The 57,671-nt window shown below is 61.2% G+C and carries 52 protein-coding genes and 1 pseudogene (2 of these 53 only partly in view); 27 read left to right on the forward strand and 26 right to left on the reverse strand.

What is annotated here, in order from left to right:
- The 6 genes in view from tssM to J4G43_RS37700 are tightly spaced (at most 48 nt apart) and all read right to left on the reverse strand, a layout consistent with a single transcriptional unit that may run on beyond the window.
- Positions 1–1,885 carry the 5' portion of a type VI secretion system membrane subunit TssM gene (gene tssM, locus J4G43_RS37675; protein WP_208088018.1) on the reverse strand. The gene continues 1,658 nt to the left of window position 1, outside the view, so the window shows 1,885 of its 3,543 coding nt (coding positions 1–1,885); its start codon is at positions 1,883–1,885; its stop codon lies off the left edge, out of view.
- Between the two features lie 43 nt (positions 1,886–1,928).
- Positions 1,929–3,455: a type VI secretion system protein TssL, long form gene (gene tssL / locus J4G43_RS37680; RefSeq protein ID WP_208088019.1), complete on the reverse strand. Its 1,527-nt coding sequence runs from the start codon at positions 3,453–3,455 to the stop codon at positions 1,929–1,931.
- Positions 3,452–4,789, reverse strand: a complete 1,338-nt coding sequence (gene tssK / locus J4G43_RS37685) for a type VI secretion system baseplate subunit TssK (protein WP_208088020.1) — start codon at positions 4,787–4,789, stop codon at positions 3,452–3,454. The genes tssL and tssK overlap by 4 nt, the downstream gene beginning before the upstream one ends.
- A 48-nt stretch (positions 4,790–4,837) precedes the next feature.
- On the reverse strand, positions 4,838–6,196 hold the full coding sequence (gene tagH / locus J4G43_RS37690; RefSeq protein ID WP_208089523.1) for a type VI secretion system-associated FHA domain protein TagH: 1,359 nt from the start codon (positions 6,194–6,196) through the stop codon (positions 4,838–4,840).
- Positions 6,197–6,208: 12 nt separating this feature from the next.
- Positions 6,209–6,772, reverse strand: a complete 564-nt coding sequence (locus J4G43_RS37695) for a DUF6931 family protein (RefSeq protein WP_208088021.1) — start codon at positions 6,770–6,772, stop codon at positions 6,209–6,211.
- 5 nt (positions 6,773–6,777) lie between these two features.
- Positions 6,778–8,646, reverse strand: coding sequence for a type VI secretion system Vgr family protein (locus J4G43_RS37700; protein ID WP_208088022.1), 1,869 nt, complete (start codon positions 8,644–8,646; stop codon positions 6,778–6,780).
- 353 nt (positions 8,647–8,999) lie between these two features.
- On the opposite strand from J4G43_RS37700, the gene J4G43_RS37705 reads away from it, so the two are divergent.
- From J4G43_RS37705 to J4G43_RS37745, 9 genes are all read left to right on the forward strand, one after another.
- Positions 9,000–10,313: a type VI secretion system protein TssA gene (locus J4G43_RS37705; RefSeq protein ID WP_208089524.1), complete on the forward strand. Its 1,314-nt coding sequence runs from the start codon at positions 9,000–9,002 to the stop codon at positions 10,311–10,313.
- A 127-nt stretch (positions 10,314–10,440) separates the two neighbouring features.
- Complete coding sequence (tssB, locus tag J4G43_RS37710) at positions 10,441–10,968, forward strand: type VI secretion system contractile sheath small subunit (RefSeq protein ID WP_208088023.1); 528 nt, start codon at positions 10,441–10,443, stop codon at positions 10,966–10,968.
- Positions 10,969–10,984: 16 nt separating this feature from the next.
- Complete coding sequence (gene tssC, locus J4G43_RS37715) at positions 10,985–12,487, forward strand: type VI secretion system contractile sheath large subunit (RefSeq protein ID WP_028150765.1); 1,503 nt, start codon at positions 10,985–10,987, stop codon at positions 12,485–12,487.
- Positions 12,488–12,535: 48 nt separating this feature from the next.
- On the forward strand, positions 12,536–13,021 hold the full coding sequence (locus tag J4G43_RS37720) for an Hcp family type VI secretion system effector (protein ID WP_208088024.1): 486 nt from the start codon (positions 12,536–12,538) through the stop codon (positions 13,019–13,021).
- 182 nt (positions 13,022–13,203) lie between these two features.
- Positions 13,204–13,749, forward strand: coding sequence for a type VI secretion system baseplate subunit TssE (gene tssE / locus J4G43_RS37725; RefSeq protein ID WP_208088025.1), 546 nt, complete (start codon positions 13,204–13,206; stop codon positions 13,747–13,749).
- A gap of 1 nt (position 13,750) precedes the next feature.
- Positions 13,751–15,718, forward strand: a complete 1,968-nt coding sequence (tssF, locus tag J4G43_RS37730; protein ID WP_208088026.1) for a type VI secretion system baseplate subunit TssF — start codon at positions 13,751–13,753, stop codon at positions 15,716–15,718.
- Entirely contained in the window at positions 15,682–16,746 is a 1,065-nt protein-coding gene (tssG, locus tag J4G43_RS37735; protein WP_208088027.1) for a type VI secretion system baseplate subunit TssG, read from the forward strand. Before tssF ends, tssG begins: the two co-directional genes overlap by 37 nt.
- Positions 16,747–16,843: 97 nt before the next feature.
- Positions 16,844–19,483, forward strand: coding sequence for a type VI secretion system ATPase TssH (tssH, locus tag J4G43_RS37740; RefSeq protein WP_208088028.1), 2,640 nt, complete (start codon positions 16,844–16,846; stop codon positions 19,481–19,483).
- Positions 19,484–19,488: 5 nt separating this feature from the next.
- A complete protein-coding gene (locus J4G43_RS37745) occupies positions 19,489–21,075 on the forward strand; it encodes a class I SAM-dependent methyltransferase (protein ID WP_208088029.1) in 1,587 nt (528 codons plus the stop codon).
- A gap of 88 nt (positions 21,076–21,163) precedes the next feature.
- On the opposite strand, the gene J4G43_RS37750 is transcribed toward J4G43_RS37745, so the two are convergent.
- The gene (locus tag J4G43_RS37750) at positions 21,164–21,793 is read right to left on the reverse strand and encodes a hypothetical protein (RefSeq protein ID WP_071917287.1); all 630 of its coding nucleotides are present in this window, start codon (positions 21,791–21,793) and stop codon (positions 21,164–21,166) included.
- Positions 21,794–21,994: 201 nt separating this feature from the next.
- On the opposite strand from J4G43_RS37750, the gene J4G43_RS37755 reads away from it, so the two are divergent.
- Both J4G43_RS37755 and J4G43_RS37760 read left to right on the forward strand, forming a co-directional pair.
- A complete protein-coding gene (locus tag J4G43_RS37755) occupies positions 21,995–22,873 on the forward strand; it encodes a hypothetical protein (protein WP_063981811.1) in 879 nt (292 codons plus the stop codon).
- Between the two features lie 212 nt (positions 22,874–23,085).
- Positions 23,086–23,700, forward strand: a complete 615-nt coding sequence (locus tag J4G43_RS37760; RefSeq protein ID WP_225005336.1) for a hypothetical protein — start codon at positions 23,086–23,088, stop codon at positions 23,698–23,700.
- A 10-nt stretch (positions 23,701–23,710) separates the two neighbouring features.
- On the opposite strand, the gene J4G43_RS37765 is transcribed toward J4G43_RS37760, so the two are convergent.
- Entirely contained in the window at positions 23,711–24,979 is a 1,269-nt protein-coding gene (locus J4G43_RS37765; protein WP_038952271.1) for an IS256 family transposase, read from the reverse strand.
- Positions 24,980–25,174: 195 nt separating this feature from the next.
- Between J4G43_RS37765 and J4G43_RS37770 the strand changes: the two genes are divergently transcribed.
- On the forward strand, positions 25,175–25,492 hold the full coding sequence (locus tag J4G43_RS37770; RefSeq protein WP_225005338.1) for a hypothetical protein: 318 nt from the start codon (positions 25,175–25,177) through the stop codon (positions 25,490–25,492).
- A 120-nt stretch (positions 25,493–25,612) separates the two neighbouring features.
- Here the strand turns inward: J4G43_RS37770 and J4G43_RS37775 are convergent, their stop codons facing one another.
- Both J4G43_RS37775 and J4G43_RS37780 read right to left on the reverse strand, forming a co-directional pair.
- Entirely contained in the window at positions 25,613–26,515 is a 903-nt protein-coding gene (locus J4G43_RS37775; RefSeq protein ID WP_208088030.1) for a hypothetical protein, read from the reverse strand.
- 117 nt (positions 26,516–26,632) lie between these two features.
- Positions 26,633–27,199, reverse strand: a complete 567-nt coding sequence (locus J4G43_RS37780; RefSeq protein ID WP_071911351.1) for an OmpA family protein — start codon at positions 27,197–27,199, stop codon at positions 26,633–26,635.
- Between the two features lie 373 nt (positions 27,200–27,572).
- Between J4G43_RS37780 and J4G43_RS37785 the strand changes: the two genes are divergently transcribed.
- The 4 genes from J4G43_RS37785 to J4G43_RS37800 all read left to right on the forward strand — a co-directional run bounded on the left by J4G43_RS37785 (position 27,573) and on the right by J4G43_RS37800 (position 32,730).
- Complete coding sequence (locus tag J4G43_RS37785; RefSeq protein WP_071911349.1) at positions 27,573–28,601, forward strand: hypothetical protein; 1,029 nt, start codon at positions 27,573–27,575, stop codon at positions 28,599–28,601.
- A gap of 154 nt (positions 28,602–28,755) precedes the next feature.
- Positions 28,756–30,513, forward strand: a complete 1,758-nt coding sequence (gene istA / locus J4G43_RS37790) for an IS21-like element IS1631 family transposase (RefSeq protein WP_100214066.1) — start codon at positions 28,756–28,758, stop codon at positions 30,511–30,513.
- Positions 30,514–30,517: 4 nt separating this feature from the next.
- Positions 30,518–31,285: an IS21-like element IS1631 family helper ATPase IstB gene (istB, locus tag J4G43_RS37795; protein WP_038952109.1), complete on the forward strand. Its 768-nt coding sequence runs from the start codon at positions 30,518–30,520 to the stop codon at positions 31,283–31,285.
- A gap of 527 nt (positions 31,286–31,812) precedes the next feature.
- Positions 31,813–32,730, forward strand: a complete 918-nt coding sequence (locus J4G43_RS37800; protein ID WP_208088031.1) for a lipid A biosynthesis lauroyl acyltransferase — start codon at positions 31,813–31,815, stop codon at positions 32,728–32,730.
- On the opposite strand, the gene J4G43_RS37805 is transcribed toward J4G43_RS37800, so the two are convergent.
- The 6 genes from J4G43_RS37805 to J4G43_RS37830 form a co-directional block, all read right to left on the reverse strand.
- Entirely contained in the window at positions 32,710–34,326 is a 1,617-nt protein-coding gene (locus J4G43_RS37805) for a B12-binding domain-containing radical SAM protein (RefSeq protein ID WP_208088032.1), read from the reverse strand. The genes J4G43_RS37800 and J4G43_RS37805 overlap by 21 nt on opposite strands.
- Before the next feature lie 216 nt (positions 34,327–34,542).
- Positions 34,543–34,950: a Rap1a/Tai family immunity protein gene (locus J4G43_RS37810; RefSeq protein WP_071911343.1), complete on the reverse strand. Its 408-nt coding sequence runs from the start codon at positions 34,948–34,950 to the stop codon at positions 34,543–34,545.
- Positions 34,951–35,645: 695 nt separating this feature from the next.
- The gene (locus J4G43_RS37815) at positions 35,646–36,335 is read right to left on the reverse strand and encodes a hypothetical protein (RefSeq protein ID WP_225005340.1); all 690 of its coding nucleotides are present in this window, start codon (positions 36,333–36,335) and stop codon (positions 35,646–35,648) included.
- Between the two features lie 88 nt (positions 36,336–36,423).
- Entirely contained in the window at positions 36,424–36,621 is a 198-nt protein-coding gene (locus J4G43_RS56125) for a hypothetical protein (protein ID WP_071911340.1), read from the reverse strand.
- 209 nt (positions 36,622–36,830) lie between these two features.
- Positions 36,831–37,415: a protein-S-isoprenylcysteine O-methyltransferase gene (locus tag J4G43_RS37825; RefSeq protein WP_208088033.1), complete on the reverse strand. Its 585-nt coding sequence runs from the start codon at positions 37,413–37,415 to the stop codon at positions 36,831–36,833.
- Positions 37,416–37,420: 5 nt separating this feature from the next.
- A complete protein-coding gene (locus J4G43_RS37830; protein ID WP_208088034.1) occupies positions 37,421–38,653 on the reverse strand; it encodes a hypothetical protein in 1,233 nt (410 codons plus the stop codon).
- A gap of 182 nt (positions 38,654–38,835) precedes the next feature.
- Here J4G43_RS37830 and J4G43_RS37835 point away from each other — a divergent pair, with 182 nt between their 5' ends.
- Both J4G43_RS37835 and J4G43_RS37840 read left to right on the forward strand, forming a co-directional pair.
- Positions 38,836–39,558, forward strand: a complete 723-nt coding sequence (locus J4G43_RS37835; protein ID WP_225005341.1) for an SGNH/GDSL hydrolase family protein — start codon at positions 38,836–38,838, stop codon at positions 39,556–39,558.
- A gap of 182 nt (positions 39,559–39,740) precedes the next feature.
- Entirely contained in the window at positions 39,741–40,001 is a 261-nt protein-coding gene (locus J4G43_RS37840; RefSeq protein WP_071911332.1) for a hypothetical protein, read from the forward strand.
- Between the two features lie 664 nt (positions 40,002–40,665).
- On the opposite strand, the gene J4G43_RS37845 is transcribed toward J4G43_RS37840, so the two are convergent.
- The 4 genes from J4G43_RS37845 to tnpA are packed head-to-tail and all read right to left on the reverse strand — an operon-like array spanning position 40,666 to position 43,689.
- A complete protein-coding gene (locus tag J4G43_RS37845) occupies positions 40,666–41,316 on the reverse strand; it encodes a UPF0149 family protein (protein WP_063712394.1) in 651 nt (216 codons plus the stop codon).
- A complete protein-coding gene (tnpC, locus tag J4G43_RS37850; RefSeq protein WP_035681142.1) occupies positions 41,313–42,863 on the reverse strand; it encodes an IS66 family transposase in 1,551 nt (516 codons plus the stop codon). The genes J4G43_RS37845 and tnpC overlap by 4 nt, the downstream gene beginning before the upstream one ends.
- Positions 42,864–42,913: 50 nt before the next feature.
- Positions 42,914–43,270, reverse strand: coding sequence for an IS66 family insertion sequence element accessory protein TnpB (gene tnpB, locus J4G43_RS37855; protein ID WP_018273742.1), 357 nt, complete (start codon positions 43,268–43,270; stop codon positions 42,914–42,916).
- Positions 43,267–43,689 (reverse strand): IS66-like element accessory protein TnpA, encoded by a 423-nt coding sequence (tnpA, locus tag J4G43_RS37860; protein WP_225005343.1) that lies wholly within the window; start codon positions 43,687–43,689, stop codon positions 43,267–43,269. The genes tnpB and tnpA overlap by 4 nt, the downstream gene beginning before the upstream one ends.
- A gap of 744 nt (positions 43,690–44,433) precedes the next feature.
- Between tnpA and J4G43_RS37865 the strand changes: the two genes are divergently transcribed.
- Entirely contained in the window at positions 44,434–44,607 is a 174-nt protein-coding gene (locus tag J4G43_RS37865; protein WP_166343440.1) for a hypothetical protein, read from the forward strand.
- A gap of 8 nt (positions 44,608–44,615) precedes the next feature.
- Positions 44,616–44,996 carry a hypothetical protein gene (locus tag J4G43_RS37870; RefSeq protein WP_225005345.1) on the forward strand — a complete coding sequence of 127 codons (381 nt, stop codon included), beginning with the start codon at positions 44,616–44,618 and terminating at the stop codon, positions 44,994–44,996.
- A gap of 188 nt (positions 44,997–45,184) precedes the next feature.
- Here the strand turns inward: J4G43_RS37870 and tenA are convergent, their stop codons facing one another.
- The 6 genes from tenA to J4G43_RS37900 all read right to left on the reverse strand — a co-directional run bounded on the left by tenA (position 45,185) and on the right by J4G43_RS37900 (position 50,659).
- On the reverse strand, positions 45,185–45,859 hold the full coding sequence (tenA, locus tag J4G43_RS37875) for a thiaminase II (protein WP_208088036.1): 675 nt from the start codon (positions 45,857–45,859) through the stop codon (positions 45,185–45,187).
- Positions 45,860–46,354: 495 nt separating this feature from the next.
- Entirely contained in the window at positions 46,355–47,215 is an 861-nt protein-coding gene (locus tag J4G43_RS37880; protein ID WP_208088037.1) for a carbohydrate ABC transporter permease, read from the reverse strand.
- Entirely contained in the window at positions 47,212–48,099 is an 888-nt protein-coding gene (locus tag J4G43_RS37885) for a carbohydrate ABC transporter permease (RefSeq protein ID WP_208088038.1), read from the reverse strand. Before J4G43_RS37885 ends, J4G43_RS37880 begins: the two co-directional genes overlap by 4 nt.
- A 65-nt stretch (positions 48,100–48,164) precedes the next feature.
- Complete coding sequence (locus J4G43_RS37890; protein ID WP_249814684.1) at positions 48,165–49,178, reverse strand: extracellular solute-binding protein; 1,014 nt, start codon at positions 49,176–49,178, stop codon at positions 48,165–48,167.
- A 48-nt stretch (positions 49,179–49,226) separates the two neighbouring features.
- Complete coding sequence (locus J4G43_RS37895; RefSeq protein WP_225005346.1) at positions 49,227–49,508, reverse strand: hypothetical protein; 282 nt, start codon at positions 49,506–49,508, stop codon at positions 49,227–49,229.
- A gap of 113 nt (positions 49,509–49,621) precedes the next feature.
- Positions 49,622–50,659, reverse strand: a complete 1,038-nt coding sequence (locus J4G43_RS37900) for a LacI family DNA-binding transcriptional regulator (protein WP_208088039.1) — start codon at positions 50,657–50,659, stop codon at positions 49,622–49,624.
- Between the two features lie 188 nt (positions 50,660–50,847).
- Here J4G43_RS37900 and J4G43_RS37905 point away from each other — a divergent pair, with 188 nt between their 5' ends.
- The 7 genes and pseudogenes from J4G43_RS37905 to J4G43_RS37935 form a co-directional block, all read left to right on the forward strand.
- Positions 50,848–51,570, forward strand: a complete 723-nt coding sequence (locus tag J4G43_RS37905; RefSeq protein ID WP_208089527.1) for a glucosamine-6-phosphate deaminase — start codon at positions 50,848–50,850, stop codon at positions 51,568–51,570.
- Positions 51,567–52,715, forward strand: a complete 1,149-nt coding sequence (locus J4G43_RS37910) for an N-acetylglucosamine-6-phosphate deacetylase (protein WP_208088040.1) — start codon at positions 51,567–51,569, stop codon at positions 52,713–52,715. Before J4G43_RS37905 ends, J4G43_RS37910 begins: the two co-directional genes overlap by 4 nt.
- Positions 52,716–52,725: 10 nt before the next feature.
- Positions 52,726–53,772 carry a Gfo/Idh/MocA family protein gene (locus J4G43_RS37915; RefSeq protein WP_208088041.1) on the forward strand — a complete coding sequence of 349 codons (1,047 nt, stop codon included), beginning with the start codon at positions 52,726–52,728 and terminating at the stop codon, positions 53,770–53,772.
- Positions 53,773–53,779: 7 nt separating this feature from the next.
- Positions 53,780–54,769: a Gfo/Idh/MocA family protein gene (locus J4G43_RS37920; protein WP_225005348.1), complete on the forward strand. Its 990-nt coding sequence runs from the start codon at positions 53,780–53,782 to the stop codon at positions 54,767–54,769.
- 164 nt (positions 54,770–54,933) lie between these two features.
- Positions 54,934–56,473: pseudogene (gene istA, locus J4G43_RS37925) on the forward strand (IS21 family transposase).
- A complete protein-coding gene (istB, locus tag J4G43_RS37930; protein WP_208083951.1) occupies positions 56,433–57,296 on the forward strand; it encodes an IS21-like element helper ATPase IstB in 864 nt (287 codons plus the stop codon). The pseudogene istA (J4G43_RS37925) and the gene istB (J4G43_RS37930) overlap by 41 nt, the downstream one beginning before the upstream one ends.
- 19 nt (positions 57,297–57,315) lie before the next feature.
- On the forward strand, positions 57,316–57,671 hold the 5' portion of the coding sequence (locus J4G43_RS37935) for a hypothetical protein (RefSeq protein WP_208088043.1). The gene runs 19 nt beyond the window's last position; 356 of the gene's 375 nt are visible here — the first part of the coding sequence; the start codon lies at positions 57,316–57,318; the stop codon falls past the right edge of the window.

The following is a 57,671-nucleotide window of genomic DNA, read 5'->3' on the forward strand; positions in this document are numbered from 1 at the left end:
GCGGCTGCTCGGTCTCGAGGTCGAACATTGCCACGAGGTTCTCGTCGAGCAGACGCCGCCCTTCCGCGTTGGTGGCGCCAGGATAGAGGTTGTCCGCCCAGTCACGTTGCATCCAGGAGCGGATCAGCTCGCGGTCCGGCGACTGCAGGCCGCCGACCATCAGATAGACCTTGAGCGCCTCGTAGACGAAGGCAGGTTCGTTGATGCGCGCATTGAGCTGCTCCTCGAGGCGATACAGCAGGCGCGGCCGGAACATGCGCTCAAGCGCCGTATGATAAGCCGCCTTCGAGGGCGACAGCAGCCGGGCGTGCTGACTGAGCCCGTAGCGAGCCGACAGAGGCACCGACTCGCCGCGCGATCCGTAGCCTGCCGGGGCGTTGCGCAGCCGGTAGAGTAGCGGCAGCACCTTGTCGAGATCATGATCGGCAATCAGCGTCTGCTTGATAAGTGGTGCGCCGGCGGCCGCATACTCGCTATCCGCCTGCAGGCTTTGCTCGATCAAATCGGAGTTCCGCTTGTAGCTCATCAGCCAAGCTGCGATCAGTCCGATCGAGACCAGGCCGATCAACGACAGGGCCGCGGTTTTCAGGATCAGCGCGCGGCGCACCGCGGCACGGTCGGTCGAGACCCAGTCGGCCTCGCCGATGATGACCTTGGAAATCAGATCGGCGAGGAAGAAGCTCTTGCCCGTGCCCGAATAGGATCCGGAACCGACCTCCTCAGCGCCGAATGTACGTGCCAGCGACCCGATCAATTGGTCGATCGGCGTGCCCTGCTGCGTACCCGAGGTGAAGTAGAAACCGCGCAGGTTCGCGTTCACATGATAGCGCGTCGGCTCGAAGATCTGGTTGAGGAAGTCGTGGATCTGGGGCTTGAGCCGCGCCATCTGTGCCGGAAAGCCGAACAATTGCACGCGGTGCTGGGGCGTCGGCTCGTCCTGCAGACGGTCGAGCGTCTCCTCGCTCAGGCGCTCCAGCAGACGGTCGAACTCGACCGGGATCTGCCCCACCAGATTCTGGGTCTTGTCTGCGGTCTGGAACGTGGCACCCCAGACCTGGCGGCGGCCGGCCTCGCCGAGATAGGCGAAATACTCGGTGAAGCCGGCAACGAGATCGGCTTTGGTAAATAGCGCGTAGACCGGGAAGCTGACCTTGAGCCTCTGATGCAACTCGAGCAGGCGCATCCTGATGGCATCGGCGTGAAGTGCGAGTTCCTGCTTCGGCAGCGTCAGGATGTCTTCGATACTGATGGCGACAAGGACGCCGTTGATCGGTTGGCGCGACCGGCTTTTCTTCAGGATGTCCAGGAACGCCAGCCAGCTGTCCTTGTCGGCCTTGCTGTTGGAGTCCTGGGTCGTGTAGCGGCCGGCGGTATCGATCAGCACCGCTTCCTCGGTGAACCACCAATCGCAGTAGCGCGTACCGCCGACCCCCGCGATCGCTGCGGGCGTCGCCCCGCGCGCGAGCGGAAATTTGAGCCCGGAATTGACCAGCGCCGTGGTCTTGCCGGCGCCGGGCGGACCGATGATGACGTACCACGGCAGATCGTAGAGATAGCCCGACTTGTTGCCGCTGGCGGTCTTCAGCGTCGCGAGCGCATCCTTCATGCGCTCCTTGAGCACCGGTTCATCGCTGACAGGCTGGTCCGCACCAGCGATGCCATCGGCAATCTCCTTGGCACTCTTGCGCCGCTTGAACAGATTGAGGCCAACGAAGCCTGCCACGACCGTGGTGAGCAGCAGAATAGCGATCTGCCGGACGATATGGTTCTCCAGCGGCCGCCAGTCGCCGAACGCGATGAAGGGACCGGCGAGATAGATCACCGCTCCGAGCGAGCTGAGCCCGACTCCGTAGAGAACGATGCGAAGAATGTCCTTGGCAAGCATCTAACCGTACCTGTCGCAAACCACCTGACCCGGCGGTATCTGCCTATTCGCTGCGTTCGATAAAGATCTCGACGCGCCGGTTCTTGGCGCGTCCCTCGGGTGTCGTGTTGCTACCGATCGGCGCATCTGCTCCTTTGCCCTCGACGTCGACGCGCGAACCATCGGTCAAGCCAGGCTTCAATGCCGCGGCAACCGCCTTGGCGCGCTCGACCGACAACTCGAAATTTGTCGGGAAGCGGACTGTGCGGATCGGCGAACTGTCGGTATGGCCGACGACCCGGATCCGTCCCGGCTCCTTGTCGAGGGTTGCCGCGACGCGGAGTGCGATCGGCTTGAAGCCGTCGAGGATGGTCGCCTGGCCCGACGCGAACAACGCCAGGTCGCAAACCCTGATCACGATGAAGCTCGGGGTCTGGTCCGCCGTCATGGCACAGGCGGTGTTCTCCTTCGCGAGCGCGTTGCGGATGCGTTGCAACTGGGTGATGCGATCCGGTGGCGGCGGAGGTGGAGGCGGCGGCGGTGGTGCAACGATCTGGCGCTTGAGCTCGATCGGGCCGGCTGGATGGAGCGCGAGCGCTACCTCGGCAGCATTCTCTGCCCGGCCAGCGAGGAGCGTCCGCAGGACGAAGTAGGACCCGGTCAGCAGCGCGGCGACGACAGCCGCGACGAGCCAGACCGGAACGCGCAGGCGCTGCCGGCGCCCCGCCAGCGCCTGGCCGCGCCAGTTGGGCGACAGGTCGCTCATCGTCTTCGGCCGGACCCGGCGCAGCAATTCATAGAGGTTACGCTGGATCAGCTGCAGGTTCGCAAGTCCGCCCGCTGACGTCCGGTGAATGCCCTGAAAACCAAGCGCAAGGCAGGCGTGCTGAAGTTCGAGGACCGGATAGTTGACCAGTGGATCAACCTTCAAATGGTCGAGAATCTCAAAGAAACGGACGCCGCCGACACGCTCGCCGAAGAACCGGCTCAGCATCGAATATTGCGTCCAGACGTGGCGCTCCTCGGCCGGGATGTGCTGCACGATATCGTCGGCAGTGGCACACAGGATGTATTTCGCTGTGTTGGCCTGGTGCTCGGATATGCCCGCGGAACGGATGTCCTTCTCGAAGAACTTGATCGCGTCTGCAACCTGCTCCATCAAACTCGCGAATGACGCGCGCATGAGCGCCACCCGCAACCGACCAAGCAACTGCAGCAACGGGCCCGCAGCGCGCATCACTGGATTGGCATTTGGCGCGACGAGATCGTCGACGCGCAACGGCGGTCCTGGCGCTAGCATGGGCTGCTGCGCCTGGGCTTGCGCGGGTGTCGATATCCATTCCTCAGCGGGATGGCTGGCCGGCGCGGAGGCGTAGTTCGAGCCCTGCGGGACAGGAGAAAATGATGGCGGTGGCGCCGGCGCGCCGGGAGAGGGTACCGGTGATGGCGAATAGCCTGGACGTGCCGCGGGGCCCTCGCCCGGCGGCGGCTGAGAGGTCGGCGCCGGCGGCAACTTCCCGCCGGGGTTGGGACGGATGATCGTCCGTTCGCCCCGACCGAAAGGATTGACCGGCTTGTCCCTGTCGCTCATGGCCTGTCTTCCAGGATGGCCCAAAGATACAGCTCAAGCTCCGGCCAGTCGCCGGAGAAATGCATTCCGATCGAGGCCGCCGTGCTGAATTCGGGCCACAGCGGCGACTTGCGGTCGAGATAGAAATAGACGTGATCCGTGATGGCCCGGATGTGCGGCGGCGGCGTCGGCAAATGCGCCAAGGTCAGGCCCGGCAGGTTTGCGTGCACGATCTCGTTCATCTTGGTGTTCGGCCCGACCTTGAACAGGTGCGGGAAATCGTTCTGGATCTCCACGAGCGGCCGCCGTGCGGCAACCTCCAGCACCAGGGTCGCGTTTCGGAATAGCGCTCGATCGCGGATCGGCGACACGAACGCATTCTGTGCGCGCTCGATGATCTCCAGGCGGATCGCCCGCCGGCCCAATCGCGCGCTCAGGAAGTCCTGGATGTCGCTCACCAAGGGTGTGAAGACGTTCTCGATATCGTCGTGATCGTAAGCCGGATAGTTGCGCGCCCGCCGTTCCGCCGTAGAAAATGTCGCAAGTTCACCCGCGAATCTCAGCAATTCCTCGTACAGGCGCTCGGGGTGCACGCTGCCGGAGCGCTGGAAATGAGTCAGGACGGGAATGGTACGGTTCAGTACTTGCAGGACCAGATAGTCGACGCTCTGCAACCCACCGCCGGATGACGGATCGACCGCGTAACGCGCGAGCTCGTCGAGTTTGGTCTCGACCCAGCCGATGATTCGGTTGAGCCAGCCATCGATGATCGGATGCGCGGCGCAGATCAGCATCGGCGGCACGAATTTATCGTCGAACAGGATGTTCCTGTCGCGCACCTCGAGAATGCGCGCGATGCCGAGCCCCATGTATCCGGGCTTGCTGCTCTTGCGCAGTTCAAACGACAAGCGCGGATAGGCGATGTCGATCTCTTCCTCGATGCGTAGCGCAGAGGTCGAGTCGATGAAGGTTTCCGAACTACGAACATAACGACTGGCGCTGTCGGTGCGATCCTCGTCGACCTCGCGGGCGTTTGGCGCCGCGACCGGCATCATCAGCCAGACGACCTGGCCTGCGGCCGTCTCCGGCACGTCGATCGCTTCGGGAATTTGGCTGTCCGCTGGGATATCGAACGGCGTACCGTCCGGCATGACGCCGGACGCATTGCGCACCGCGAACTTGCTCTGTTCGGTAAGATCTTTGTCGATCTCCAGCTGGGCAAAGCCCCACGGGTATGGTGTCGTGTAGCGAACGCGCTTTTCCAGCAAGTGTTCGATGTAGCGGTCGTTCTGCTGCAGATGATGCGGCCGCAGAAACAGCCCTTCCGACCAGAAAACTTTGCTGTACCAAGACATTCCTACATCCACTTAGAAATTGTCGGCAGCCGCGTGGTCGCCGATAGTTTATTTTGAACCGGGCTTGTCACCGCGGTCGTAATAGTTCGAGAAATGCAACATAAAGGTTTCGATCGGCGCGCTGTTGTCGCGGCCGAGATGCGCCTTCCAGCGCGTCAAGAACTCGTCCCAGAGTTTGCCCTTGTTCGTGCCGAGCCAGGAGCTTGCGCCACGCTGAAGCTCGAGCTCGCGGGCCATCAGCGTTGGATCTATGCCCGCAATCAGTTCATGGACAGCGTGCTGCATCGCCATGTAGGTCTTCAACTGATGTGACTTGAGATCACTGAAGCCCTGCGCAAAGGCGCGCTGTGTGTCGAGGTAGCTGCGCGTCGGCGGCCCAAAGAGAATGCGCATCGCTTCTTCCGAGGTCGGCGAGAACTTCAGCGGATTATTTTCGAGGGCTTGGACGGTGGTTTGGCTGGTGCTACGGGTCAGCTGCTTGGCTTGGGTCCGCGCCTGCAGCAGCGCCATCAGATTATCCACGGTCATACGCAAGATGACGCCAAGCTGTTCGGCGAGTTCGGCATCGGACTTGCTGGCAAAGAAATTGTCCGGCAATCCTGCAGCGCGCGCCACCAGTCGCGCGAACTCGGTACCGCCGACTGGCTTGGCCGTGACAGGTCCCTCGTCTGCCGCTTGCGCCGGGCGCGATGGCGATGCTGGCGGCTGGGCAGCGGCTGGTTCATCATCGATCCATACCGACGGCCGGCGTGGGGTCGGCTTGATGGGCGGGCGCTCGACTTGCGGTTTCGGCGCGTTGGCTGGACCGGCCGCCCAGTTCATGTCGTCGTCCTGCTCGGACGGTTGGTACGGAGACGCCGGCTGTGACCGTCGGAACGGGTCTACACCCGGTGCCGGGACGCTCGCCGCCCAATCCAGGAACCCCGGATTGACGGGCCGCGCAGCCTCGCGTGGCTTCTTCAGCAATTGCGGATCGATCGGCGGCGGAACGTCACGATCGGCTGTCCAAAGCTCTCCGTAGTCGGCATGCTGCTGGACCGAGGGTTCGCGCAGTTGCGCCTCGTGGTTTGGGCTGCCCCCGCCAGCCTCATTCTCCAGCGAAACTCCGATGATGTAGTGGCCGATCGTGAGTCGGTCACCGTCGCGCAAGCGGTGCGGCCCCCGCATGCGCTGGTCGGCACCATTGAGAAAGGTGCCGTTTGTCGAAACGTCGTGCAGCCAATAGCCACCGTCGCGAAAGTGCACCTCGCAATGCTTTCCGGAAATCGTCCGCGCCGGATCCGGCAGCGTCCAGTCGAGGTGACGGTCCCGGCCAATATCGACTGAACGCCTGCCGGTGACTGTAAACGACACAGGTCCGCCATCCGGAAGGTTCGGTTCGTTCTCGATATTAAAGCGAAGCACCATCACATCGTCTCGTTAGCGCGGAGGGCGCGGTTCGCCGCGTGCCAATTGAATACCATCCTCTAGGCATGACGTCATTATCCGGTCCCGGGAGTCACGGGGGAGCCGGCAGAGGCCGATCAGCAGTGCTGCACGCACCGCCCGCGCGGCCTGATCTGGCTTAGCTTCCACGGGCGCATATTCCGGGGGAACCACGCTTCCGCCGGACCAGCCAGCCGCCAGCGCCAGCCATGTCGCTGGCTGCTCAGGATCATTGGCATTGCCGACAGCCAGCGCCTTGTTCCGGGACTGCTCGTCCGGTTGCCGGACCCAGGTCTCCACAATATTGAGCGACCTGGTATCGCTGGCGTCGAAATGGTCGAACATCAGTCGCAGAGAGCGACATCCCCAGGCAACTGCTACGCGCCTGGGAAGCAGATAGGCACAGTAAGACACGGCCGGGTGCCAATTCCGCGCATCGGCGGCCTCCTGAAGGAAGTCCAGCGAAGGCTTGTCAGCGTCGGCTTTGCCGACATCATAACGCGCCAAGGGATAGGCCTGAAACAGATCCTGAACCGTACCGAACCGAACTTGTCCCATGACCGTCAACCGACAAGGGTTGGAGTGCCGTGGGCGACCAGCGGACCACCGGCAGCAAGCGCCATGCCGGCCTGCGCCGTCATGGCGATCGTCGGCGCGTTGATGACGATGCCCGCCGGGGTCAGAATGATCTGACAAGGACCCACCTGTAGGGTGATGTTGGCATTGGCCATGAGCGTGATGCTGAGGCCTGCATTGACAGACTGGTCCATGGCCAAAGTGATGTGCTGACCACCCAACTGGATATCGAGCTTATCATTGCCGTTCTTGAGCGTGGTGTTGCGCGTGTCGCCGCCAAATGCAGCCTCGCCGATCGTACGTGTCTCGGTGTCGCGGACCGTTACGTCGTGGTCCTTCTCGGCATGCACCGTGATCTTCTCGGATCCCTTCTTGTCCTCGAAGTTCCACTCGTTGAAGCCGCCGCCACCCTTGGTGGAGTCCGACTTCAATCCCGCAATCGTCTTCTTCGACGGCAGATCGTAGGGCAGCTTGTATTCGTCGTTGTACACGGTGCCGATCACCAGGGGCCGGTCCGGATCCCCCTCCAGGAATTCGATAACGACTTCCTGTCCAACGCGCGGGATGATCTGACCGCCCCAGCGCTTGCCGGACCAAACCTGAGCCACGCGCAACCGGCACGACCGCTTCTTCTTCCGATCCCAAAAAAAGCGGACATAGATTTCGCCCAGAGACTCGACGTCGATTTCCTCGCTCGAATTATCGTCTTTGGTCACCACCTTGGCCGTCTGGATGCCGTTGATTCTTGGCTTCGGCGTCATCATCAGCGCTCGAAACGGCCGATCGCTCGGCAAGAACTCGTAGCTACCGAAATAGACATGTTGCCCTGCGTCGCTCGGACCGCCGGTGCGATAGGATTCGATCGAGAACGAGTGCACAGCTCGCACCACGAGGTATTCGACGTTCTGAGAGTCCTTGGAGTGCTTTTCGAGCTTCGTCAGCCCACCGGGGAACAGGTTGACGGCGTCGCCATTGCCGCGGCGACGCCGATCCATCGCTTGCTCTGCCTGGAGCTGGATCTTCGCGTAGCGCTCGCCGTCGGATTTCTCCTTGAACTTCCCGGGATAGTCGTAAAACTCCATCTCCGACCGAGTGTAATGCTCGGAGCCCTTGGCGTCGCTGATCATCTGAGCGTTGGGCTTCTGATAGTTGTAATCGTTGAGTTCGATCTTGCCGGTACGAAACCGTCGCTCCGATACCCATTCATAGATGTGCTGCTCGCCTCGCCGGTCGGCACCCGCCAGCGGGATGTAGGGAATCGTAGCAAGACCTTTGATCGGACTGTGCGACGATTTGGAGTCCGCCAACACCAGCGTGTGCTTGCCGCCCTCATGCTTGAAGAAGTAGTAGATGCCGTGCTGCTCCATCAGCCGGCACACGAAGTTCATGTCGGTCTCGCGGTACTGAACGCAATATTCGAGCTTCGGACAAGAACCCTCCTCGGTGAGTTTGGATTCATAGTCGGTGAAGCCGCGTTCGTTGAAGACCTCTTTGATGATGTCGGGCGCCTTCTTGTCCTGAAAGATCCGGCAATCGGTGGTCCGCGACAGCAGCCATAACCAGGGCCTCAGCACGATCCGGTAGCTGAAATAATCGTTCTTCACCCCGAGCCACTGGGCCTCAGTCAGAATGCCGCTGAACTCGCGCTCCTTTTCATGCAGCTTTATGGTCAGCGTGCACTGCTGACCGATAGCGCGGTCGAAGTCGAGGTCGGCATCCTCACTGAGACACTCGATGCGATACTCGAACAGTTCGCTGAGACCTTCCGAGCCTTCGAATCCGGCAAAAACCAAAACGTCCTTGCCAAGAGGCGTCTTGAGTTCGCAGAGGCGGGTATCCTGAGTAAGCTGGCCCATGTGGGCTTAAACTCCCTCCTTCGATCGAATGACCCGCTGCAAAAAAAGCTGATCAGACGTTATGCAAGAACGGCGGAAATCCTGCGTGCCGCCGGCTGTGCCGGCAAGCCCGCCCCAGGGCTGGGCATCCTGACGTTCCACAACGGCCGCCAAAGAACTACCCCGGGCCATCAAGTAGTCGGCTCCAAGAGCTTGCCGGTTCACGCGAAAATGGCATGATCTTCGGGAATGAACCAAGGTCGGCAGGCATCTGACCCATAGGTATAGATTCCGGATCATGCGCCCCCGGGCGATCCCCTAGTCGCCACGGGCTCGGCAGCGGGGCCGTGATCGAGCAGATGGACGGTCCGCATATGCTTGACGTCGCCTCCCTGACGCAGCCCATTGCCGCCGACGATCCCTGCGGGCCGGATCTCGACGCCATCGGAGACGTCCAATATCTGAACTTCTTCGCAGGTGCGGAATCGCTGCTGCCGATGTCGTTCTTCGAGGTCGTCAATGCCAACGGAGAGCGTGGACGCTTCGATCCAAAGGCAGTCGATTTTGCCGGCCAGTTTGCCGCCGCGCAGCCCATTCTGGCGCGGACCCGCGATCTACGTCTGAACCTGCTGCTAGCCAAGTTTTCAATCCTCAACCGCGATCTCGACGGCTTTCTCTGCTGCCTGAAGGCGACCAACCTGCTACTGCGCGAGCAGTGGGAGGCGGTGCATCCGAAGGGCGAGGACGGCGACTACGCACTTCGCGCCGTCACAGTCGAGGCGATCGACGTGTTCCCGACCGTGATCAACCCGCTCCAGTTCCTTCCCCTGATCGAGAACCGCAGACACGGCAACCTCAACTACCGTGCCTATCAGATCGCTCACGGCGAAATTCCCGCCGGCGACGCCGACGCCGACGGGCCTGATCTGGCGGCCATCGAGCGCATCGTCAGCGAGACAGATCTCGACACTCTCAAGGCAACCAGCGGGCGGTGCTCCGCGGTCGCTGCTGAAATCGCGGGTATCAAGCAAACCTGGCACGAGAAGTTGAACGCGGGGCAACCGATCAACCTCGACAGGCTCTCTGGCTTGGTTAACGGCATGGCTGCCTGGCTTGCGGGTCTTGTCGCGTTGCGCGATCCGGCCGCGATCGCCGCAACCGCGGAAGATGTCGGTCCTGTCGATACACAGGCGCCGTCAGACACGACCGGGGTGGTGACTTCATCCGCACAGGCATCTGCAGCGCTTGCAGCAGTGGCAGACTATTTTGCCCGAATGGAACCATCCAACCCGGCACTGTTGCTGGTGCGTCAAGCGCAGGAGATGGTCGGCAAGTCATTTATTGAAGTTATGCGGATGCTGGTGCCTGCGCACGTGGAGAGCGCTGCGATCAACATCGGACGCGACAAGGTCTTCGACCTGCCGATCGAACGGATGGCGGAACTCGCCACGTCACTCTCATCGACGGCCGAGAACAACACCCAAGACATTGTATTTTCAGTGGAAAGCAGAACGCAAGCCTTGGGCCTGCTGGCGAAGGTGGCGTCGTTTTTCCGAACCGCAGAGCCGTCCAGCCCCATCCCCTTTTTGGCAGATCGCGCGCGCGACCTCGCGCAACGAGACTTTCTCAGCCTTTTGAATGATGTTCTTCCTGAGGGAGCGCTTAAAACAATCGACAGATCGCATTGAACCCAGCTTTCGCTCGAGGGCACTAAATGGACACAAGGATGTTTGCCGACCGCTTCAACTTGAAGTCCCCTAGCCGATCTGCGTCGCGCAAATTCGACGTCTAAAGCGATTTCGTAGTGAGGGAACCATGGCTACAGATAGCGGTCAAAAATTCATTCGTCGAAATCGCGCACCACGCGTGCACATCACATACGAAGATCCTTACGACGCCGAGCGGCTGATCGAACTGCCGTTCGTCATGGGCGTCCTCTCTGACCTTTCCGGCAATAACCCCGGCGTCGAGAAGACGAAGGTCGAGGAGCGCAAATTCCTCGAGTTCGACATGGACAATTTCGACAGCCGCATGGCGGCAATCCAGCCCGGCGTGACGGCGCGCGTCACCAATCGTCTCAGCGACGGATCAGACGAAAAACTTTCGGTCAATCTGCGCTTCAACAAGATGGCCGACTTCACTCCCGTGGCCGTCGCCCGCCAGGTGCCGGCTACAGCCAAGCTGCTCGAGGCGCGCGAACAACTTGCCAACCTGCTTCGCTACATGGATGGCAAGGTAGCCGCCGAGGACCAGCTGAAAAAACTTCTGGCCGATCCTCAGCTGATGGCAGCGCTTCGGGAACGCGCGATCAGCCAGTCGACCGAACCTGGCACCGAGAGCTAAGGAAGGAACGGGGACCATGGCAAAAGAAGCTGTTCACAAAGAGAGCACCACCCAGGTCAAGACCGTCGAAGCTGACGAGTTTGCCACTCTGCTGAAGCAAAGCTTCAAACCGCGCACCGAGCGCGCAGCGACCGAGGTCGACAACGCGGTATCCACGCTCGTTCAAGAGGCATTGAAAGACTCGAGCGTCATCAAGTCGGACGTGCTCGACACTATCGAGGAGATGATCGCGCGGATCGACCAGAAGCTGACCGCGCAGATGAACGAGATCATTCACGCACCCGAATTCCAGGCGATCGAGAGTACCTGGCGAGGCCTCCACTACCTGGTCTTCAACTCGGAGACCGACGCCAACCTCAAGATCCGGGTCATGAACGTCTCGAAGAACGAGCTGTATCGTAATCTGCGGCTTTACCCCGATGCGCGCTGGGACCAGAGCCCATTGTTCAAGCAGATCTACGAATACGAGTTCGGCCAGTTGGGCGGCGAGCCGTTCGGCTGCCTTATCGGCGACTACTATTTCAGCCACCTCCCCACCGACGTGCAGTTGCTGCGCGATCTCAGCAAGATCGCCGGCGCCGCACACGCCCCCTTCTTCAGCGGCGCCGAGCCGACCCTGATGGGAATGGACTCGTGGACCGAATTGTCCAACCCTCGTGATATCGGCAAGGTGTTCGACACGCCGGAATATGCCGCATGGAAGGGACTGCGCGACCAGGACGACTCGCGTTATCTCGGCCTGTGCATGCCGCGTGCGCTGGGTCGCCTCCCCTACGGCGCGAAATCGGAGCCCGTGGAGGAGTTCGCCTTCGAGGAGGAGACAGACGGGCACACCGGCGACAAATACGGCTGGATCAACGCCGCCTATGCGATGGCGGTCAACATCAACCGCGCCTTCAAGGAGTTCGGCTGGTGCACGCGCATCCGCGGTGTGCAATCCGGCGGCGAGGTCATCAATCTGCCGACGCACACATTCCCGACCGACGACGGTGGCGTCGATCTGAAATGCCCGACCGAGATCGCCATCAGCGATCGCCGCGAGCACGAACTTGCAAAGGCGGGCCTCATCCCGCTGATCCATCGCAAGAACACCGACAAGGCCGCCTTCATCGGCGCCCAGTCGCTTTACAAGCCGAAGAAGTATTTCGGCGAGAAGGGCGTGGATGCAACCGCGTCCGACAACCTGTCGTCACGTCTGCCCTACATGTTCGCAGTGTCTCGCTTTGCGCACTATCTGAAGTGCATGGTTCGCGACAAGATCGGATCCATGAAGGAGAAGGATGAGCTGACGGTCTGGCTGCAAACCTGGATCAACGAGTACGTTGATGCCAACCCAGCCCTGTCGTCAGAAGCTCAGAAAGCGCGCAAGCCGCTGGCCGCTGCGAAGGTAGAGGTCATAGCCAACGAGGAGAACCCGGGATATTACAACGCGCGCTTCTTTCTTCGTCCGCACTTTCAATTGGAAGCGATGGATGTCGGCCTCAGTCTGGTTTCACGCCTGCCAGGTCCCAGCTCCTGACGCTGCAGCATCGCAACCGTACACACAGAAATTTGAGAGGACCATGCTATGGCTGTCGACATCTTCCTGAAACTCGATCCGATCAAGGGCGATTCGCTGGACGACAAGCACAAAGACGAAATCGATATTTTGAGCTGGTCGTTCGGCGAGAGCCAGACCGGCACCTTCCACAGCGGATCGGGCGGCGGCGCCGGCAAGGTCAGCGTGCAGGATCTTCACTTCACGCACTTCGTTGACAAGGCCACGCCGGAACTTTTCAAGGTCTGCGCAAACGGCAAGCATATCGACAGCGCGATCCTGACGGTCCGCAAGGCCGGCGAAAACCCGCTGGAATATCTCAAGATCGAGATGAAGCAGGTTCTCGTGACGAGCGTATCGACAGGCGGATCGCACGGCGAAGATCGCCTTACCGAAAACGTGAGTCTGAACTTCGCGAAGGTCAAGATGATCTACAAGACCCAGACGGAGAAGGGTGGCGCCGGAGCTTCGCCGACGTTTGGCTGGGATGTTCCTGCCAACAAGGAATGGGCCTGATTGTCGGCCCCTCGCCTGGCGCCGGTTGCGATTGGCGAACCGGCGCCAAGCGGTGCGATTTTGATCGCACCTCTCGTCCGGCCCGGTTGCGGGCCCGAAAACCTGCTGGGCGACGCCAAGTCGGACACCAACGCGCGCCCCCCCCGGGATTGCATGCGAGTTGGGCGTCATGGGGACCGTGAATGACCATTGCAAAGAAGGATCGGCTCTCTCCCCCACTGATGCTGGCATTTCGCTCAGCCCATGAAGCGCGCGACGCACGCAAGAAGCTCAATCTACGCGATGAGTCTGGCGAGCGGGTCATTGCAGGGCGGCGGAGCGCGGGCCGATTTCCAATCTCGGAAACGTTGCTCCGGCGCGAGGTCTCCCATGACCTCGAAACGCTCCTCAACACCATTGCCCTGGAATCGACCCTGGATCTGAACGGCCACGATTGCGTCCGAACCTCAATCCTGAACTTTGGCTTCCCTGATATTGCCCACCGTTCGATCGACGAGGTCGCCGACGACGAGCTCACCGACGCGTTGCGCGAGACGCTCACGACTTATGAACCGAGGCTCGATCGCAACACCATCCGGGTCCGACGCGACGGCTCGGTCGGCCCCGAGCAACTCAAGCTGCGCTTCATCGTTCACGCCGACCTGAAGGCCGAGCCGCTCAACGTCCCCGTGGAGTTCGTCGCCGACGTCGACCTCGACAGCGGCGATATCCAGATCAACCGACTTTAGCATGAACCGCGAATTCCTTGATTTTTACAATCGTGAACTGTCACTGCTCTACGAGCAGGCCGGGGATTTCGCCGAAGAGTATCCCGGCATCGCAGAACGCCTCGGTGGGCTGATCCGGGATCGCTCAGATCCCATGATCACGGGCTTGCTGGAAGGTGCCGCATTTCTCGCCGCTCGCGTTCAGCTCAAGCTCAAGCACGAGTTCCCGGAATTCACTGCAAACCTGCTCGAGCAACTGGTTCCGAACTACCTTGCCCCGACTCCGTCGGCCATGCTGGTCACGGCACGCCCCCCCTATGCCGACCCAGCGCTACGCGATGGCAAGAAGATCGTGCGCGGCGCCTATTTCGACGCCACCTATCGCGAGAGAGAACGAAGTCTTTCCTGCCGATTTCGACTTTGCCGCGATATCGCTCTTTGGCCATTTGACGTCACTGGCGCCGAATACTTCTCGACGGCAGGCGCGCTGCAGGCGCTCGGGATTCCCGTCGGCGGGGACGTCATCGCCGGGCTCAGGCTGTCGTTGACCCACCGTACCGCGGCCCGGCTCGATGAGGAGCTGCCGGACGCAGAGGCCAGGGCCAAGCCGGAAACCTGGTTTGCAGGGTGCCGCACGAGCGAACTTCCGATCTACCTTTCAGGCGCGGAATCCGACGCCATTGCGCTTTACGAGCAATTGATCTCGAACTGCAGGGGCGTCTACTTCCGGCATCTCGATGATTTCGGCGATCCGGTGGTGACCCGTGCGCCCCATGACTGCGTGCAGCAGATTGGCTTCGACGAGAACGAGTCGCTGTTTCCCAACGACAACCGGGTCTTTCGCGGCTCGGAGCTGCTGCGGGAATATTTCATGTTTCCACGCAAGTTCCTCGGCTTCAACCTGACGGGACTTCGCAGCGTGATGCCACGGCTGCGCAGCAAATCGATCGATATCGTCTTCGCTTTCGATGAACACAATTCACGGCTTGCCGCCGCGGTGCGGCCCGATACCTTCAGGCTCTATAGCGCGCCGGCGATCAACCTGTTCGAGAAGACGAGCGATCGCATCCCCGTCAAATCGAATACGCACGAGTACCATGTGGTGCCCGATCGCAGCCGCTATCTGGAATACGAACCGCACCAGGTGCTCGAAGTCTACGCGCACTTTCCGGCTGACAAGGACAAGCGGCCGGTGCGCCCGCTGTATTCGGCCGCCGTCGACCGGACCAGCGGGTCGGTCGAGGGGCTTTATTTCACCGTTCGACGGTTGCCCCGGCGCCGCACGATGGGAGAAAAGACGTATGGCGCATCCTCGGACTACACCGGGACGGACATGTTCCTGTCACTGCTGGAGCCCGGTGAACTTAGCGGCGAAGGTGCGGTCGCCGAACTCAGCGTCCGGGCGCTGTGCTCCAACCGGCATCTCACGGAACACTTGCCGGTCGGCCAGGGCGGCGCCGACTTCCGCCTGCTGGACGATACTTCCCTTGATCTGATGTGCGTCGCCGGTCCCACCCGACCACGCGAACCGATCGTGGCCCAGTTGCGCAGCCGCAGCGAGATCGCGAACAGCGGAATCGTCAGCTGGCGGCTGATCAACATGTTGAGCCTGAACTATCTTGGCCTCGTCGAGCGCGGTGGCGGCAAGAACGCCGGAGCCCTGCGCGAAATGCTGTCCTTGTTTGCCGACCAGTTCGACGACGCCACGGAACGCAAGATCCGCGGTGTGCGCAGCATAGAAAGCCGGCCCGTCGTACGGCGGGTGCGCGAGCGCACCGGCAGCGGCGCAGCGCGCGGCCTGGAGATTACCATCACGCTCGACGAGAAGGCATTCGAGGGCAGCGGCGTGTTCTTGCTCGGAGCCGTGCTGGAGCGCTTCTTCGCCGACTATTCGGGCTTCAATACCTTCACACAGACGGTCGTCTCGACGCCGGAGCGCGGCGAGATCATGCGTTGGCCGCCGCGCATGGGCACGCGGAGACCTCTATGACGCTGATCGACCAGATGAAGGCGGAGCCCTGGCGGTTCGATTTCTTCAATACGCTGCGCCAGCTCGAGCGCGCCAACTCGGATCGACCGCGGATCGGTGACAGTGCTGCACGCCGCGAGGAGTATATCGACCTCGGCCAAGTGCCTTATCTGGAGTTCCCCGCCTCCAACCTTGCGGCCGTCGACGACGTGGGTGGCCGGCTCAGGATATTCGTCAAATTTCTCGGTCTCCTGGGGCCGCAGGGCGCGCTGCCGCTTGCCACCACCGACGAAAGCCTCAGCTGGTGGCTGATGCGGGATGACGCCTTCCCGCGCTTTCTCGATCTGCTCAACGGACGCTTTCTGCAACTCTTCTTTCGCGCCTGGGCGGATGCGCGGCCGATCGCTCAGCACGACCGTCCGGCGGATGATCGCTTCATCGCCTATGTCGGCTCCTTCGCCGGCCTCGGCTCCGACGTTTTCGCTGATCGAGACACCGTACCGGATATGGCGAAGCTCAGCTTTGCCGGACTAATCTCCCCCAGAGCGAAGTGTGCGTCACGGTTGACGCGGTTCCTGCAGGGGCTGTTCGACGTCAAGGTCGAGATCGACGAATTTGTCGGCACCTGGCTGTCATTCGACCCAAGTCATTGCAGCCGGCTCGGCGGAACCCATGCCAGGCTCGGCCGGGACGCGCTTCTGGGCTCACGCGTATTCAGCGTCGAGGACAAGATCAGGGTGCGAGTCTTTGTCAAGAATTTCACCCAGTACGAACAGTTCTTGCCGACCGAAGCGCGCAACTTGTCGGAGCCTCTGGCGGACGCCGTGTTCTTCTATATCGGCGACGAATTGGAATGGGAGGTGGAGCTCGCCATTCCGGCGGGAGAGGTCGTCCCGGTCAGGCTCGGACAGAGCGGACGACTTGGATGGACCACCTGGGTCTCGCCGAACTGGACTTCCACAGAAGAATATCGCCGCGATGCCCGCTTTCAGCTCGGCGAGCGCTTGAGCGCCCGTCGGGCCGCCGCAGCCGATGCCCCGGCGATTTGAACCTATCCGTAGCGCCGATTGCCTAAAGCTATGGGATTCGATGAAATTTCCGCTTGATGCCAGGCATCCGCGGATGGATTAAGCAGGAGGATCCGCCGTGACCGACATCAGCATTGAGGCTGTAACGGGCAAGCTGAACCGGGCCGGCTATGATGCCTTCATACAGGCCCTGCGCCACGCGAAGAGCGCCGGCAATCGCAACGTCGAGCTTGCGCACTGGCTGTTTCATATCCTGCAGCAGGAACGCAACGATCTCAGCCTCTCGGTCGATCATTACAAGCTCGACCGGGCGCGCTTGTTGTCGGACCTTGCCGGCGTGATCAATGGCTTTCGTAAGAACGAAACCGACATGCCGGGCGTCGCCAATCCGGTCATCGATCTGCTCGACCGGGGCTGGCATTATGCCACGCTGTTCTTTGGCGAGACCCAGATCCGCACCGGTCATCTGCTCGTGGCGGGCCTGAAATCGAACGATATTCGTCGCACGCTGAACAACCTCTCGCAGGAATTCGCCAAGGTCAACGTCGACGCACTCGCCGCGGAGCGCCGCAACGTCTGGGCCGGCTCCGACGAGGAAACCATGCGGCCGATGGACGGTTCGGGTCTGGTCGGCGCAGGCACGGAAGGCGCGGCCCAAGCGGGTCCCAAGGGGACGACGCCGCTCGACCGGTTCTCCCAGGATCTCACCGCCAAGGCCAAATCAGGTGAGATGGATCCGATCCTTGGCCGGGACGAAGAAATCCGCCAACTGATCGACGTGCTGATGCGACGGCGGCAGAACAATCCAATTCTTACCGGCGAGGCTGGCGTCGGCAAGACCGCAGTTGTCGAGGGATTCGCCCAGCGAATCGCCGCCGGCGACGTGCCGCCACCGCTCCGCGGTGTAAGGCTTTGTGCGCTCGACATCGGCCTGATGCAGGCCGGTGCTTCCATGAAGGGTGAGTTTGAACAGCGCTTGCGCTCGGTGATCGACGAGGTCCAGAGCTCACCCACCCCCATCATACTGTTCATCGATGAAGCCCACACATTGATCGGCGCCGGCGGCGCGGCCGGCACCGGTGATGCGGCCAATCTCCTGAAACCTCCTCTCGCCCGTGGCACGCTGCGCACGATCGCCGCCACCACATGGGCAGAATATCGCCAGTATATCGAGAAGGATCCCGCGCTCACACGACGCTTCCAGCCGATCCAGATCGATGAACCGGAAGTGGAGACCTGCTGCATCATGCTGCGCGGACTTCTCGGTCCGATGGAAAAGCACCACGGCGTTCGCATCTCCGATGCTGCGATCGTCGCAGCGGTTAACCTGTCCCACCGCTACATTCCGTCACGGCAGTTGCCGGACAAGGCGGTCAGCCTGCTTGATACCGCCTCGGCGCGCGTGGCCATCAGCCAGAGCGCGACGCCAGCCCTGATCGAGGATGCACGCGTTGCGATTACCGCTCGTGAAGCCGAGAAATCGGCACTCGTCAGCGACAGCGATCTTGGGCTTAAGGACAGCGACCGCATCACGGCGATCGACAACGACATTGCGGCACTGAAGGACAAGCTGACGAACCTCGAATCCGATTGGGCCAAAGAGCAGGAACTCGTCAAGGACATCCGGAGCATCCGAGAGATTCTGTCCCAGCCCAAAGAAGGCGAAGATCCGGCTGTCAGGCGCGCGGAGTTGCGCGGCAAGTTCGACACACTTGAGAGCATCCATCCGGAGAAGCGGATGGTCTATGCCCATGTAGACCAGCAATCGGTGGCGTCCGTTGTCTCTGACTGGACCGGCATCCCGGTCGGCCGGATGATGCGCGACGAGATCGAAACCGTGCTGAAGCTACCGGAGATCCTCAACCGCCGCGTCGTCGGCCAGTCCCATGGACTGACGATGATCGCCAAGCGAATTGAGACCAGCCGCGCCAAGCTTGACAACCCGTCGAAACCGATCGGCGTGTTCATGCTGGCTGGTCCGTCCGGCGTGGGCAAGACCGAAACCGCCCTGGCACTTGCCGAGACCCTTTACGGCGGCGAGCAGAACATGATCACGATCAACATGTCGGAGTTCCAGGAAGCGCACACCGTCTCGACCTTGAAGGGTGCACCTCCCGGCTATGTCGGCTATGGCGAAGGTGGACGCCTTACCGAGGCTGTCCGGCGCAAGCCCTACAGCGTCATCCTGCTCGACGAGGTAGAGAAAGCTCATCCCGACGTCCACGAGATCTTCTTCCAGGTGTTCGACAAGGGAACCATGGAGGACGGCAACGGGCGGCGGATCGACTTCAAGAACACCTTGATCATCCTTACCACCAACGTCGGCACCGATCTGATCATGGGCCTCTCGCGCGATCCAAAGTATCGCAGCGAGCCGGAAGAACTCGCCAAGATGCTGAGGCCGGAATTGCTGAAGGTGTTTCCTGCAGCGCTGCTCGGACGCATCGTCTCGATACCGTACTTCCCGCTATCCGACGAGATGCTCGCCGGGATCGTTCGGTTGCAGCTCGACCGGATCGGACGACGCCTCCGCGACAATCATAACGCGTCCTTCGACTACGATGACGCGGTCGTGGAGCACATTGTGTCACGTTGCAACGACCCGGATTCCGGCGGGCGAATGATTGACAACATCATCACCAACACCCTGCTCCCGGAGCTGTCGCGCGCGTTCCTCAGCAAGTCGCTTGCCAAGGAAGAAATCAAGCAAGCGCGGGTCTCGATCGAGAACGACAAGTTCGCATATTCGTGGAATTGAGGACGATGAACATTCAAACCGAGCATCGCCCCCCGAACACCGGTCCCACGTCGTACGACGAGGTCTACTACCCCGGCCACGTCTACGGGCTCACTCATCCGAATCATCTTGCTACCATTGCCGCCGTTTACGGCATGCAGTCAGCGCCGGTGGAGCGTTGCCGGGTGCTGGAGCTTGGCTGCGGCGTTGGCGGCAACCTGTTGCCGATGGCCTTTCAATATCCAGGCAGCGAATTCGTCGGTGTCGACCTGAGCGGCGTGACGATCGAGCGCGGCCAGCGAAATATCGCCACATTGGGCCTGAGCAACATCAAGCTCCTCCATTGCGACATCATGAATGTCGACGCAGGCTTCGGGGAGTTCGACTACATCTTAGCGCACGGCGTGTATTCCTGGGTGCCGCCGGCGGTGCGCGAGAAGATGATGATGATCTTCAAGCAGAACCTGGCTCCCCGCGGGGTCTGCTACGTCAGCTACAATGCGCACCCGTTCTCGCATCTTCGCGACATGGTCCGCGACATGATGCGGTATCACACCCGCCGTCTCACCGGCATGAAGGAGAAGGTCGGACAGGCCCGCGCGATCCTGAAGTTCCTGAGCGACGGCTCGAAGGCCAACTCGGTGCACGGCGCAATTATGCGCGACCAGTACAACCGCGTCCTCAAGTCCCCCGACGAGCTTCTGTTTCACGACGATCTCGATGATGGCGCCGAGGCGTTCCTGCTGCATGAGGTCGCCGAGGACGCAAGCCGCCATGGCCTGCAATATCTGGGCGACGCTGATTTCTCACGACGCTATCTTGCCGGCTATTCCGAGGAGGTTCGCGCGACGCTGCAGCGCTTCCCGGAGAGCGAGTTCATGGCGCGCGATCAATATCAGGACTTCATCGACGGCAACGGCTTTCGGCGCACCTTGCTCTGCCACGACAGCATTTCGCTATCCCGCCAGATCGACCTCGATTTCGTCACCAGGTTCCATTTGCTGAGCACGACCAACCCGGTCGACCCCGACGCCTGCGTGACCGACGATTCCGCGATGGAATTCGAGAATCAGGACGGCAGCAGGGTCACGGTAACCGATCCACTCTTGAAGGCCGCGCATCTATGTCTGGGCCGGGCCTGGCCGCGAGCATTATCATTCGACGAGTTGCTCGATGGGGCCCGCGCGCTGCGGGGCGACCGGCAGGCGGATGACGACCGAAAGGTGCTGACGGAGGCGATGTTCATCCTGGCTTGCAGCGGCGAGGTTTCGTTCCTGCTGTCGCGTCCCTTTTTGTTGAAGGAAGCTACCGAGCATCCGCAGGCGAGCCTGCTCGCGCGAAGACAAGCGCAGACAGGTCCGCTCGTCACCAACCTCCTCCACCAAACGGTGCAGTTGGAGGACGACCGGACCAGGGATTTCCTGCAATTGCTCGACGGAGCGCGGACCATCGACCAGATCACGGCCGAAATGACGGAAAAATTCGGCCCGACCATCCGGATAGACCAGAAGGATAATGCCGGGCAGCCTGCCGAGCCGTTATTGCTGTCGACACGAGAAAGCGTTCAACGCTCGCTTGCGATGGTCGGCAAGCTGGGCCTGCTGGTCGCGTGACGCGCTCAAGTGTGGCGGCTCCTTTGGCATGAAAGGCAGGAGTTGGAGGCTCCTGCCAATTCCTGAAACGGATGCGGCCCCAGGCACTCTAGCCGTCGTGGGTATATTGCTGGCCGAGGAGCCATCCCGTGAGAATACCGCCGGGTCCGCTGGCATAGACCGGATCAAGGCCAACACCTGCACGCAGCATCTTCCATTCATGCTCGCCGACCCAGGGAATCCCGGGATCGCCCTTCTGATACTGGGACAGCAGCGTTCGGGCGACCTCTGCGGCATTGGCGTAGATCGGCCCGTTGGCCCAGCGAGGGCGGGGCAGGCCCGTCATGCGGCAATAGAGCGCCGTGCAGACGTAGGCAGACGCCTCTTCGGCATTGGCATCAAGGCCTGTACGCAACAGATCGTATGCCGCATGCAGGCTCTCGTGGACGATATAGGCCTCGTCCAGCCGCCCCGCCGCCGACACGACCTCCAGCGTGTTCGCCGCAACCGCCGTGCCGTCCGCCCTGGTTCTCGCGACATCGTTGTATTGTGCAGCAACGCCTGCCGCGAGATCCGTCGGAGGTCTGACGGTGACCTGCCCCAACCGGATCGCGCGGGCGACGTGATGGAACGTTTGCGGCGCAATCGTCACATGGCTGCCGCGGATCGGAAACCGGAAGCGCATGCGTGCGACCGCCGGGCCATGGAGTACGTCCAACACCCTGCTTCGCAGTGACATTTGATCGTCCTCGTTGTTCGCACTACCCCACGGTTGGTGGTCGCCGTTTCCGATCAGCAGGTTCAAACAGTCATTGCATCGGCGCGACAGGAATTCGAATAACCTGGGCCGGGCAGCAGCTTGGTCAAACGAGCCGGCATTGAACCCGAACCCGTCCGGGCGAGACCAATTTGGGGCGAGGATTGCCTCGGAGTGCGCCCCATGACGACGACCGATCCGACGACGACCGACACTTACCGGAAGATCGCGGCACGACTGACCATGCTGCGGCCGCAGATCGATTTGAAGAATTATTTTGCCGGCCCCAACCCGGATGTGCGCCTTTATGACGAGAAGCCCTACATCCGACACCAGCTCGAGAAGTATGGTGTCGCTGCCGCGACGACCACGCTCGACGGCGTCACCTTCCTGCCCAAGGACTGGGAAGAGCTGATCAAGAAGCTGCGCATTGCCAAGACGACGGACGGATTCGACGCCTTCGCCGAAGGGCAAAGCCCGGAGAAAGCGTCGCATTGGGCCCTCGATCTGTCGATGGCGGCAACGATCGGCAAGGGGTTTCGGGAGATCTGGCGCCCAAAGCTGTCGGACAGGCCGCTCTCAACGCGGGATCTCCCGGGCCGCCATGGCTTCGGGCTCGGGCGCGACCGCGGACAATGGAGCGACGCCTACAGCTCGCAATTCGGCAAGGACCCGCAGCCCCAGGACATCACCTCGTTGCATTTCGCCGTAGCACCTGATCGGGTGAACGTGCACATCGACGAAACAGGCTTCGTATTCGAAGGCGTGGACGGCGCCCTTACGGTCGGACCGAACTTCGTGCATCACGCCGGCAATGAGCTGTTCTGGAAGAGCAACAAGCATATACCGCAATGGGCCGCGGAGCACATCGATCTGATCCTGCCGAACAGCGCGAACGACTTTTCGCGCGTGGGCATTTCGGTCGACATGTACCAGCGCAAAGACTTGCGCGTTACGGTCACGGGCTCCTGCGGACTTTTCGGCGGTTTCGAGTGCTCCGGAACCGTGAGCATCAGCGGCACGCATGATCTGCTCGGCTCGAAGCCAAAAGGCCGGCGCTAAAGCGGATATCGCTCGTTCGACATTGCTTCGTGTTTACGCCTCCAATCTACGAATGAGGCTCTTCGATTTGCCACTGCCAGTTGGTGGCCCGAATGAATGGAACCATCGAACCGCCTCGAGGTAGCGGCGACCAATAAGTATTGGTGGCGAGAACGCGTAGTTCCGCAGGAATCGGCGGGGGAGGTCTTACATTGCCGAACCAGGAAAGGCCGTTGAAGCCCGTAGTCGAAAGCTATGTACCGCCCGCGGGAATCCGACATGCGGTGACGGCAGGCGAGACCTGGATATCCCTCGCCAAGCGGATCGGCATCGACCCCTGGGACCTCGTCGAGTTCAATTTTCCGGGCATCAAGCTCGTCAAGCAGCGCGATTTCCAACAAGCCACACGCCAGGTCAACTGGTACCTGGCCGAGTATGTAGGCTGCCGCGCGATGTCGCCTGATCGCCAGAATTTCGCGTTTTCCTCCGGTACGACGGGCGGGAGAGGTGGATGGCGAGGGGGATTCATCTATCTGCCGCCAGGTACGCCGCCTCCCCCGCCGATTGCGCCCACTCCACCGGTTGCGCCCACCCCAACGGCTCCGACCCCGCCGGAATGTGAAGGAAGCCGACCCGACTTCGCGCGCGTGCTGGACGTGAGCGAACGGGATTTCGCGCGCAACGTTTTTGGCCCGACGCTGCCGCCGTGGGAGACAATTGCGATTACCAATGGCCTGGGAGCAGGCGGAAGACCGTGGACGAACGATGGACCGTTCTTCAGGGGAAGCAATCCCATGGTGCCGAGCATGCGGTATGCCATCAATCGAGCTATGGCTGATTTTGGGTGACGCGGCCTGATCAGGCGGCGTGGCTTTCAGTGTTCGGAATGACTTCGATTCCGTCGATGAACTTTACACCGGCGATGACTTTCGGCAACTGGTTCGTGCTCTTCAATCGCCGCCAGGTCTTCGATGCGGCGTCGATGAGCTTGAACACCATCAGCTTCGCAGTTTGTTGCGACAGCGATCCCTTGGTCCGCACCGTTCGGTGGCGCACCGTGGCGAAGACGCTCTCGATCGGGTTCGAGCTGCGTAGGTGGATCCAGTGCTCAGCAGGGAAGTCGAAGAAGGCGAGCAGCGCATGGCGATCCTTGATCAGGCACTCCACCGCACGTCCGTATTTGACGTGGTATTTCTCGACGAAGACGTCGATCGCGGTTTCAGCTTCGGCCCGGTGTGGGGCCAGATAGATGTTCCGCAGGTCGTTCTTCATGGGGCCCTGCACGGATTTGGCGACCTTGTCGAGTACGTTGCTCACTTTATGGCACCAGCATCGTTGGTGCCGCGTGCCGGGAAAGGCCTCGTCCAGTGCCTTCCAGAAGCCGAGGGCGCCGTCGCCGATGGCGAGTTGCGGGGCAATCCGTAACCCGCGTTGCCGCAGGTCGATCAGGAGTTCGCGCCAGCTCTGCGCGCTCTCGCGCACGCCGACCTGGAAGCCGATCAGCTCCTTCTTGCCTTCCGGCGTGGTGCCAATCAGCACCAGCATGCATTCGCTGTGATCTTCCATGCGGGCCTGCAGGTACACGCCATCGGCCCAGATGTAGACATAGCGACGCGCCGACAGATCGCGTCTCTGCCAGCGTTCGTACTCGACCTGCCAATCGGCCTTCAGGCCGGCGATCACCGAAGGCGACAGGTTCGGCGCATCCTTGCCGAGCAGCGCCGAGAGCGCCTCCTGGAAGTCGCCGGTCGAGATGCCGCGCAAATAGAGGACCGGGATCAAGGCATCCAGGCTCTTCGTCCGCCGCGCCCATAGCGGCAGGATTGCCGAACTGAAGCGGAGGCGGTCGCCTGGCCCGCTCGCTCCGCGGTCGCGGACCTTGGGACGAGCGACCTCCACCGGACCGATGCCGGTCGCAATCTCGCGCACCGGACCGTGCCCATGTCGGACCAGGCGCGCTCGACCGTCGGGCAGCGTCAGATTGGCCGTGCTGGCCAGAAACGCGCCAACCTCGATCTCGATCGCCCTGGCAAGCAGGTCCCGCGCGCCGGCACGAACGATATCGGTCAGTGGATCATCAACCGCGGACGGCTGACGGAAAGCAAGAACATTGGTAGTCTCGGTCATGGCGTATCGCTCTCCTCGAGAGGTTCTGGCAGGCTCGTCACCCGCCTCGATACGCCGCCTTCCTCACACCGTCATCACCCAGATTCCGCCATAGCTCCCATCAATCTTGGCAGTGTCGCGTTCAGTAACCTGGCATCGCCCAGCCCCACCTTCGGTCTCTTGTGCGACGACTTCGGCCGCATTTGCGACCTCTTCGTGCACGAAATGACCCATGTGTGGCAGGCGTTCAACGATTCAAACTGGACGATGGCGCGCTCCTTCTGGGCGCAGACAATCGGTTCCGGCTACGAGTACACGCCGGGCGATTCCTGGGACTCATACAACGTCGAGCAACAGGCACACATCGTTGAAGATTGGCACAAATACAAAATCAGTTCTCCGATGCTTGCCGAGGAGCGCTATCCGTACGTCCGCCTCGTGATCCGCTCTGGACGCCTCACTTTTCCTCGCGGGCTGGATCTTGTGGCATTGAAAAAGGACCTTCAAGATCTGCGCGCAAGGCACCTGGACTAGAACCCGCTGCAAGGGAGTGGTCGGGAGTCTACTTAACTGAAGCACCGACACGCCGAGCATTCGACGCGGTGCGGTCGCGCATTCTTCCTCTCAAAAGTATTTTTCCGACTTGCGTGCTGGTCAGCTTCGCAGCGCAAGCACACGGAGAAGAATTGCGCGGCCGCCATGCGACAGGCGATCGTGAAACAGTTCGGAGAGCCGGTCTCCACGCTTCCGCACCGAAAACCTCTTCCGGAGCTCATGGGCGCGAGACAGCGAGCAATAGAGAAAATCACGACGTAGCCGGCGCAGTCGGCTGCCATACCCTTTAACATCGGCGCTAGCGTAGGCCTCCATCAGGGTGCGCACCAAATAGTCGTCGCTCGGATCAACATAAGTTTCGTGGGAAACGCTCGATGATCGCATGGACACAGGTTCATCGCTCGACAGAAATAAGTTCCTGCGGGTCAGCCCATCCGATACGCCCGTCGCTTCTTTTGTGAAATCACCATAGTTCACAAAAGGCAGCGCTGCGAGTTGCCGGCGCAGATTTTCGAGCGTCGCCGACGGGATCCGGACGCCGTTGCCCGCGCTGGTGTCGAGCTTATTGGCGCGCACCGTGGCGTAGAGGTCGCCCCAGAATTTGTCCCAGGGGGCCGTGCCGTTGCGGTTAGACGACGGATTCTTGCGAACGCTATATGTGGTTTGAGTGAGGTAGGCCGCCAGTTCGCCCATGTGGCGCGTAACAGCGCCGTCAGGATCATAGACGTCGATCATGGCGTGGACGCACTCATGCAGGAGCAGCGCCCGATCGCTATCATTTGCGGGCGGCGACTTCTTCTGCGTCAACAGAACATCCGTAACCAGATCGTAGAAGGCGAGATCCTGAGTGCCGCCCTTCACCAATATATTGCCGGCACGAATGTGATCGCGAACTGTCGTCAAGTATTCGCCCTTGATATGGATCTTGTCGACGTAGAACTCGATGCCAAGCGCTACCGAGTCACTGAGTGTGTCCAGGACGTCGCCTTCGGTCAGTGGCATGACCTACCTCCCTTGCGTGGTCGAGCAATAGTGTCCGGCTAGGCCCCGCAAGCGCTGAAACGCTGTACTGCACGAATAGGAGCCGGCCCGCCCCTCCGTTCGCGTTGTCGAAGGTGGCTAGATCGTCCCGCCGCCGCCGCCGAAAATTTCGACGACCACAGCGCGATTGGCGGCCCTGTTCATCACGGTCGTGTTGTCCTTCAGATACTCGTAGAGTGAAGCGGGCTTGACGGAGAAAACGCGCGAGCGGGCGCTTGGGCCGAACAGGTGAAAGACGTTCTTGGCCCGGCCCGTGCGCAGGAAGCTGTTGTTCCGTTCGCCGCCGGTGCTGTCGCTGTATCCGACGATCTGGAACTGCAACGACTTGTCGGTCTCGAATCGGATGAGCTGCGCTGCCAACAGCGGATCGCGCTTGGCGATGTTCTTGAGATGCCGCCAGTCGACGCCGAAATCCCAGATGATGAGATATTGGCAGATGCCGGCCGGCGGGACCAGACTGACGTCCACGCCGAGATGGCCGACCTCGGTGCGAGACGTCGCGACTTCATTGGCCACGTAGGGAAAGACGGCGGCGCTGTGGACCTTGGCAAGCGGCGAGCACTGCGGTTGCGTCGCCATATTCGGCATCTGTTCCACCGGGCCCGGCGGCGTGTATTGCGGCAGTGGCTGCGGCGCGCGTCCCATGACAATTTCTCCCGTTGCTGGCGTGGCCTGCCCAAAGCTGAGCGCTGGAGGGAGCGTCGGCTCCCACCACGGCTATGACTAGTAGTGACGTGACCGGTCGGGGAAGTTCAAAGGCGAGGTGCGGGCGCCCTCAACAGGGCCATTAGCGGACATTGATTGGCCTTCCGCGCTCTCCGGAAAGCGGGGTAGGCTACGCCTATTGCCGTCCGTACCAAATTGTTGCGGAGGAACTGGCCATGAAACTTCGCCGCCGAAATTTTCTGCGTCTCGCCGCGGGGGCCGGCCAGATTGTTTTCCCGCCGCCGAAGGAGGCTCTCATTTCCGCGCGCAAAATTTCGCGTTGACGGACCGAACTGAGACAGGAGAACCAGACATGGCCGCCTTTCAAGAGGTTTTCCGCCGCTCCGGCATCGATGAGCGCCGCAGCCCGCCGGGCATGGTGGTGCCGTTCGGCGGCTCCAACATCGTGGCGCTGATCGATCCCGGAAGAAAGCTCAAAGTCGATCCGAACGCCCATGCCCTCGGGATCAAGGAGATCGATGGCGCCGATACCCTTAGACGCGTCATGCAGGCCAGAGAAACCTTCTCCAAACCCGATATCGATCCGCAGCTCAGGGCGGCGTCACTTCCCGCCACCTTCAATGGCGATGCACGGTTTTTCGAAATCAATGGCCGGATTAAGCCGATTGGTTTTCCCGGCCTGGAGGTGGTGGCCCGGTCGGCCGGCCGGAAGATCGAAGCCAAGCTCTATGTCGTGGTGCTACCGGAAATCAAAATCAAGGTGGCGTTCCGCAATGTCATGGTTCCGGGGAGTGGCGGCGCTCCGGCGTTTCACGCCAAGAAGCCCTGCAACGAGCAAGATGAATTGCTGACGATGAACAATATATGGAGGCCGCAGGCCAACATCCGCTTCGAGCGGGTGCCAAGCGACTGGCTGGTCATCGACGACTCGCAGGCTGCCATCAAACAGGAGATCGCCAATGCGACTGGCATGAAGGATGCGAGCCTGGCGACCTTTCCCGATGTGATCGACGTCGAAAAACTGAAGGGCATCTTCGTCAAACACAAAGTTCAGGGCGCCCATCTAACCATTTTCTGCGTCGATAAGGTTTGGTCCAATGGCGGCCTCGCCAATGGCTCGTTTGCTCGCGGGCTGGACCTTGCCTTCATCAGCTCGCAACGCGGGCCTAACACGTCTGCCCATGAATCCGGCCATTTTCTCGGCTACTACTCGAAGAGCGCGACCAAACCTTGGGACAGCCAAGGCCACACGCTGGAGACCGATCCGAAAACCGGAAAAGAGAACAGGGCGGAAGACATCAAGATGCTGATGCGCGGGGGAGGCGCCGGGTGGAAAATTCCGTTTAATCTCGTCAAGGAGTTCCGCGACTTCCCCGGCTAGCATCCGAAGATCAGACAGAAGCTGGAAATCACTCCAGACGTTGAATGCCCCGTGGGTCGGTCAAAATCCCCCGGGTATGGTCACTTGAAACTCCCCCACCTGATGATCGCCGTCAGCGCCGCTGAACAGCAGTAGCCGGTCAGGCAGGACGTTTATGTTCGACCCCTTTAGCCAGCAAGGGGCCGGGGAGTTGAACGTCTTGAAGCGACATCTGCAAAGCACCGTACTTACATTACTTGATCGCAACACCAGCCAGCGCGAGATTCACCGGCTGACGGGTGTCGATCGCAAGACGATCCGGCGTTATCAGGCGCTGCGGGCCGGTGCGGAGGCAAATTCCCCCGGGGAAGTGACCACCGGCTCGGTGAGCGCGGACGGCCAAATTCCTCCACCCCGACCACCGGCTTTTGGGACATCGGAAGCGACGGTCACCAGCAGCCTGGCCCGTTCGGCTTGCGAAGCGCATCGGACGTGGATCGAAGAACAGGTCCGGCTGAAGCGGAACGCGCAGGCGATTTACCAGGACCTGGTTGATCAATTTGGCTTTCCGTCCAGCTACCAGAGTGTCAAGCGGTTTGTGCGCCGGTTGCGGCACGCTGATCCTGAGCAGTTTGATCGTCTTGAGTTCCTCCCCGGCGAGGAAGCTCAGGTCGACTATGGCGAGGGCGCGCCGACGGTTGATCCGAAGAGCGGGCGGTACCGTCGTCCCCGCCTGTTCGTGATGACGCTACGCTACTCGCGGCGCAGCTTCCGGCGGGTAGTCTGGAAGTCCAGCCAACAAGTCTGGGCGCAGCTCCACGAAGAGGCGTTCCGGTATTTTGGCGGGGTCCCCAGCTATGTCGTGCTCGACAACCTGAAGGAAGGCGTCCTCAAGCCGGATTTGTACGAGCCCCAGCTCAACCCGATTTACAGCGCGATGCTGGCTCATTACGCCGTGGTCGCCGATCCCGCGCGCGTGGCCGATCCAAATCGGAAAGGATGCGTCGAGAATGCGATTCAACATACCCAGGGCACTGCGCTGGCCGGACGGCGCTTCGAGACGCTGGAGGCGCAAAACGAGTTCTTGAGGCACTGGGAGGAGAACTGGGCTTCCAAACGCATCCACGGCAGCACGCGCCGTCAGGTCGAGGCGATGTTCCAGGAAGAGAAGCCGCACCTGCGGCCGCTGCCTGTCGCTCCCTTCCGCATCTTCACCGAAGTCGTCCGGACTGTCTGCGACGACACCACCGTACGCGTCGACAACAGCTATTACGCCGCGCGGCCCGCGCCGATCGGCAGCCAGGTCGTCGTGCGCATCTACACCACCACGATCGAGATCCGTGATCGCCACACCCGTGCGCTGCTGCGTGTTCATTCCCGGATGGCGCACCCCGGTTCTGTCGTCCTGCCGACCAGCGAACGGCCGTTCAACCCGTCGCGGCAAACCGCCGTGCTGCTGGCGAGCGCCGAGCGCATCGGACCGCAGACCAGGGCCTTGTGCCAGCAGGTGTTCGACACCGAAGGGCGCCCCGGACAGCGCGCGATGTGGGGCATTGTCGGGCTGGGCCGGAAGTATCCGGCGCGGCTGGTCGAGCAGGCCTGCGCGCACGCCATCGACAACCGCATCTACCGCTACAAGCACGTGCGTGCGACCGTCGAGCGGTTGTTCGAACAGGCGATCGAGCAGGTTGGAGTGACGCCACAGCCGGCATCGCCGCTCACCCAGGATCATCCGCTGATCCGTACCCCCGCGGAATACGGCGACCTCTTCAGCCGCGCTGTGCGGCGCGACGCCGACGACAATGGTCGGCAGGCCGAGGCTCACGACGATCACGCCACGGCAATCCGCGCTCGTGTCGCCTGCGCAACCCCGGCCAACTCCGGCGCCACGAGCGCTCCCGCTGCACCTTCTCACCTTAAACTGGAGACCTAGCCACATGATGACCATGCCGGAAATTGAGCGTTGCCTACGACAGCTGCGCCTGTCGGGTGTCCGCGACACGCTGCAGACGCGCGTGCTCCAGGCGCAGGGCGCCAACCAGCCCTTCCTCGAGACCTTCTCCCTTATCCTGCAGGATGAACTGGACCGTCGTCAGTCCCGTCTTATCGAGCGGCGATACCAGCAATCCGGGCTCGACGAAAAGCTGACGCTCGCCGAGTTCGACTGGTCCTTCAATCCCAAACTGCCACGTCAGACCTGCTTCCAGCTCCACACCCTGGCGTTCATTGCCGCTGGCGAGAACGCTCTGCTTGTTGGCAAACCTGGCACCGGGAAGTCGCACATCGCCAAGGCGATTGCCTATCAGGCGATCCTGCAAAGCCACAAGGTCCAGTATCTTGAGACCGACGACTTCTTCCACCGCTACGCCCTGAACTCTCCGGCACAACGCGAGGTCCGGCTGCGAACCATCATCGACTGCGATCTCCTCGTGCTGGACGATCTATTCCTCGCACGCGCCATCCCCGACGACGCCGGCACTTTGCTGCAGACCCTGATCCATCAGCGTTACAAACTGCGCCGCAGCGTCATCGTCACCTCCAATCGCGTCGTGCAGGATTGGGGGGCATACCTTGGGGACAACACTATGAGCACGACGATCCTCGATCGCCTTATGCATCATTGCCATCTGCTTGAGTTCGACGGACGCAGCTATCGGCTCAAAGAAGCCGCTGAAGCTCTTGCCCGGGAAACAAACTCAAACTAACAGTCCCTTGTCCTGCCTCGCGGGTGGAGGAATTTGACTGACCACACCCGGAGGAATTTGAAGTGACCCGCGGGGAATGTCGCCTTGGGTCAAAAGCTGCCCCGACGGCCCCGAAACGCTTACTTTGCCACTTGGCAGGCAGAGCGTGTCATCGGCCATCATGACCGCAATACGCTGCGCTTACGCCTCGATCCCAAGGGAGATTCGACAGACCTTGAGCCGGGCATGAGTGTCTGGCTTGAGAACTAGCGAGGACCCGAGCTCCGAAGTATCGCTTCGGCTGCTCACGTCTCAATCGGCTTCGGAGCTGATGTCGCGATTGGACTGCACCCTACGCCTGGGCGCGCTCATTGTTACGCGCGAAGCACTCGATCGAACCCGCACGATTCATCCTCCGTTGCAGGCGAACTCGAGAGGCGCGCCCTGCGCAACTCGTCGGTGTCTTTGATCGCATCGCGTATCGGTGGCATGATGATGCGCGCTGAAGCCCGTGGAAGCCGAAATTGTAAGCCAAGGTTGTCGTTGCAATGCGGACCGGGCTCCAACTTCGCGACGTGACCAAGCCCCTGGGCCAAGCGGCGGTGGGCGCGTTGACGATCGGAATACTGCGTGCCGCTCGCCATTTCGATCCAACCAAGACCGCCAACTTATTCGCTCGGATCACTCGCTCAATCGGGCCCATGATGCGGGAGCAAAAGACCGGTCGAGCCAATCTAACCGCCGCATTTCCGGAAAAATCGCCTGCAGAGATCGAGACCATTCTCGCAGGCGTCTGGGACAATCTCGGTCGAGTCGGCGCCGAATTCGCGCATCTTGATCACATCTGGAACTATGATCCCGCACGGCCCGAAGCTAGCTGCATCGAAATCGACAGGCGCTCATATGAATTGTTTACGCAGCTGCGGCTCGACGGCAAACCGGCGCTGATCTTTGCGAGTCATCTCGCTAACTGGGAACTTCCGGCCCTGGCAGCCGTCGCGCACGGGTTGGATACTGCGATCCTGTATCGCCGACCCAACATCGCGTCCGCCGACCGCATCATCCAGGATATGCGCGCCGTGAAAATGGGCACGCTCATTCCCGCGGGTCGTGATGCGCCCCTAAGACTTGCCGAGGCCCTTAAAAGTGGCCAGCACGTTGGAATGCTGGTCGACCAGTATCTGACCAACGGCGTCGAGGTTACTTTCTTCGGCCGCAAGACCAGGGCCAATCCGATGCTTGCGCGACTGCTGCGGCAGATTGAGTGCCCGATTCATGGTGTGCGCGTCATCCGTCTGCCCGGACAGCGCTTTCGTGGCGAACTGTCTGAAGAAGTGAAGCCGGTCCGCGATGCCGCCGGACAAATTAACATTCAGGGAACGATGCAGGCGGTCACATCGGTCATCGAGGGCTGGATCCGCGAATATCCCGATCAGTGGCTGTGGCTACACCGTCGCTGGAGGTAGCACTTGACTGACTGCGGTAGCCCTTAGTGGAGGTACATGGTCCAGCTCGGCAATGCGGCGATCAATCTCGCCGATCACGCGTTCCGAGAACGGCCCGAGGTGCATGTACAACGCCATCAGCATCACGATGTACCGTAGCGCGCCCGGATTGGTCTCCGCGACTTCGACGAAGGTCTTCCAGAACGGCTCGCGAACCTTCGGCAGGGCCCGCATGATCTTGTGTACGCTGTCGATGCCGCCAAGCCTCTTGCGCACGTCGCCATCCGGCAGGTCGCGGCGTCGGTCGGACCGGTCGAGCATGGCGGCGAGACGCGACAGCCGTCCTGCATATGCTGCCGGACTGTAGACGTGCCCGAGCACGGCCTTGTAATCGGCAAGGATGTCACGAAGCGGACGCTTAGTATCGAAATTGCATCCGAGCGTGCACTGGTCGCCCGTCTGCTCGACATTCATGAGGTCATGGCCCTGGTGCAAGCGGCCTTCCGCGGCCAACCGCCGTGTAAGCTGTGTCCCAGGCAGCGCATAAAGCAGTCCAACGATGGAGACTGGAATGCTCGCCTCCTCGATGAGGTCGGCCATCGCCTGTCCTATCGAGGCCTTTTCGCTATCGAACCCGACGATGAAGCCAGCGGTGACGAACATGCCGTAGCCGTAAATCTTGTGAATGCACTCGGCGATGTTGCGCCTGGTGTTCTGCTTCTTCTTCATCTGCACGAGCGTCTCGGGATCCGGGCTCTCGATGCCGACGAAGATCGCGAAGAAGTTCGCATCCTTCATTGCCTGCAACAACTCGCTGTCGTCCGCGATGTTGATCGAGGCTTCGGTTGAGAACTCGAATGGATAGTCGTGCTCCTCCAGCCAGGCTTTGAGCCGCGGCATCAGGGTGCGGAGGTTCTTCTTGTTGCCGATGAAATTGTCGTCGACGAAATCGACATGCCCGCGATAACCGTGATCGTAGAGCGCCTGCAACTCTGCGAGAATCTGATCGTTGGTCTTGGTACGCGGCACGCGACCATATAGCTCGATAATATCGCAGAACTCGCAGGTGAACGGGCAGCCACGCGAATACTGCAAGCCGATGTATAGATAGTGATCGAAGTTGAGCAGATCGTAGCGAGGCATCGGGCTCAGCGTGACATCTATCGTGAATTTCTCGGCGATGAACACGCCCTTGCGTTCGCCGCTTTCCCAGGCGGCGATGAACTGCTCGATGACATGCTCGGCCTCGCCGATCACCTGAAAGTCCGCGTCCGCGTAAAGATGCGGGCTGGAGGAGACGTCCGGCCCACCAACACATACTGGCTTGCCGCGCAGGTGGGCGAGATCGATCAGGTAGATGGCATCAGGCTGCTGGTTGAGCATACCGCCGATCATCACAAGATCGGCCCAGTCGAGGTCCGCATCTGTCAACGCCTCGGTATTGCGGTTGACGAGCCGGATGTCCCAATGCTTCGGCAACATAGCGGCGACGGTGATCAGGCCGAGTGGCGCCGTTGGATACTTCGCGCCGACGAGTTCGCAGGCCTCCGCATAGTTCCAAAACGAATTCGGAACGAACTTCGGATAGATCATCAGGACGCGGCAGGGGATTGTCATGCTGTTCCAGCCCGGGCGTTGATGGCACAATGCCCCGCTGTTTATCGGGGCTCAAGGGTTCGCTTCGCTCGTCAATAAGGCGTTTGAGTGCTGGTTATGGAGGTGAGCACTGCGGTTCAGCTCGCACACCCCGACGGTAGTGCATTGCGAATCAATCAGGCCGGACGCGAACATCGCGGACCGTAAGGCTAGTATCAGTATCCGCAGATACGCGTTCTAATTGGATTTTTTTGGGGCACGCTTTTTCGGTCCAGTTCCGGCACCGTCCCCACGGCAGGGCCAAGCATCCCTGAATGCTTCGATCGCGACGGTGATCCCCGGTTCATTCACTCGATCCGGATTGTTATCAAGATACTGCAGAAAAACCTTCGCACTTTGCAAAGGGCTGCCTTGCGCGGGGGGGCATGCACGCACGTCAGCGGGCAGATTTGGCGAAAAGAGCATCGCGGTCTCGATCATTCCCTCACATGCGCCTGCGGACCGAGCTTCGTCCTGATTGCGAAGCGAGTTCTTGACAAGCAGCTCGCAAGACTTTTGCGCGTCGGTTCCCTTATCGACAACCGTGGCACTGGCCTTCCCGATGATCGCTAGGATAAGGCCGGCAACAATCATATGGACCCGCATCCGCGTCCCCCGAATACCGGCGCGATAGCTTGCAGGCATTGAGTATGCTGCAAGAGAGCGGCCGCCCGCGCCGTTCCAGGCGGCTCAGACGGCTTAGCTCAAAAAAAGCGTCTGATCCACCGCGCTCGAATAGGAGCGAAGTGAACTCACCTCTTCCATTTCCACAAAGCTAAAAGAGCCCTTGTCGACTTGACAACACGCAGCTTTACGCGCCGTGACCGCCGCAAAGGTCGGCTACACCGCGATCATGATCGCGAATCAACATCGGCGGCGACAAGCGTGCTGATGGTACAGATCTCGATCCGGCGCGGAGAGCATCTATTATCCTGCCGTGTACGCGACGTGCACTGGTCGATTGATGTCGATGCTCGGCCTCGACGCAGAACCATTGCCTAAGCGGTGATCTTCGTCTGCGACGACAAGTTCTGCGAACCTTCCTCAACTACGCCAAGGAGGACTTCACCCTCAGAACGGTTTCCAACAAGAGCTTAGCAATGTCCAAGCTGAGGTGGAGCTGCCTTGCAGCGCAGCTCCACGGACGTTCCCATCGCGGCCTATTCATCAACCAGGCGAGGCAGCGCACGAATGTTGGTCGTATCGAACCGCATCCTCAAAGAACAAGCTCGCTTGAATTTCTTGAAGACCTCACACCCATCCTGACGCAAGGAAAACCGGATGAACTCAATCCGAGGATTCTAGCCTCGACCAGGTTCAAGCTGCACCGTTTTTCGCCCCCCGTTCAGCTCTCTGAGTTTGTTGACGTATTCCTCAGGCTTTAGCAGATGAAACGGAGCGTTGAGGCCCATGAACGTCGCTATGCGGCCAATAAAGGCAGTACAGTTTGTCGTTGCTGCATTCCAGAGCGGCGAAGACTCCTGCTGGCGCTTGATATAAGCAAAGACCTTCTTGGCGTCTGCCTCAGACAAATAGACGCGATAGCTGGCCGTCAGATATTGCTCGTCAAGATCACCGTAGGTCGCCCCCGTCTCAGAAGGGACAAACATGATGTGTCCCAGGATATAGGGCACCTCGTCGCCGGCCGGAGCCAGACCAGCGACCTCGACCTGCTTTTCGCCCGTCTTTCCGTACCAGACGAATGCATGACCGTACGTTGCCGCCGTGCGGGCACGAAAATCAACGTAGTAGGGACCCGTGGCGGCAGCTCTTCGAACTGGCTTTGCATCGGATATCGCCGACGTAGCAGCAGCCATGCTCGCCGCATGCTTCGTCGCCGAACTGGGGAGAGCGTCCCGTTGCTGCTGGTCGGTACGCGCCACGACTGGTTGCGCGCTACTGATCCCCGCCCCCAAGCCTACAAAGGCCGCCAGCATGGCGGCCTTTGCAAGAAGCTCCAGACCCGGATACTTCCGAATCACTTCCGCCATCTTCGAATCCTCTTGGATCCAAGATCCGATGCCACAGGTAATCTGCTACCCCAAACGAACGCCGCTGGCGTACGAATGAATAGTCAGATCAACCCTTGGTCACCAACGGAGCCGGGGCAGCGACCGGGTATTTGCCCACGGGGCTCTTACCCACGGGATATTTGCCGATCGGAGCTTTGCCAACCGGCGCCGCGACGGCAACCGGCTGAGGCCGTGGCAGGTCCGCAGCAGCTGCGGTTCCCACGAAAGCCAAAGAAGCGATTCCAAGGACAACGAATTTCAACATCGGTTCTCACCATTGTTCGGAACGATTGGATTCACCTGACACGCATAGGAATAACCCGACACTCGCCACGGCACCAACGAATAGACCGGGGAGTCCGCGGTTCCGACCGCTTTTTCTGCCGTATGTTGCGGAAATGGCACGCAAATTGAGGCGTCTGGTTCCAAATCAGCCTCGTGGGTACCACAGGTCGAGACGTGCCGGGACCTACCTCAGAGTATCCACGGGAAGACTCGACCGGTCCGCGCCATATAATCGCGATAGCTGTCGCCAAACGTCTGCAACATCATTCGCTCTTCTCTTGCAACGCGGCCGAAGAACAAAATCCCGAAGCCGGCAATGCCTGCAAAACCGGCGATCCAATTCGGCAGCAGCAATGCCTGGGCGATGGCCCACAGCCAAAATGCCGAATACATCGGGTGTCGAACTCTCCGGTAAATCCCTTCCGTCACAAGCTCATGGTTCTCCCGCACGTCGAGACTTATCGACCAATTCCGGCCGAGTGCACGGTGTGTCAGGTGGAACACGCCCAAAGCCGCAATCGCAAAGAAAGACCCCAGCCAAGCCAACCAGGGATAAAAACTGTGATCTGCGAAACGAGGCATTCCTGTCGCTACGTAGGCGAGCGGCACAAGTCCGAGTCCCGAAAGAGATATGAGCAGGAGCGCAGTTTCCAGGGGGCCGCGAGCGCTCCGCACAACCCTCGCACGGCGGGAACGCCGCGCGTACTTATAGCGTATGAGGTACCAGCCGATTACCAACGCAACGAAGATGACTTTTGAAATGGTGGGCGTCATTTGAATCAGGCTGCCGCGCCCGGATTTCCCAGCAGCTCGCTTTCCGACACCGGCGCGCCCGCAACAAGGCCTCCGTCGTCAGCGATCATCGACACAGCGCCATCCGGGGCGAGCGTCTGGAATTTGGCTGAAATAGGTCCGCATGTGAGCATGAAGTAGTCGTACGATGTTCGCCTGTCATTTCCACTGACGAACTGGCAGTGCACGCGGAAGAAATTGAAGCGGATGCGTTGATACATGTCGTCGTTAAGCATTCGACTAATCTTCACGACCCTGACGGTCGCCTCGTTTTCTGTCGAAAAGCCCATTTCGGCCATTGGCCGGCATTTGTAAAAATTCAACACGTCCGTGAGGGCCTGATAGTCGCCCCAGAAGATCGCGCGGGAATTGGCGACGCGTTCCACCGCCCCGCGAAAGCGCACTGCCTTCGGGTGCAGGCCGATCTTGAGTATGGATGATCCAACGCTCAAGAATGTGACGGGAATCTTTTTCCGACCGAGCGCAGGGTCCAGCTTCAAGGCGCGATCAAGTAGATCAACCGCTAGTACGGCGCCAAGGCTGTGCCCTACGACCAAAATTTCGTCTGCGGCAGAATCGCTCGCCGCAACCACGAGCTCGGCGGCCAACCTGTCCAGCCTCCGCTCTATTTCCGAATTACCGAATCGAATGTACTCGCAAGAAAAGATCCAATCGTCGAACAAGTCGCCCAGGTGCAGCCAGCGCCACGGACCCGCCAACACGGCTGCGAGTCCGAAGAGGCCGCCACCGGTAGCAATGGGAATTGATCCGGTGATCTTGAATGCAGCCACGCCAATCAAAAAGGCGGCAGCGATGAGCAATCCGAACGCGACAAATGGATAGAGAAAGAAAAGTGCGTAGCGCCAATTGGTCTGCAAGTAACGCCAAAGAGTGCCGGCCAATACGAAATCCAGAAACGCAAGAATGCCGACGGAAATGCGTGAGCCGATGCTTCGACCCCCGAACACCTCAATTACATCGTGCCATCGGACCAGACGGTAATCGGTTTCGACGAGCCAATCGGGGCCGATTGTCGTCACGTTCCATTGTATCTGGTCGGCGGTATCATGCGAACCGTCGACGGTCGCTTTCACTGACCAAGTACGTTGGAACCTCTCAATTTCGCGCACAAAGCGTCGTTGCGCGCTGGCATGCGACGTGATTGGATCATAGCCGCCGATATGGAATACCAACCGTTTCGCTACAGGCTTGCCGGACATTGTCTTATTCCCGGACTCATGCGTGCTGCTCGCTGCCCCCTCAATCGATCTGTAATCAAAAACAGACGTTTGACGCCAAGGGTTGTCAAGAGAGAATCCACCAGTTATTGGGGAACATGGGTCGATTTGTTCTACCATGCGTAAGCCGAACCGCTCGAACAATAGCGTCGATCGGTGCTGCCGTGATTGTCGGTTTGTCCAGCACAGCGCCCTCTCAAGCGCAGGACGGGGCATCATCTGGCGAGAGATGCCTTGCTGCAAATTTGGATGTTTCGCTGGGCGCACAATTGCCCCGCACGGCGGCGCGTTTGAGATCTGGTGAGCCGCTAAAGATTGTCGCGATCGGATCATCGTCGACCGTGGGGCTCTGGGTACTTCGGTCCGCGGCCACATATCCGCAGGTGATGCGCCGAGAACTCTCGAGGCTTAGATCCAACGCAACGATCGAGGTCATCAACAGCGGTCGAGTCGGTGATACGATTCCGAACAACATCGCGCGGTTCGAGCGTGACGTTTTCGCGCACACGCCTGATCTCGTTATCTGGCAATTAGGTACTAATGACGTCGCCTGGGGTGGCCGGCCGGACCAAGGGCTCAAAAGAAGCGTTCTTGAAGGGGTAAGGGCACTTAAGGCGGGGTCTGCCGATGTCGTGCTGATGGATCTGCAATATGCGCCACAGGTGCTCGCTTCCGCTAGCTACTCAACGATGGAGGGCATCATCGCCGATGCCGCGAAGCAGGAACGGGTCGGTCTATTCTCTCGTTTTGCGCTGATGCGTAACTCGATCGATGCCGGAGTTGCGCAAAGCGAGCTTGTAACGTGGGACGGATTGCACAACACCGCCGATGGTTATGATTGCATTGGACGAGCCCTTGCCCGAGCCATCTCAACGAGCGCGCGTTGAGAGGCCCTAGCTCAGGCGAATCGAAGGCTGCGGGCTCGCAAGAGTTTGGGCACCGGCCGTGTCAGCGATGCCGAGCGTGCAGATGCCCACCAACGCGAACAAAGACCAATTATCGTCGACAATCACCGCATCTCTCGCAGCGGTGACAGCAATTCGCGCCGACGCTGTCAGGAGGTGCGCTCATGCACCATTATGCCAGCCAACTTGTTGACCTGTTACTGGTGCTTGTCGCCGCGTGGATGGTGCCGGCCACCATCTTTATTATCTACGCCTATTTCGCTCGTCTTAAGAATCCGGTCAGCGAATCGGTCTTTGGACGTGTGGTCATCGTTTCCTTGTTCATCATAACCACGTCGATTTGGCTCCCGATAATTGTGGCCGCCATAGTCCTATCACTGATCGGTCATTTGTGGTTCCGCTTCAGGGGACAACTACGCAAGTAGCTGGGTATTGGTAGAGGCGAGAAAGATGGATTCAAATTAGAGCAGCCCCTCAGCAAACTAAAAAAGGAAGCGAAGCAATGCCTGCGTTTCTCCCTGCTCTGACGATAGCTGCTGTCAATTTTATAACAATCGCCACGGCTGCAGAATGGCGACCGCAGTTTCTCTCAGCGTGCCGGAACGGTTGCGCGCAGCAAGGCGGCTTTTCGACGGACGCTTGCTCGCAGATTTGCATCTGCATGGCGTCAGAGTTGGAAACGAAGTTTAGTACCGAGACTCTCGGCTCCATTGATCCCCCGAGTGCTGAGCAACTACACCAAACTAACGAAATCAGAATGCTTTGCGTCCGGCGAGTACTAGGACGTTAGAGCTGTTGCCATTGGCACGGTGGTCATCAGCTTGACCCTGACGTAGCTCTCCGTCTTTCCAGCCGCAAAATTGGCTGCCCCGGCTGTTCGAGGACAATATCGCGCCGACGGCGCATCCGAGTTCTCCCTTGCGAGACCATCTCAGCCCTGAGCTCGAAAATGGCCTTTGCGCATGGTGGATGCGATCGCAAACGGACATGGCGATCCTTCCATTCTCGACCCCGATCGACTGCCTTGGATGCCGAACGAAAGTAAACGGTACGAGAGGCCCACGGAGCCACGGACTTGGTGCGGACGGCCTACGCACCGCGCTTGAAGCGTATAGGCATCCAGAACTGCCGGAGGGCCTCGACGGTTGCTGGAATGTTGCGCCAGGCGTTTTGGATGATGGGCTGCGTTCCCAGCGTGCGCCGGGCCGGGGGTAGCAAGGGTCGACCGGCGTCGTCGATGCAATGGACCAAGATCGGCCGCAGCATAAGGTGTTCGGTTCCATTCGGGGGGAGAAGCCGCGACCAGACGAGAAGCCGAAGCTTCATGACGGCGTAGAAGCCCATGCACCAGGGCTGCGGGTCGACTTCGCCGTCCGGTGATCGCACGAACAGCGGCTCGAAGCTCTCCGGTCTCGTCGACAGCGTCTCGCTGATAGCGTTGTGGCGCATCAGCGTGGCGGCGATTGCCGAGAACTCCTCGGTGTCGTGATTGAAGGCGTCGGGATCTACGCCGAGGAGCGGGCACACCCATTCCTCGGACGCCATCGAGACCGGCCCGGCGACGACCGCGGCCACCGCGCCATCGAGCATGGAGAGCGACGTCGCCCGCGGATGCCGAAGCGTCGGCGACCTGGCGCGCTTGCTGATCCATTGCCCGAGCCGTTCGAACGACATGGCATAGTCCGCCATCGTCGTCTTGCGTGCTTTTCGCGTTCCCCGCCCTTGCTTCGGCTTCGTCATGCCACGGCCCGCTTTTCGGCTTCGCGTGCGGCCTTCCAGTTCCAGGCCAGAAGTTCGTGAAGCTGGTTGGTCTTCGTGGCGCCGCTCACCATGCGATCGAGAACGTCGACGAGATACGCCTCGGGGTCGAGGCCATTCAATTTCGCTGTGTTAAGAAGCGAAGCGAGTATCGCCCAGGTCTCGCCCCCGCCTTCGTCACCACTGAACAACGAGTTCTTTTTTCCGATCGCAATTGGCCTGATCGATCGTTCGACCGTGTTGGTGTCCGGCTCGAGCCGCCCGTCATCCAGGAACGTCGTCAGGCCCTGCCAGCGTTCGAGCATGTAGTCGATCGCCTTGATGAGCGTCGAGCGGCGGGAGATCCCGTCCTTCACCGCGATCAGACGGGCCCTCAACGCCTCCATCAGCGGCTTCGTCTCGGCCTGTCGCGTCGCGCGGCGTTCCCCAGCATCGAGACCGCGGATCCTCTCCTCGATCGCGTAGACGGCCGCAATGCGCTCGATGACCTCCGCGGCGAAGGGTGAGTTCGTCGTCTTGTGCACCCTCACGAAGTTGCGGCGCGCGTGAACGAGACAATACGCCAGCTGGATCTGGCCCGACATCATCGCATCGCCCGCCAGCGAGGCGTAGGCGGCATAGCCGTCGACTTGCAGCACGCCTTCGAAGCCGGCTAACTGCGCCACGATCTCCTTTTTGCCGCGACCACCTGCGAACACGTAGGCGACCGCCGGCGGCGCCGGCCCCTTCCACGCCCGATCGTCCGTCGCGTGCGCCCAGAACTGGCAGATCCTCGTGCGGCCGCGTCCCGGATCGAGCACTGGCATCGGCGTCTCGTCGCAGAACAGCCGCTCGAAGCCGTGCATAGTCTTCAGTTGCAGATCGTAGAGGCCCCTGACCAGCCACGCCGCGCTCCCCATCCAGCGCGCCAGCGTCTGACGGTCGACGACGACACCCTGACCCGCCAGGATCTGCGTCTGGCGATAGAGCGTCGATTGCCAGGCATATTTGGCCGCGGCGATATGCGCGATCAGCGCCGTCGTTGCCATGCCGCCCTCGACGAGCCGCGCCGGTGCCGGGGCCTGGACAATCGGGCCCTCACAGGAGCGGCAGGCGTATTTTGGACGGATCGTGCGGAGCACACGCAGCCACGCGGGAACCCGATCGAGCGCTTCGCTGCTCTCCTCGCCGATCCGATGCATCTGACCCGTGCAGCACGGGCACAGCGTGGACGCCGGCTCGATCACCCGCTCGACCCGAGGCAGATGCGCCGGCAGCGCGCCGATGTTGCGCTTCGCTTTGCGCCGCTCCGGCCGCGGCGCGTCCGGTTTGTCGTCATTGGCCGGGAGCTGTGAGCCGGCGGTCCGTTCCAGATCAAACGCGATCTGTTCGGCGCAGACGATCGCCGCGCGCTCCGATCGTGCGCCGAAGATCAGGCTCTTCAACGTGGCGATCTCTGCGCGCAGATCATCGTTCTCGCCTTCGAAAGCCAGCACCATCTCGGCAAGAGCCGCAGGGTCAGAGGGGAGATCTTCGGGGCGAAGCGCCATATCGCAGAGCTACACGAACGCACTCGCAATCGCCAGCAAAACAAGACGCTTCAGGCAACCTTCGTCGGCCGCTTCGTCACCTTCGGGACCACACGCGACCACTCCGCAAGACCTTCAATCAGCATCGCCAGTTGCGCCCCCGTCACCGGCATCGTACCCTCGCGAACAGGTGGCCAGGCAAAGCCCCCATTCTCCAGCCACTTCGTCGCTAGAACCATTCCCGAGCCGTCAAAAACCAGTAGCTTCAAACGATCCGATCGCTTCGATCGGAAGACATAAACGTCACCGCTGTAGGGCTTGCCGCCTAATCCCTCCGCTACCAGCGCGACAAGGCCATGAACGCCTTTACGAAAGTCAATCGGCTGCGTCGCGACGAACACACGGACCATTGGACCGAAAGAGATCATCGCGTCGATCTCACCGCCGCCAGCACGCGCTCCAGCGTCGCGGCGTCGACGCCGACGGGCACGCGCACCGTCGCGCCCGCGATCATCACCTCGATCCGCTCGGCCGGATCCGTCAGAACATGCGCCTTATCGATCGCGTTCGGCTGCGCCTCGACGGCGGCCTCGAGCCTGACTTGCACGAACTGCGGCGCTTCGCTCGACGCGAGCCGCGCCTGGCGCCGCCACACACTGAGCAGTCCCCGGTTCACCCCGTTGCGTCGAGCCACCTCGGAAATGCTCGTCTCCGGATCGGCACTCTCGGCCACGATCCCCGCCTTCTCCGCATCGCTCCAACTGCGCCGTCGCCTCTCCCCTGTGATCACCTCGATCCGCTGATAGGAGGCGGCATCATGCCCGTCTTGATGTCTGTCTTGATGCATGGAACGAGCGTCCCTCGCGTTGTCAAATCCACGCGCGAGTCTCGCTCATCCCGTCCACCTAAACGAGGTGGGGTCGTCGTACCGCTATCGAACGAAAGAGGATATCCCAAGAGCTGCAGAACGAACCGCCTGCCTCAAAGGAAGTCGCGCTGCATCCCGCCGTCCTGAAACGATATGAGGAGCAACTCAATCGGCTTGAAGAAGCATCGGGGAAAAGTGTCACCGGCGACGCAGAAGCCGCAGAAGCCATCAGAGACCTTGTCGATACAGTCACTGTGTTCCGGGATCCAGCCCGACCAGGTGGAGTTGCCCAAATGCCTTACTCGGCGAAGCCGCCTACCTACGTTCCCCCGACGGCATTCCGAGTTTACGGTTTCCCTGGCCTAGCTCTTGCGCCGGGGCTTCACTCTCTCCCTTCGTGAGAAAGGCTGGTCGGGAACAGTTCAATAAGATCAATGGATCGCGGCGGTGTATAGCAAAACAGATTTTTTCCGGCCGCCGCGAGATAGGAAACAGGGGCGATGCGCGGGATGAAGAAGGGAGGATCGAGCAGCGGATTATTTAGTCGCCGGGATCCCTTACGCTCGCGACACGCCTTAGTGGGATCATTTCGCACATTGACCGAGGTGACACCGCGAGAGTTGAAATAAAAAGTGAATAGAAGAGCGGGGATATTCCTCAAAGCTGACTTGATCTCACCCTTCGCTGACTTTCTCAGCGCAACTAATTGATGAGTAAGTAGTTATGACTGATCAGCAATTAGCCCTGGAAGCAATTAGCGACGCGCAACTCATATTGGAAGAATTCCTTCGGCCCCATCCCAAGGATCATGCGCGTATTCTTGAAGAGTTGGTGGAAGTTCTCGAGCGGCCTGCTTTGATCGTTGCTGTAAGTCGATTGCAGCAACACGGCAATTGAGCGCGCCCATGAGCAAACCGCTTCAAGCGTTTTCTTTAACCGTTGGCATTGTTGCGCTCTCATCGCTCGAAATGACCAGCCTGCATGCCAAGCAACAATGCAGCGCCGCAATGCCGCCAAATCCGCAAGGGCAATGGTGGTCCTACCGTATCATCGACGGACGAAAATGCTGGTACGCGGGCAAACCCATGCTGTCGAAAGCATTGCTGGAATGGCCTACAGAGCAGCGTCCCCAACCCGGTTCTCGCGGAGAAGCTACAGGTATCCTCATTGCTAACAAGCCCGGCAATCCTTTCGATGCACAAGCGTTGGCACTGAAAGAGGGCCCTGACACGTTTGAAGAGCGATGGCGTGCTAGGATCTCCATCTCCAACACTGGACACGACTGAACAATACTAATGACTTAGCGATCCTGCATCTCGCCTATCGTTGGCGAGGACTTTCGCGCCTGTTCCAGGCCGTGTGCTTCGTTACTCCAGCAATCCCGCGCACTGCGTTCCTCTAGAACAACGCGCCTCTGCAACTCGTGCGCAGCAGCCGTCGAACGAGTCCCTGCAATTAACCGATTGCCGAAGGGCTATTCAACACGCTGGCCCACACGCCAGCCCATTTCCCAGAAGTCCGCCTCAAGCCGAGTGGCTTCCTTGAAGATGGCAATCAGTTCTCCCTCGCGAGCCGGCGTGGCGTAGAGATTGGCGAGATGCTCCAAATGCGCACGCGCTTTCGCCGCGACCTCCTGGTATGGCGCGCCAGCGTACTCGTCGATCCAAATCCGATAGGAGTTCGTCCTAGCGTCCGCATCGGGTCGCGAGGCGAGCCGCGTTGCGATCTCCGCGTACCCGATCACGCAGGGGGCAAGTGCCACCTTGAGCGCCAGCAGATCGCCGCGCATTCCAGCATCGAGCACGTAGCGTGTGTAGGCCAGCATCTCGACCGCCGGAGGAGTTTGTTCAAGGTCACTCGGGGATAGACCCCAACCGGCACACAGCTTCACATGAAGGCTCATTTCGACATCAAGGATGGCCGACAGGCCGGCCGCAGCTTCACGCATGTCGGCAAGCTTGGGCGACTTGTAGACCGAGAGCGCATAGGCGCGCGCAAACTCGATGAGGAACAGATAGTCCTGAGCAAGGTAGTGACGAAATGCGGCTTCAGGGAGCGAGCCATCTGCCAATCCGTTCGTGAAGGGATGCTCGGTGTAGGCCCGCCACTCAGCAGATGCTTCTGTCTTTAGACGCTCGAAGAAACTCACGATCCATTCCCGCCTGGCTTGCTTTCCTATGAACTTTTTTACTCACGTCCTATCAACGCGAACCAAGACGCTGACCTTGGCAGACCGCAGCGACTAGCCGGCAGGACGCGAATGGAATTCGCTTGCCGTCGGTCGCCGGGAATGATTGGCGTTGTCACACTATCACCAGCAGAACGAAATGCGCAGGAAAATCAACGGCCATTGTCCCGCCGCTCATAGCGGTTTCGTTGCAGATTCGAGTCCTGCCGGGCCCGCCAATCACGTCAGTATCTTACTTGGTCTTCGTTTCCCTCAGCGCGACTACCGCACCAGATACATGCACTTTTTGTTCAAGTTCGCGCATCGCAAATCCGCTTGATGGCGCTAGACCGACCTGGATGATGGCGAATCTAATCGTCGCCCACTCATCGGTTAGAGATGCTCCGACAGATCCGCTGATTAAGAGACGGATGATTTGCTAGGAAAATCTACGCCTATTCCGATGCTGCCATGGCGTCACTCCTTCAAGCCGCTGGAGGCCACGCCGCGTACGAAATTTCGACGCATCAGCGAGAAGAACAGTGCGCTCGGAACCAGCGCCAGCGCCGCGGCCGCGCTGAGGCGACCGATGTCCACGGTGAAGCCGGTCTGAAACAAGGCGAGCCCAACCTCGAGCGTATAGGTTTCCTTGTTGGTCATGACCACGAGCGGCCACGCGAAGGCAGTCCAGGCCTGAAAGAACGCCAGCACGGCAAGAGCGCCCAACGGGCCGCGCATCAGCGGCAGCACGATCCGCAGGAAGATCCAGAGCTCCCCCGCGCCATCCACCCGGGCAGCCTCCAGCAGCTCGTCAGGGATCGACGTCATCACATATTGCCACACCAGGAAGATGCCGAAACTCATGATGAGATAGCCGACCAGGAGCCCGGGCCAGGTGTTCAACAGGCCGGCGGACTGGACGTTGAGATAGAGCGGGATCATGTAGACTTCGAAGGGAACGACCGCCGTCGCGATGATCACGCCGAAGATGACCGGGATCCCCGGTAGATCGAACTTGCCGAGCACATAACCTGCGATCGCCGATGTGGAGACGATGCTCGCGGTCGAGAGTGTCGCGAAGATCAGCGAGTTGCCGATCCAGCGAAACAGCGGCGTTTCGCGCAGGACGCTGACGATGTTCTCCAGCGTCGGCTGGTGCGGGATGACGGTCGGCGGCCACGCCAGCAGCTCCGGCGGCGTCTTGAACGCGTTGCTGATCAGGAAGACCAGCGGCAGGAGCATCATCAGGCTGACGACGCCAAGAACGGCGTCGATCACGAGGCCGACGGCACCGTTCTGACCAACGACGGACGGATGCTCGCGTTCGTGCTCGCTCATGCGCGACTCCTGTCGCGGAACAGCCTGAACTGCGCGCTGGTCAAAATGAGGACGATGACGAGCAGTACGACGGCTTCGGCGGCAGCGTAGCCGACCCGGTAGTTACGAAAGCTGTTTTCAAGCATGTCGAGGACGAGGACTCGGACGAGACGCCCCGGCGCACCCTGGACATCCGATGCCGGCACGAAGGCCTGCGCATAGATGTTGTAGGACGAGATCAGCGTGATGACCGACACGTACAGCATGACAGGCTTCAGCAGCGGCACGGCGATGTGGCGGAAGGCCTGAAACGACGAGGCGCCGTCGAGGCGCGCAGCCTCGTAGAGCGCCTCCGGGACGTTCTTCAGTCCGACCAGGAAGATCAAGACGGCATAGCCGATCGCCTGCCAGGAGCAGAGAACGATCAGGCACACTAGCGACAGGACAGGGTCGAACAGCCACGACTGGGCCGGAATCCCGACAAGGCCGATCAGGGCATTGAGCGGTCCGAGCCGGGCGTCGAAGATCCACTTCCAGGCCATCGCCGCCGGAACCAGCGAGACGACGTGCGGCAGGAAGACCGAGGCCTCATAGACGCCGCTGCGCCGCAGCCCCTGCCGGGTGTTGATCAAGGCGGCGAGCACAAGCGCGACGGGGATGGTGATCGCTACGACGCTGAAGGCGATGATGGTGGTGTTGAAGATCGCTTCGAGAAACAGCGGGTCGCTCGCCAGCTCGACGAAGTTGGCGAAACCGACGAACGGCTTGCGCCGCGAGATGATATTCCACTGGAAGAGGCTGAGCCGCAGCGTCTCGATGATCGGATAGACGCGGATACAGCCATAGAGGCCGAGGACCGGAAGCAACGCCAGAACTGGAAACAGCCATTTCGGCGTGGTGCGCATGTATCCTCCGGCAAGCGCCGGTCAGCCGCCGGCGCCTGGATTGAGTGGGTCCCTGTCGATGGAGTCTAGGGTTTGGCCAGCAGGTCTTCCCGGGCCAGGATCTTGTCGCTCTCCTCAGCCGCGGCCTTCAGGAAAGCATCGATCGCGGCGTCGTTGCCGGCCAGCGATTTGTCGGTGAACGCCTTCTCCAGCCGCGCCGCGAGCCGGGTGAGGATTTCGCTGGCAGGGCTGATCGCCGGGACCGTGAAGAAGACGTGGCCGGGCGGCGTGTTGACGAAGGCGTCGAGCTGCGGGATTTTCTTGAGCACGGCGGAGTAGTCGAGGCCTTTGCGGTTCGGGACCCAGGCCGTGTTCTCGAGCAGCCAGAGCAGATTTTCCGGCTCGTTGGCCTTTTGCACGAAATCCCAGGCGATCTGGCTCTTGAGTCCCTTGTTCGGCACGTAGAGATCGACCGAGACCATCAGCGTGCCCTTGGGCAGTGGAGCCGTGGCGTATTTGAGATTGGGCGCCTTCTTGGCGACGTCGCCGATCACCCAGGATTCCCGGATGAACATCCCGGTCTGGCCGAGCTCGAAGGCCTCCGCATCCGCCTTCATCTCGGGCGTCACGGTACGGTAGACCACGACGTTGTCGAGATACTGCTTGAGTGCGGCGCGGCCGGCTGCGTTCGCATAGGCGGCGCGCCATTTTCCGCCCTTCTCCTCGAGCAGCGTCCCGCCGTGATTATAGAGAATGGTCCAGTACTTCTCCGCGATGCCCGAGCCGCCGCCGCTGAGACGCAAGCTCCATCCGCTCACCGTCGGCACGCCGGAGGCATCGCGCTGCGCGAGCTTCTGCGCATAAGCGGTGTAGTCGGCCATGGTCTTGGGCGGACCGTCGAGGCCAGCCTTGGCGAACATCTCGGTGTTGTAGAACAGCGCGCCCTGCCCCTGGAACAACGGCACACCGAAGATCTTGCCCTCGTACATGGCGGTCTTCACGCGCGTCATGTCGTAATTGGCTTTGACGAAATCGACGATCGACGCCGGCGGCTCCGGAATGAGGCCGGCCTCGAGATACCGTGCCGCCTCGACCTCCATCTCGATGACGTCCCCGGCCGCGCCGGATGGAAGCGACAGTGCCAGCCGCTACTCGTGCTCGCGGAGCGCAATGGCCTCGACGCTGATTTCGAGATCCGGGTATTTGCTCTTCAGCTGGTCGCCGACGCGCTTGTAGAACGGGGCCAGATCAGGCCACCCGCTCCAGATGGTCAGCTTCTCCGCCGAAGCAGGAGACGCAAACGCCGGCACGGCGACAGCGAGCGCCAGCGACAGCGCGGCCGACATCCATGACCGACGCCCCGAATTCGCCGGGCGAATGCTGTCCTCGGAACACGCGATGTAGCCGAACCTGCCGACGGGTCTCATCATGAGGGTCATTCTCGCAATACAGAATGGGACAAATCCTGCGAAAAAGCTCGCATGCAACCGGTTGCGTGTCAATTGCGGTCCGTTGCCGCTTTCGAAGGCCATTGACTAAATCGTCAGCGGCCTCGCCGCTTCAGAGGGGCCGGCCCGGTCGAGGCGCGAATGACGAGATGGGAATTCAGCTTGTGGCGGATCTCGCCCGACACGCCGCCATTCATCTGGCTCAGCAGCAGACCGACCGCGACATCGCCGGCATCGGCGCAGCGCGCCGACACGGTGGTGAGCGGCGGATAGGTGGTTTCGCCGAGGACGTCGTCGCAGCCGACGACACTGAACGATTTGGGCACCTCGACCTCGAGCGCAGCCAACCCTGCCATCAGGCCTTGAGCGACAAGGTCGTCGAACGCGATCGCCGCGGTCACGCCGCTGGCGACGATCTGGGTGGCCGCCAGCCGGCCGGTGTCGTAGGAGGGTGGACGCGCGGGCACGGCGATCACCTTGAGCCCGCGCTTCTCCGCCTCGCGCCGGACGGCGTTGCGCCGTTGCTGGTTCGACCACGACGTCGTGGGGCCGCTGACATAGGCGATGTGCCGGTGCCCCAGCTCGGCCAGATGCGCGATCGCAGCCGCCACGCCCGGCGCGGTGTCGATCAGGACCCGCGTAATGCCTTCGATATCGCGATTGATGAGCACCAGCGGCCGGCGCGTCGCATGACGGCGGATACGCTCTTCGTCCAGGCGCGACGAGGCGAGGACAAGCCCCTCCACCTGGCCGATGAAGCGGCCGACCAGCAGCTCCTCACGCGCGGGATCCTCGTCCGAATTGCCGAGGAAGACGCACAGCCCGGCCTGGTCGGCGCGCAGTTGCGCCGCCCTGATCAGCGGCGGAAAGAACGGGTTCGCGACATCCGAGACGATGAGCGCGACGTTGCCGTGGCGTCCGGTCGAAAGCGCACGCGCGACCTGGTTCGGCACATAACCGAGCTTGCCCGCGACTTCCTTGACGCGCCGGACGGTCTCCTCGGTCAGCATCTCCGGCCGCGAGAAGGCGCGCGATACGGTGGCACGCGAAACCCCGGAGGCCTTCGCGACCTGACTGATCGTCGGCACGACCGATGGACGTCCCTCCCCGCCGCTATCGGAATCGCGCTTCACAGCAGGCCGCCTCCTCTGCATCGCCTCACCTAGACATGCCCCGGCCCGGCCCGGGGCGCAAGCTTGACATGCAACCGGTTGCATCACATTCTCTCCGCGCGAGGGTAAAGTGCAGGCCCGGCAGACCATGGATGAGCATGACGGCTTCGGTGACTCCCTCAATCGCGACGTTTAAAACGCGGGATGCGATGGGCCGGGCGGCCGCCGCGGACGTCGCTGCTGCGCTCCGAGACCACCTCGGACGGCAGAGCAACGTGCGGATGATCTTCGCGGCGGCACCGAGCCAGGCGGAGATGCTGGATGCCCTTGCTCGCGAGCGCGATATCGACTGGCGGCGCGTCACAGCCTTCCACATGGACGAATATCTCGGACTTCCCGCGGATGCGCCGGAGCGCTTCGGGGCTTGGCTGACGCGTCACTTGTTCTCGCGCATCGCTTTCGGCGCGGTTCACCTGATCGGGCAGGAGCCGGATCCGGAGCGGGTAGCAGCACGCTATGCGGCCCTTCTCGGCGAAGCCCCGATCGACATCATCTGCCTCGGAATCGGCGTGAACGGTCACCTCGCCTTCAATGACCCGCCGGTCGCCGATCTGCACGACACCAAGTCGGTCAAGATCGTCGAGCTCGACGCGGTGTGCCGGCAGCAGCAGGTTGACGATGAGTGCTTCCCGACGCTCGGGGATGTTCCGACACATGCGATCACGCTGACGATTCCCCGGCTCCTGGATGCCGACCGGCTGTTTTGCGTCGTGCCCGGCGCGTCCAAACGCGCCGCCGTCGAGCGATCGCTATACGGTCCGATCGGGACCGAGTGCCCGGCGAGCGCGCTCCGCACGCACCCACGTTGCGTGCTGTATCTCGACCAGGATTCCACGCCGCCGCAGCTCTCACTGACACCGGTACGCGCATGACAGATCCGGCAACGCGCGTTTCGGGCCGCGATCCGGAGACCGGACAGAATCGCACCATCGTCATTCAGGACGGCCGGATCACGGACATCGCTCCCGGCGGTGACGATGACGGGCTGTGGCTGTCGCTCGGCCTGTTCGATCTGCAATTGAACGGCTTTGCGGGCTACGATCTCAATGGCCGCCCTGATCTCCGGACGGTCCGCGATCTCGTCACGGCCGTCCACAACAGCGGGGTGTCGCGTTTTGCCCCTACGCTCATCACGGCATCGCATAATGCGATTATCGATGCATTGCGCGCCGTTGCACAGGCGCGTGACAGCGATCCGTTTCTCAAGCATGCAATGCCCTTCGTGCATGTCGAAGGCCCGCACATCGCGCCAGAAGATGGTCCGCGCGGTGCGCATCCGGCCGAACATGTCAGGCCGCCGAGCCTCGACGAGTTCGACGCGTGGCAGGCGGCCTGCGGAAACCTCGTCGGCCTCGTGACGTTGTCGCCGCATTGGCCGGAAACGGACGCCTATGTGCGCGGCCTTCATGCGCGCGGCGTCCGTGTTGCCCTCGGCCATACAAACGCCGCACCGGATCAGATCTCCGCCGCCGTCGCGGCGGGCGCAATATTGTCGACGCATCTTGGCAACGGCATCGCCGCCACGCTGCCGCGACATCCCAACCCGATCTGGTCGCAACTGGCCGAGGACGGGCTGTGGGCGAGCTTCATCGCCGATGGCCATCACCTTCCCCGCGAGACCTTCAAGGCCATGCTGCGCGCAAAGGGGCTGGAGCGAGCGATCCTGGTGTCGGATGCCGCCGCGCTCGCGGGTTGCACACCCGGAATCTACGACGCGCCGATCGGCGGCAAGGTCGAGTTGAAGGCGAACGGCCGGCTGGAAGTCGTCGGCACATCCTTTCTGGCGGGCGCAGCCGTCAGCCTCGTGTTCGGAGTAGCCACGGCAAGACGCATGGCCGGATTGACCCTGGCAGAGGCGCTGAGGCTCGCAACGGTCAATCCGCGTATCCCGTTCAACCTTCCTGCGCTGACGGTGGGTGCGCCGGCCGATCTGCTGCGCTTCCATCTCGGCAAGGATGAATCTCTCGTGCCCGAGACGGTCTATGTCGCGGGCCGTCCTTATCGCTGCAACTCTTGAGGACTGAGACATGAACCGGCTTCGCATCGGGTTGATCGGTCCGGGAGCGATCGGCGAAACACACGCGCGGGCAATACGGGCGCTCGACGATACCGTCTTGTCCGCGATCGCCGGCGGCACGCCTGAGCAGATTGCTGCGTGCATGAATGGCGAGGACGTTCCGGCATTCGCGACCACCGAGGCGATGCTCGCGAATGCCGGGATCGACGCGGTCGTGGTCTGCACCCCGAGCGGCGCACATCATGACGTCGCGCTTGCTGCGATCGAGGCGGGGCGGCACGTGCTGGTCGAAAAGCCACTCTGCGTCGATCCGATTGAGGCTGCGTCCCTGGTCCGCGCCGCCGAGCGCTCGCAGCTGACCTGTGGCGTGGTTTCGCAGCGCCGTCTCGAACCGCAGCACCAGGCGATCAAGACCCTGCTCGACACTGGCCGGCTCGGACAGCCGCGCCTGATCGAGGCGGCGATCCATTGGTACCGCTCCGACGCCTACTACGCGGAGAAGCCGTGGCGCAGCGAAGCCGAGCATGGCGGCGGCTCGCTGTTCAATCAGGGCGTTCACAATCTCGACCTGATGCTCTGGCTATTCGGATCCGTCGACAGTGTTCAGGGCAAGACGGCGACGCTCGGACACACGCACGCCGCCGAGGACACGACGGCGGCGCTGCTCTCCTTCGCGTCCGGCACGTTAGGTGTGATCGTGACGAGCACGGCGCTGCCTCCAGGACGGCCGGCCATGCTTCGATTGTTCACGGACCGCGGCAGTTGCGAGCTCGCAAACGACAGCATCGTGCGCTGGGATTTTGCTGATGTTGCCGAGCCGCCAAGTGCGGCCGGGGTTGGCAGTGCCGCCAGCGATCCCAAGGCCATCGGGATCGGCGGACATATCGCGCAATGGTGCGACTTCGTTCAATCCGTCCGGGAGCGACGGCCGCCTGCGAGCACGTTCAGGGATGGATTCGAGGCTGCGAGACTGGTTGACGCCATCTATCGCTCGGCTTCCGAAGGTCGCGCCGTCAGCCCCAATGAGATCGCAGCGGAGGCCATTCATGCCAGCTAGCTCCGAGATGCTCGACATCGCCATCATCGGCGCAGCCCACCCGCATGTCGAATACGTGCTTTCAGAGATCGCGAACCGCTCCGATGTCAGGGTCGTGGCCGTCGCCGACCATGACCCAGCGCGGCGCACTGAACTCGAACGACGTACGAAGTCGCCCGGCTACGCCGACCCGAATGCGCTTCTGGATGCGCATCGGGTTCGGGCCGCAGCAGTCTTCACCGAATTCGGTCTTCGCGCTCCAATCGTCGTCGAACTTTTACGCCGCTGCATCTTCGCGATCGTCGACAAGCCCATGGCTGTGACCCTGGCCCAGCTTGCGCTTATCGAGGAGACGCTCGCCGGGCGCAATTTGCTCACTCTTCTGCTCGAGAAGCGGTTTTATCCGGTCACGCTCGCACTCCGATCCGTGATCGACAGCGGCCAACTTGGAGACATTGTATCCATCACTGCAACCGGGCCGCACAAGCTGGTCCCAAGCCGACGTCCAGCGTGGATGTTCGAACCATCAACTTATGGCGGCATCCTCGCTGACCTCACGGTCCACGATATTGATCTGGCCCTTTGGTTGACGGGATACACCAGCGGCACGATCAGCGGCTGGATTTCGTCGACCCCGGCTGCCGGCACGACGAACTTTCCCGCGCTGGGGCGTGCTATTCTCGCCTGCGATGGCGGACCGGAATTCGCGATCGAAGTTGACTGGATCCAGCCCGAAGCATCGCCACGGCACGGCGACTATGCCATGCGGATCTCCGGGACAAAGGGTCGTGCTGACGTTCTGTTCGCGGAAAATCGACTGCTCGTCGAGACGGCGACGAGACCCCGGCGCGAAATCGACCTGCCCGTGGGCGCCTCGCCCGCCAGCTTCGTCTTTGATCATCTCGCCCGCGGCGAGACCTTGCAGATTGCGGCAAACGAGGCCCTGCGCGCCACGCGTATCGCAATACTTGCTCAGGAGAGCGCGGCCAACGGCGGAAAACCCATGCGATGGAGTTAACCAATGGCGAGCTGCTGCTCGCAGTGTTCGATGAGACTGGCGAGACCTTATTTGTGTTTCGGCATGGAATAAGGACCCCGTATTCGGGGTAATCGGCATCCAATCGGGACCCCGGGACAAGGGTCCACAGTGGCTTCCATCAAGTCATGGAAGCCGAGGTTGGGATGCTGGTGGTGGAGACGATTGCGAAGATCCGTCGCGCTTATTTTGTTCATGGTCAGCCGATCAAGGCGATCTGCCGGGAGCTTGGCGTATCGCGCAAGGTGGTCCGCAAGGTCATCCGCTCGGAGGCGACGGAGTTCCGGTACGAGCGAGAGACGCAGCCGCTTCCGAAGATGGGCCCGTGGAGTGCCGAGCTTGACCGGTTGCTGGCGGCGAACGAGAGCAAGACGACGCGCGAACGGCTGACGCTGATTCGCTTGTTCGAAGAGCTTCGCGGCCTCGGATATGCCGGCGGCTACGACGCGGTTCGTCGCTATGCGCGGCGGTGGAGCCGAGAGCGTGGCGCCTCGACGACCTCAGCTTATGTGCCGTTGAGCTTTGCGCCCGGCGAAGCCTACCAGTTTGATTGGAGCCACGAAGTCGTCCTGTTGAGCGGAACCACGGTGGTCGTGAAGGCGGCGCATGTCCGGCTTTGCCACAGTCGGATGCTGTTTGTTCGGGCCTATCCGCGCGAGACGCAGGAGATGGTGTTTGACGCCCACGACCGGGCGTTCGCACTGTTCAAGGGGACTTGCCGGCGCGGCATCTACGACAACATGAAGACGGCGGTGGAGACGATCTTTGTCGGCAAAGGCCGCCTCTACAATCAGCGCTTCCTGCAGATGTGTAGCCATTATCTGGTCGATCCGGTTGCCTGCACGCCAGCGTCGGGCTGGGAGAAGGGACAGGTCGAGAACCAGGTCGGGTTGGTCCGCGAACGCTTTTTCACCCCGCGACTGCGCTTCAAGACATTGGACGAGCTGAACGCCTGGTTGCTCGATAAATGTATCGCCTACGCCAAGGCGCATCGGCATCCAGAGTTCGCCGACCGGACTGTCTGGGAGATCTTCGAGGCCGAGCGACCCAATCTCGTGCCTTATGCAGGTCGGTTCGATGGCTTCCATGCCGTCCCGGCCTCGGTCTCCAAGACCTGCCTGGTGCGCTTCGACAACAACAAGTACTCGGTTGCGGCAAGCGCGGTCGGGCGGCCCATTGAGGTCCAGGCTTATGCGGACCGCATCGTGATCCGCCAGGACGGCCGGGTCGTTGCCGAACATCCGCGATCATTCGGTCGCGGCGAGACGGTCTACGACCCTTGGCACTATGTGCCCGTGCTTGTGCGCAAGCCCGGTGCCTTGCGTAATGGCGCTCCCTTCAAGGACTGGGTGCTGCCCGCAGCGATTGAGCGTGTACGGCGCAAACTCGCCGGTGCCGACGATGGCAATCGACAGATGGTCGATATCCTCAATGCGGTGCTGACAGACGGATTGCCCGCGGTGGAAGCCGCCTGCGCCGAGGCGGTCGCTCATGGCGTTCATTCCGCCGATGTCGTGCTCAACATCCTGGCTCGTCAACGTGAACCTGCCCCACCGGCCAACATCATGACGCCGGCCGCCTTGACGCTTCGCCATGCGCCGATCGCCGATTGTGCCCGCTACGACAACCTCCGGAGGACAAACTGATGGAACGAACCCAAATCTTCGATCTCATGGGCGAGCTTAAGCTCTACGGCATGAAGGCCGCCTTCGACGAGATCATGGCGACCGCCGTCAAACGCCAGCACGAACCCCAGCGCATCGTCGGCGATCTGCTCTCCGCCGAGATCAACGAGAAGCAGGCCCGCTCGATCAAATACCAGCTCACCATCGCCAAGTTGCCGCTTGCAAAGGACATCGCAGACTTCCAGTTCGACGCCACGCCGATCAACCAGACGCTTGTCAATGATCTCGCCGGCGGCGGCTTCATCGCCCAGCAACGCAACGTCGTCCTGGTCGGTGGAACGGGCACCGGCAAGACCCATCTGGCCATCGCTATCGCGCGAAGCTGCATCCGATCCGGCGCCCGTGGCCGCTTCTATAACGTGGTCGACCTCGTCAACCGCCTCGAGACCGAGACCCGCAACGGGCGACAGGGCCGGCTTGCCGAGCACCTAACCCGCATGGACTTCATTGTCCTGGACGAGCTCGGATATTTGCCCTTTGCCCAGTCCGGCGGTCAGCTTCTCTTCCACCTCGTCAGCCGGCTTTATGAGCGCGCCTCCGTCCTCGTCACCACCAATCTGGCATTCGGCGAGTGGCCGAGCGTGTTCGGCGATGCCAAGATGACGACCGCGCTGCTCGACCGGCTGACTCATCACTGCGACATCGTCGAGACCGGTAACGACAGCTGGCGCTTTAAAAGCCGCGACGACGATCAAACAACCCGCGCTCGCGCCGTCTCCGCAACCCCGGCCAGCTCCGACGCCGCGAGCGCTACCATCAAGACTCGCCGATCAAAGGGGTCCCCTTTGGACGCCGATCGGGGGTCCCAGTCCAACGCCGATTGACACCTTATTCCCGGAGCTGATGGCCGAGCTCGACGAAATCAAGCAGACGACCGTGTGCGGCCTGGTCTTTCGACGCGACCATTCGCACCGGCGGTCACCTACCCCGCTGCCCTGGATCACAGCCAAGCAGGATCTTCGCTACCCACGCGGGGGCGTGAAGAAGATCGTCCGTGCAGCCGATCTCCGTGAAGAGCTGTCCTTTACATCATTCCGCCACGACGGCTTTACCGAGGGAGCCGACAGCGATCTGACGGACGCCGAGCTCAGAGCCGCCGGCCGCCATCGCTCGTCGCGGCAGTTGCCGACCTATGCAAAGCGCACACGGAAACAGCTAATTTCCGGCACGAAGAAACGGCGAGAAGAAAGAACAAAGAC

This window comes from Bradyrhizobium barranii subsp. barranii (assembly GCF_017565645.3).
GTDB lineage: Bacteria > Pseudomonadota > Alphaproteobacteria > Rhizobiales > Xanthobacteraceae > Bradyrhizobium > Bradyrhizobium barranii.

Coding starts and splice junctions, on each gene's coding strand:
- J4G43_RS37845 (WP_063712394.1), bottom strand. CDS start 41,316: ATGACGAAGCCGAAGCAAGGGCGGGGAACGCGAAAAGCACGCAAGACG.
- tssC (WP_028150765.1), top strand. CDS start 10,985: ATGGCAAAAGAAGCTGTTCACAAAGAGAGCACCACCCAGGTCAAGACC.
- J4G43_RS37785 (WP_071911349.1), top strand. CDS start 27,573: ATGGCCGCCTTTCAAGAGGTTTTCCGCCGCTCCGGCATCGATGAGCGC.
- J4G43_RS37905 (WP_208089527.1), top strand. CDS start 50,848: ATGGGCCGGGCGGCCGCCGCGGACGTCGCTGCTGCGCTCCGAGACCAC.
- J4G43_RS37885 (WP_208088038.1), bottom strand. CDS start 48,099: ATGCGCACCACGCCGAAATGGCTGTTTCCAGTTCTGGCGTTGCTTCCG.
- J4G43_RS37765 (WP_038952271.1), bottom strand. CDS start 24,979: ATGACCGAGACTACCAATGTTCTTGCTTTCCGTCAGCCGTCCGCGGTT.
- tssE (WP_208088025.1), top strand. CDS start 13,204: ATGACCATTGCAAAGAAGGATCGGCTCTCTCCCCCACTGATGCTGGCA.
- tnpA (WP_225005343.1), bottom strand. CDS start 43,689: ATGCATCAAGACAGACATCAAGACGGGCATGATGCCGCCTCCTATCAG.
- istB (WP_038952109.1), top strand. CDS start 30,518: ATGATGACCATGCCGGAAATTGAGCGTTGCCTACGACAGCTGCGCCTG.
- J4G43_RS37865 (WP_166343440.1), top strand. CDS start 44,434: ATGACTGATCAGCAATTAGCCCTGGAAGCAATTAGCGACGCGCAACTC.
- tssL (WP_208088019.1), bottom strand. CDS start 3,455: ATGAGCGACAGGGACAAGCCGGTCAATCCTTTCGGTCGGGGCGAACGG.
- tnpC (WP_035681142.1), bottom strand. CDS start 42,863: ATGGCGCTTCGCCCCGAAGATCTCCCCTCTGACCCTGCGGCTCTTGCC.
- J4G43_RS37705 (WP_208089524.1), top strand. CDS start 9,000: ATGCTTGACGTCGCCTCCCTGACGCAGCCCATTGCCGCCGACGATCCC.
- J4G43_RS37755 (WP_063981811.1), top strand. CDS start 21,995: ATGACGACGACCGATCCGACGACGACCGACACTTACCGGAAGATCGCG.
- J4G43_RS56125 (WP_071911340.1), bottom strand. CDS start 36,621: ATGTTGAAATTCGTTGTCCTTGGAATCGCTTCTTTGGCTTTCGTGGGA.
- J4G43_RS37800 (WP_208088031.1), top strand. CDS start 31,813: ATGCGGACCGGGCTCCAACTTCGCGACGTGACCAAGCCCCTGGGCCAA.
- J4G43_RS37775 (WP_208088030.1), bottom strand. CDS start 26,515: ATGCCACTGACCGAAGGCGACGTCCTGGACACACTCAGTGACTCGGTA.
- J4G43_RS37745 (WP_208088029.1), top strand. CDS start 19,489: ATGAACATTCAAACCGAGCATCGCCCCCCGAACACCGGTCCCACGTCG.
- tssB (WP_208088023.1), top strand. CDS start 10,441: ATGGCTACAGATAGCGGTCAAAAATTCATTCGTCGAAATCGCGCACCA.
- J4G43_RS37830 (WP_208088034.1), bottom strand. CDS start 38,653: ATGTCCGGCAAGCCTGTAGCGAAACGGTTGGTATTCCATATCGGCGGC.
- J4G43_RS37805 (WP_208088032.1), bottom strand. CDS start 34,326: ATGACAATCCCCTGCCGCGTCCTGATGATCTATCCGAAGTTCGTTCCG.
- J4G43_RS37870 (WP_225005345.1), top strand. CDS start 44,616: ATGAGCAAACCGCTTCAAGCGTTTTCTTTAACCGTTGGCATTGTTGCG.
- J4G43_RS37915 (WP_208088041.1), top strand. CDS start 52,726: ATGAACCGGCTTCGCATCGGGTTGATCGGTCCGGGAGCGATCGGCGAA.
- istA (WP_100214066.1), top strand. CDS start 28,756: ATGTTCGACCCCTTTAGCCAGCAAGGGGCCGGGGAGTTGAACGTCTTG.
- istB (WP_208083951.1), top strand. CDS start 56,433: ATGGAACGAACCCAAATCTTCGATCTCATGGGCGAGCTTAAGCTCTAC.
- J4G43_RS37780 (WP_071911351.1), bottom strand. CDS start 27,199: ATGGGACGCGCGCCGCAGCCACTGCCGCAATACACGCCGCCGGGCCCG.
- J4G43_RS37880 (WP_208088037.1), bottom strand. CDS start 47,215: ATGAGCGAGCACGAACGCGAGCATCCGTCCGTCGTTGGTCAGAACGGT.
- J4G43_RS37895 (WP_225005346.1), bottom strand. CDS start 49,508: ATGATGAGACCCGTCGGCAGGTTCGGCTACATCGCGTGTTCCGAGGAC.
- J4G43_RS37825 (WP_208088033.1), bottom strand. CDS start 37,415: ATGACGCCCACCATTTCAAAAGTCATCTTCGTTGCGTTGGTAATCGGC.
- J4G43_RS37890 (WP_249814684.1), bottom strand. CDS start 49,178: ATGGAGGTCGAGGCGGCACGGTATCTCGAGGCCGGCCTCATTCCGGAG.
- J4G43_RS37815 (WP_225005340.1), bottom strand. CDS start 36,335: ATGGCGGAAGTGATTCGGAAGTATCCGGGTCTGGAGCTTCTTGCAAAG.
- J4G43_RS37720 (WP_208088024.1), top strand. CDS start 12,536: ATGGCTGTCGACATCTTCCTGAAACTCGATCCGATCAAGGGCGATTCG.
- tnpB (WP_018273742.1), bottom strand. CDS start 43,270: ATGATCTCTTTCGGTCCAATGGTCCGTGTGTTCGTCGCGACGCAGCCG.
- J4G43_RS37695 (WP_208088021.1), bottom strand. CDS start 6,772: ATGGGACAAGTTCGGTTCGGTACGGTTCAGGATCTGTTTCAGGCCTAT.
- J4G43_RS37810 (WP_071911343.1), bottom strand. CDS start 34,950: ATGCGGGTCCATATGATTGTTGCCGGCCTTATCCTAGCGATCATCGGG.
- J4G43_RS37910 (WP_208088040.1), top strand. CDS start 51,567: ATGACAGATCCGGCAACGCGCGTTTCGGGCCGCGATCCGGAGACCGGA.
- J4G43_RS37920 (WP_225005348.1), top strand. CDS start 53,780: ATGCTCGACATCGCCATCATCGGCGCAGCCCACCCGCATGTCGAATAC.
- tagH (WP_208089523.1), bottom strand. CDS start 6,196: ATGGTGCTTCGCTTTAATATCGAGAACGAACCGAACCTTCCGGATGGC.
- J4G43_RS37700 (WP_208088022.1), bottom strand. CDS start 8,646: ATGGGCCAGCTTACTCAGGATACCCGCCTCTGCGAACTCAAGACGCCT.
- tssK (WP_208088020.1), bottom strand. CDS start 4,789: ATGTCTTGGTACAGCAAAGTTTTCTGGTCGGAAGGGCTGTTTCTGCGG.
- J4G43_RS37750 (WP_071917287.1), bottom strand. CDS start 21,793: ATGTCACTGCGAAGCAGGGTGTTGGACGTACTCCATGGCCCGGCGGTC.
- tssF (WP_208088026.1), top strand. CDS start 13,751: ATGAACCGCGAATTCCTTGATTTTTACAATCGTGAACTGTCACTGCTC.
- J4G43_RS37840 (WP_071911332.1), top strand. CDS start 39,741: ATGCACCATTATGCCAGCCAACTTGTTGACCTGTTACTGGTGCTTGTC.